This is a genomic window from Kitasatospora sp. NPDC059327, from assembly GCF_042752535.1.
Lineage (GTDB): Bacteria > Actinomycetota > Actinomycetes > Streptomycetales > Streptomycetaceae > Kitasatospora.
The window spans coordinates 48,005-89,600 of the sequence record NZ_JBHYYB010000035.1 but is presented as its reverse complement, the minus strand read 5'-3'; the positions used below and the strand labels follow the sequence as shown (position 1 = coordinate 89,600).

36 protein-coding genes and 1 pseudogene are annotated in these 41,596 nt (G+C 73.5%); 28 read left to right on the top strand and 9 right to left on the bottom strand.

Features of this window, described 5'->3' with window-relative positions:
- Nucleotides 1-118 precede the first annotated feature (118 nt).
- Nucleotides 119-790 carry a potassium channel family protein gene (locus ACFXHB_RS22215; protein ID WP_380576327.1) on the bottom strand — a complete coding sequence of 224 codons (672 nt, stop codon included), beginning with the start codon at nucleotides 788-790 and terminating at the stop codon, nucleotides 119-121.
- Entirely contained in the window at nucleotides 790-1,458 is a 669-nt protein-coding gene (locus tag ACFXHB_RS22210) for a potassium channel family protein (protein ID WP_380576326.1), read from the bottom strand. Before ACFXHB_RS22210 ends, ACFXHB_RS22215 begins: the two co-directional genes overlap by 1 nt.
- Nucleotides 1,459-1,687: 229 nt before the next feature.
- Here ACFXHB_RS22210 and ACFXHB_RS22205 point away from each other — a divergent pair, with 229 nt between their 5' ends.
- Entirely contained in the window at nucleotides 1,688-3,757 is a 2,070-nt protein-coding gene (locus ACFXHB_RS22205; protein ID WP_380576325.1) for an APC family permease, read from the top strand.
- A 338-nt stretch (nucleotides 3,758-4,095) separates the two neighbouring features.
- Nucleotides 4,096-5,451: a class I SAM-dependent RNA methyltransferase gene (locus ACFXHB_RS22200; RefSeq protein WP_380576328.1), complete on the top strand. Its 1,356-nt coding sequence runs from the start codon at nucleotides 4,096-4,098 to the stop codon at nucleotides 5,449-5,451.
- A gap of 241 nt (nucleotides 5,452-5,692) precedes the next feature.
- On the opposite strand, the gene ACFXHB_RS22195 is transcribed toward ACFXHB_RS22200, so the two are convergent.
- Nucleotides 5,693-6,694, bottom strand: a complete 1,002-nt coding sequence (locus ACFXHB_RS22195; RefSeq protein ID WP_380576324.1) for a LysR family transcriptional regulator — start codon at nucleotides 6,692-6,694, stop codon at nucleotides 5,693-5,695.
- Nucleotides 6,695-7,143: 449 nt separating this feature from the next.
- Between ACFXHB_RS22195 and ACFXHB_RS22190 the strand changes: the two genes are divergently transcribed.
- From ACFXHB_RS22190 to ssuE, 13 genes and pseudogenes are all read left to right on the top strand, one after another.
- Nucleotides 7,144-8,154, top strand: a complete 1,011-nt coding sequence (locus tag ACFXHB_RS22190; protein ID WP_380576323.1) for an L-tyrosine/L-tryptophan isonitrile synthase family protein — start codon at nucleotides 7,144-7,146, stop codon at nucleotides 8,152-8,154.
- A 34-nt stretch (nucleotides 8,155-8,188) separates the two neighbouring features.
- Nucleotides 8,189-8,998, top strand: a complete 810-nt coding sequence (locus ACFXHB_RS22185; RefSeq protein WP_380576322.1) for a TauD/TfdA family dioxygenase — start codon at nucleotides 8,189-8,191, stop codon at nucleotides 8,996-8,998.
- Between the two features lie 94 nt (nucleotides 8,999-9,092).
- Complete coding sequence (locus ACFXHB_RS22180) at nucleotides 9,093-10,331, top strand: styrene monooxygenase/indole monooxygenase family protein (RefSeq protein WP_380576321.1); 1,239 nt, start codon at nucleotides 9,093-9,095, stop codon at nucleotides 10,329-10,331.
- Nucleotides 10,328-11,491, top strand: coding sequence for an LLM class flavin-dependent oxidoreductase (locus ACFXHB_RS22175; protein ID WP_380576320.1), 1,164 nt, complete (start codon nucleotides 10,328-10,330; stop codon nucleotides 11,489-11,491). The genes ACFXHB_RS22180 and ACFXHB_RS22175 overlap by 4 nt, the downstream gene beginning before the upstream one ends.
- Nucleotides 11,488-12,726: a styrene monooxygenase/indole monooxygenase family protein gene (locus tag ACFXHB_RS22170; protein ID WP_380576319.1), complete on the top strand. Its 1,239-nt coding sequence runs from the start codon at nucleotides 11,488-11,490 to the stop codon at nucleotides 12,724-12,726. The genes ACFXHB_RS22175 and ACFXHB_RS22170 overlap by 4 nt, the downstream gene beginning before the upstream one ends.
- Before the next feature lie 28 nt (nucleotides 12,727-12,754).
- Nucleotides 12,755-13,276: a cupin domain-containing protein gene (locus ACFXHB_RS22165; protein ID WP_380576318.1), complete on the top strand. Its 522-nt coding sequence runs from the start codon at nucleotides 12,755-12,757 to the stop codon at nucleotides 13,274-13,276.
- A gap of 60 nt (nucleotides 13,277-13,336) precedes the next feature.
- On the top strand, nucleotides 13,337-14,533 hold the full coding sequence (locus ACFXHB_RS22160; RefSeq protein WP_380576317.1) for an MFS transporter: 1,197 nt from the start codon (nucleotides 13,337-13,339) through the stop codon (nucleotides 14,531-14,533).
- A 119-nt stretch (nucleotides 14,534-14,652) separates the two neighbouring features.
- A complete protein-coding gene (locus tag ACFXHB_RS22155; RefSeq protein WP_380576316.1) occupies nucleotides 14,653-15,513 on the top strand; it encodes a sulfurtransferase in 861 nt (286 codons plus the stop codon).
- A gap of 90 nt (nucleotides 15,514-15,603) precedes the next feature.
- Entirely contained in the window at nucleotides 15,604-16,410 is an 807-nt protein-coding gene (locus ACFXHB_RS22150; RefSeq protein WP_380576315.1) for an SDR family oxidoreductase, read from the top strand.
- Complete coding sequence (locus tag ACFXHB_RS22145; protein WP_380576314.1) at nucleotides 16,407-17,771, top strand: aminotransferase class V-fold PLP-dependent enzyme; 1,365 nt, start codon at nucleotides 16,407-16,409, stop codon at nucleotides 17,769-17,771. The genes ACFXHB_RS22150 and ACFXHB_RS22145 overlap by 4 nt, the downstream gene beginning before the upstream one ends.
- Before the next feature lie 91 nt (nucleotides 17,772-17,862).
- Nucleotides 17,863-18,777, top strand: coding sequence for an LLM class flavin-dependent oxidoreductase (locus ACFXHB_RS22140; RefSeq protein ID WP_380576313.1), 915 nt, complete (start codon nucleotides 17,863-17,865; stop codon nucleotides 18,775-18,777).
- Between the two features lie 141 nt (nucleotides 18,778-18,918).
- A pseudogene (locus tag ACFXHB_RS22135) lies at nucleotides 18,919-19,107 on the top strand (BBE domain-containing protein); the annotation flags it as partial.
- A gap of 186 nt (nucleotides 19,108-19,293) precedes the next feature.
- Entirely contained in the window at nucleotides 19,294-19,884 is a 591-nt protein-coding gene (ssuE, locus tag ACFXHB_RS22130) for an NADPH-dependent FMN reductase (protein WP_380576312.1), read from the top strand.
- A gap of 53 nt (nucleotides 19,885-19,937) precedes the next feature.
- Here the strand turns inward: ssuE and ACFXHB_RS22125 are convergent, their stop codons facing one another.
- On the bottom strand, nucleotides 19,938-20,135 hold the full coding sequence (locus tag ACFXHB_RS22125) for a hypothetical protein (RefSeq protein WP_380576311.1): 198 nt from the start codon (nucleotides 20,133-20,135) through the stop codon (nucleotides 19,938-19,940).
- A 180-nt stretch (nucleotides 20,136-20,315) separates the two neighbouring features.
- Here ACFXHB_RS22125 and ACFXHB_RS22120 point away from each other — a divergent pair, with 180 nt between their 5' ends.
- Both ACFXHB_RS22120 and ACFXHB_RS22115 read left to right on the top strand, forming a co-directional pair.
- Nucleotides 20,316-20,552 (top strand): toxin-antitoxin system HicB family antitoxin, encoded by a 237-nt coding sequence (locus ACFXHB_RS22120; protein WP_380576310.1) that lies wholly within the window; start codon nucleotides 20,316-20,318, stop codon nucleotides 20,550-20,552.
- Entirely contained in the window at nucleotides 20,549-20,968 is a 420-nt protein-coding gene (locus tag ACFXHB_RS22115; protein WP_380576309.1) for a fic family toxin-antitoxin system, toxin component, read from the top strand. The genes ACFXHB_RS22120 and ACFXHB_RS22115 overlap by 4 nt, the downstream gene beginning before the upstream one ends.
- 107 nt (nucleotides 20,969-21,075) lie before the next feature.
- Here the strand turns inward: ACFXHB_RS22115 and ACFXHB_RS22110 are convergent, their stop codons facing one another.
- The gene (locus tag ACFXHB_RS22110) at nucleotides 21,076-21,954 is read right to left on the bottom strand and encodes a GNAT family N-acetyltransferase (RefSeq protein WP_380576308.1); all 879 of its coding nucleotides are present in this window, start codon (nucleotides 21,952-21,954) and stop codon (nucleotides 21,076-21,078) included.
- Nucleotides 21,955-22,237: 283 nt separating this feature from the next.
- Here ACFXHB_RS22110 and ACFXHB_RS22105 point away from each other — a divergent pair, with 283 nt between their 5' ends.
- From ACFXHB_RS22105 to ACFXHB_RS22080, 6 genes are all read left to right on the top strand, one after another.
- Nucleotides 22,238-23,218, top strand: coding sequence for a RimK family alpha-L-glutamate ligase (locus ACFXHB_RS22105; protein ID WP_380576307.1), 981 nt, complete (start codon nucleotides 22,238-22,240; stop codon nucleotides 23,216-23,218).
- Entirely contained in the window at nucleotides 23,215-24,093 is an 879-nt protein-coding gene (locus ACFXHB_RS22100; protein WP_380576306.1) for a RimK family alpha-L-glutamate ligase, read from the top strand. The genes ACFXHB_RS22105 and ACFXHB_RS22100 overlap by 4 nt, the downstream gene beginning before the upstream one ends.
- Nucleotides 24,094-24,145: 52 nt before the next feature.
- Entirely contained in the window at nucleotides 24,146-24,991 is an 846-nt protein-coding gene (locus tag ACFXHB_RS22095) for a putative RNA methyltransferase (protein WP_380576305.1), read from the top strand.
- A 223-nt stretch (nucleotides 24,992-25,214) separates the two neighbouring features.
- On the top strand, nucleotides 25,215-26,678 hold the full coding sequence (locus tag ACFXHB_RS22090; RefSeq protein ID WP_380576304.1) for an AAA family ATPase: 1,464 nt from the start codon (nucleotides 25,215-25,217) through the stop codon (nucleotides 26,676-26,678).
- A complete protein-coding gene (locus ACFXHB_RS22085; protein ID WP_380576303.1) occupies nucleotides 26,675-27,055 on the top strand; it encodes a nucleotide pyrophosphohydrolase in 381 nt (126 codons plus the stop codon). Before ACFXHB_RS22090 ends, ACFXHB_RS22085 begins: the two co-directional genes overlap by 4 nt.
- Nucleotides 27,056-27,281: 226 nt before the next feature.
- On the top strand, nucleotides 27,282-28,013 hold the full coding sequence (locus tag ACFXHB_RS22080; RefSeq protein WP_380576302.1) for a DUF6099 family protein: 732 nt from the start codon (nucleotides 27,282-27,284) through the stop codon (nucleotides 28,011-28,013).
- Here ACFXHB_RS22080 and ACFXHB_RS22075 read toward each other — a convergent pair.
- Together ACFXHB_RS22075 and dapD are read right to left on the bottom strand one after the other, a co-directional pair.
- On the bottom strand, nucleotides 27,959-28,207 hold the full coding sequence (locus ACFXHB_RS22075; protein ID WP_380576301.1) for a hypothetical protein: 249 nt from the start codon (nucleotides 28,205-28,207) through the stop codon (nucleotides 27,959-27,961). The genes ACFXHB_RS22080 and ACFXHB_RS22075 overlap by 55 nt on opposite strands.
- 563 nt (nucleotides 28,208-28,770) lie before the next feature.
- On the bottom strand, nucleotides 28,771-29,760 hold the full coding sequence (dapD, locus tag ACFXHB_RS22070) for a 2,3,4,5-tetrahydropyridine-2,6-dicarboxylate N-succinyltransferase (protein ID WP_380576300.1): 990 nt from the start codon (nucleotides 29,758-29,760) through the stop codon (nucleotides 28,771-28,773).
- A 216-nt stretch (nucleotides 29,761-29,976) separates the two neighbouring features.
- Here dapD and ACFXHB_RS22065 point away from each other — a divergent pair, with 216 nt between their 5' ends.
- From ACFXHB_RS22065 to argF, 3 genes are all read left to right on the top strand, one after another.
- Nucleotides 29,977-31,656 carry a 3' terminal RNA ribose 2'-O-methyltransferase Hen1 gene (locus ACFXHB_RS22065; RefSeq protein ID WP_380576299.1) on the top strand — a complete coding sequence of 560 codons (1,680 nt, stop codon included), beginning with the start codon at nucleotides 29,977-29,979 and terminating at the stop codon, nucleotides 31,654-31,656.
- Nucleotides 31,653-34,346, top strand: coding sequence for a polynucleotide kinase-phosphatase (locus ACFXHB_RS22060; protein WP_380576298.1), 2,694 nt, complete (start codon nucleotides 31,653-31,655; stop codon nucleotides 34,344-34,346). The genes ACFXHB_RS22065 and ACFXHB_RS22060 overlap by 4 nt, the downstream gene beginning before the upstream one ends.
- Nucleotides 34,347-34,559: 213 nt before the next feature.
- Nucleotides 34,560-35,561, top strand: a complete 1,002-nt coding sequence (gene argF, locus ACFXHB_RS22055) for an ornithine carbamoyltransferase (protein WP_380576297.1) — start codon at nucleotides 34,560-34,562, stop codon at nucleotides 35,559-35,561.
- Nucleotides 35,562-35,615: 54 nt separating this feature from the next.
- Here argF and ACFXHB_RS22050 read toward each other — a convergent pair whose 3' ends face one another.
- Nucleotides 35,616-36,287, bottom strand: coding sequence for a superoxide dismutase (locus tag ACFXHB_RS22050; protein WP_380576296.1), 672 nt, complete (start codon nucleotides 36,285-36,287; stop codon nucleotides 35,616-35,618).
- A 111-nt stretch (nucleotides 36,288-36,398) separates the two neighbouring features.
- The gene (locus tag ACFXHB_RS22045) at nucleotides 36,399-36,842 is read right to left on the bottom strand and encodes a type II toxin-antitoxin system VapC family toxin (RefSeq protein ID WP_380576295.1); all 444 of its coding nucleotides are present in this window, start codon (nucleotides 36,840-36,842) and stop codon (nucleotides 36,399-36,401) included.
- Between the two features lie 454 nt (nucleotides 36,843-37,296).
- Between ACFXHB_RS22045 and acnA the strand changes: the two genes are divergently transcribed.
- Nucleotides 37,297-39,957: an aconitate hydratase AcnA gene (gene acnA / locus ACFXHB_RS22040; protein ID WP_380576294.1), complete on the top strand. Its 2,661-nt coding sequence runs from the start codon at nucleotides 37,297-37,299 to the stop codon at nucleotides 39,955-39,957.
- Nucleotides 39,958-40,136: 179 nt separating this feature from the next.
- Nucleotides 40,137-41,435: a glycoside hydrolase family 18 protein gene (locus ACFXHB_RS22035; protein WP_380576293.1), complete on the top strand. Its 1,299-nt coding sequence runs from the start codon at nucleotides 40,137-40,139 to the stop codon at nucleotides 41,433-41,435.
- The last annotated feature ends 161 nt before the right edge of the window (nucleotides 41,436-41,596 follow it).

The following is a 41,596-nucleotide window of genomic DNA, read 5'->3' as shown; positions in this document are numbered from 1 at the left end:
GCGGCGGCCCGCCGCCGGGGGGGGCTCGGGCCCCCCCGCCCCGCCCCGGGGGGGGGCGGCCCCCCCCCCCCCCCGCGCGGCCCCGCCCCCCGCTCACGTCCGCCGACGGCGCCGGTCGCTACTGGGCGCCGGAGGACGCGGAGAGCAGGTCCTCCAGCTCCTCCTCGCGCTCCTGGGCGGCCACGAAGAGCAGCTCGTCGCCGCCCTCCAGGGTGTCGTCCTTGCCCGGGGTGAGGACCCGGCCCTCGCGGATGATGGTCACCAGCGCGGTGTCCGGCGGCCAGGCCACGTCGCCGACCCGGGTGCCGACCAGTTCGGTGTCGCTCGCCAGGGTCAGCTCGACCAGGTTGGCGTTGCCCTGGCTGAAGCGCATCAGCCGGACCAGGTCGCCGACGCTGACCGCCTCCTCGACCAGGGCGGACATCAGGCGCGGGGTGGAGACGGCGACGTCCACGCCCCAGGACTCGTTGAAGAGCCACTCGTTCTTCGGGTTGTTCACCCGGGCGACCACCCGCGGCACGCCGTACTCGGTCTTCGCGAGCAGCGAGACGACCAGGTTGACCTTGTCGTCACCGGTGGCGGCGATCACCACGTGGCAGCGCTGCAGCGCCGCCTCGTCCAGCGAGGTGATCTCGCAGGCGTCGGCCAGCAGCCACTCCGCCATGGGGACCCGCTCCACCGAGATGGAGTTCGGGTTCTTGTCGATCAGCAGGACCTCGTGGCCGTTCTCCAGCAGCTCGCTCGCGATCGAGCGGCCGACGGCCCCGGCCCCGGCAATGGCGACCCGCATCAGTGACCCTCCTCCTTCGGCCCCTGCGCGAACGCGGCCTCGACGGCCGCCAGGTCGGCCCGGCGTGCCATGACGTGCACCAGGTCGCCCTCCTGCACCACCATCTGCGGCGTGGGCAGCACGCCCTCGCCGAGCCGGGTGACGAACGCCACCCGGGTGCCGGAGGCCTCCTCCAGCGCGCTGATCCGGTGGCCGACCCAGTGCGGGTCGTAGGCGACCTCGGCGAGCTGAACGGTGCCGCTGGGGTCCTGCCAGAGCGGCTCGGCGCCGCTCGGCAGCAGCCGGCGCAGCATCTGGTCCGCCGTCCAGCGGACGGTCGCCACGGTCGGGATGCCCAGGCGCTGGTAGACCTCGGCCCGCCGGGGGTCGTAGATCCGGGCCGCGACGTTCTCCACGCCGAAGTTCTCCCGGGCGACCCGGGCCGCGATGATGTTGGAGTTGTCACCGCTGGAGACGGCGGCGAACGCGCCGGCCTCCTCGATGCCCGCTTCCTTGAGGGTGTCCTGGTCGAAGCCGACACCCGTGACCCGGCGGCCGTTGAAGCCGGCGCCGAGGCGACGGAACGCCGTCGGATCCTGGTCGACGACGGCGACCGAGTGGCCCTGTTTCTCAAGAGCCCTGGCGAGGGCGGAGCCCACGCGGCCGCAGCCCATGATGACGATGTGCACCGGCGCTACCTCACCCGTCCCGTTGGGTTCTTGACCTGCGCAAACACCGTTCATCTTCCTTTCCCGCCCCGGGGTGCGGGGCGAGCGTGTTCGTGGGGCTCGGTGTGACAACCTGAGTGTTGCCCGCCTGCTCGTATCCGACACGCTAGCCGGTCCACCGAACACAGTCGCGACGAAGGGGGGGCCATAAGTCGGACCACAGGGCGAACAGCCCCTACGATTCCTTAACGTGCCTATGCCGACTGACCTTCCGAAACGCATCCTGATCGGGCGTGCGCTGCGCAGCGACAAGCTCGGGGAAACGCTGCTCCCCAAGCGCATCGCGCTGCCCGTCTTCGCCTCGGACGCGCTCTCCTCGGTCGCGTACGCGCCCGAGGAAATCCTGCTGACGCTCTCCCTGGCGGGTGCCTCGGCCATTCACTTCTCGTGGCAGATCGGCGTCGTCGTCGCCGTCGTGATGCTCGCCGTGGTGGCCTCGTACCGGCAGAACGTCCACGCGTATCCGAGCGGTGGTGGCGACTACGAGGTCGCCACCGTGAACCACGGTCCCAACTCCGGCCTGGTGGTCGCCAGCGCGCTGATGGTGGACTACATCCTCACCGTGGCGGTCTCCACCACCTCCGGGGTGGCCAACGTGGTGTCCGCGGTGCCCGCGCTGCGCGGCCACGAGCTGACCCTGTCGGTCGTCGTGGTGATCGTGCTGATGGGCATGAACCTGCGCGGTGTCCGCGAGTCCGGCAGTGCCTTCGCCGTCCCGACCTACGCCTTCATGGTGGGTGTGCTCGGCATGGTGGTGTACGGCGTGGTCCGGCACTTCGGCCTGGGCCAGGACATCCCCGCCGAGAGCGCCGGGTTCCACCTGGAGCCGACGCCCGGCAACGAGTCGCTGGCCGGCTTCGCGATGGTGTTCCTGCTGCTCAAGGCGTTCTCCTCGGGCTGTGCCGCGCTGACCGGCGTCGAGGCGATCTCCAACGGTGTGCCCGCCTTCCGCAAGCCGAAGAGCAAGAACGCGGCGACCACGCTGCTGATGATGGCCTCCATCGCCGTCGTGATGTTCATGGGCATCATCTGGCTGGCCCGGCTCACCGGTGTCCAGATGGCCGAGAACCCCGCCGAGCAGCTGGTCGGCGCGGGCGGCGACTACCACCAGAAGACCGCGCTGGCGCAGATCAGCGAAGCCGTCTTCTCGAACTTCACGCCCGGTTTCTACTTCGTGGCCGCCGTCACCGGTCTGATCCTGGTGCTGGCCGCCAACACCGCCTTCAACGGCTTCCCGGTGCTCGGCTCGATCCTGGCCCAGGACCGTTACCTGCCGCGCCAGCTGCACACCCGCGGCGACCGGCTGGCCTTCTCCAACGGCATCATCCTGCTGGCGCTGGCCGCGATCCTGTTCATCATCGCGTTCGACGCCGATCCGACCCGGCTGATCCAGCTGTACATCGTCGGTGTCTTCGTGTCCTTCAACATGAGCCAGTCCGGCATGATCCGGCACTGGACCAGGCACCTGCGCACCGAGACCGACCCGGCCAAGCGCCGTCACATGCAGCGCAGCCGGGCGATCAACGCCTTCGGCCTGGTGATGACCATGGCGGTGCTGATCGTCGTCCTGGCCACCAAGATCAGTCACGCCTGGATCGCGATCGCCACGATGGTCGTGCTGTTCGTGATGATGAAGGCGATCCGCCGGCACTACGACCGGGTCTCCGAGGAGCTGGTCGCCGCCGAGGAGCCGGACGACGTGGTGCTGCCCACCCGGGTGCACGCCATCGTGCTGGTCTCCAAGCTGCACAAGCCGGCCCTGCGCGCCCTGGCGTACGCGCGGCTGGCCCGGGCCCACACGCTGGAGGCCGTCACCGTCAACGTCGACCCGGCGGACACCGCGGCGCTGCGCGCCGAGTGGGACGAGCGCGGCATCGAGGTGCCGCTCAAGGTGCTGGACTCGCCGTTCCGCGAGGTGACCGGGCCGGTGCTGGACTACGTGAAGAACCTGCGCCGCAGCAGCCCGCGCGATGTGGTGTCGGTCTACATCCCCGAGTACGTGGTCGGCCACTGGTACGAGCACCTGCTGCACAACCAGAGCGCGCTGCGGCTCAAGGGACGCCTGCTGTTCAAGCCCGGGGTGATGGTCACCTCGGTACCGTGGCAGCTGGAGTCCTCCGAACGGCGCAAGCCGCAGAAGGCCTGGTCGGCGCCCGGTGCCGTCCGTCGTGGTGAGCCGCGGGCGCCGAAGGCCGTAAAGTCGAAGGTCTCCGCACAGCCCGACGGCACCGCTGACAGCAGCAAGGACTCCTCCCAGTGACCCGCAACACCCCGCCCCGTTCCAACGGCTCCTCGGGCTCCTCGTCGAAGGGCTCGTCCTCGAAGGGGGGCTCCGCGAAGGGCGCCCGCAAGGGCGGCGCCGGCAAGCCCGGGCAGGTCGCCCGGCCGCGCTGGGGCAAGCCCGTGCGCCCGGCCGCCACCGACCGCGAGGGCTTCACCGCGCAGACCGCCCCGCTCGCGCCGGGCGAGCGGGCTCCCGAGCCCGCCGAGCGCCCCGCGCCCGCGCAGGCGCGCAAGGAGAAGCCCAAGGAGAAGGCCAAGGAGCAGCCCCGGAGCGGCGACCGCCCGCGCAAGCAGGCCGTCCGTCCGCCGAAGGCGCTGCGGACGCCGCGCGCGCCGCGGGCCGAGGCCGCCCCCAAGGGGCCCGGCGGCGACCCGCTGGTCGGCGAGCGCTACGAGGTCGAGGTCGGCGCGGTCGCGCACGGCGGCGGGCACTGTGTGGCCCGCCACGAGGGCCGGGTGCTGTTCGTCCGGCACGCGCTGCCGGGCGAGACGGTGATCGCCCAGGTCACCGAGGGCACCACGAAGTCGCGCTTCCTGCGCGCCGACGCGGTGGAGATCCTGGAGCCCGCCAAGGACCGGATCGCCCCGCCCTGCCCGTTCTCCGGGCCGGGCAAGTGCGGTGGCTGCGACTGGCAGCACGTCACGCCGGGCGGGCAGCGCAAGCTCAAGGTGGCGGTGCTCACCGAGCAGCTGGCCAAGCTGGCGGGCCTCACCCCGGTCGAGGCCGGCTGGGACGGCAGTGTCGAGCCGATCGGTGGCAAGCTGCCGGCCGGGCAGGTGCCGGCCTGGCGCACCCGGGTGCAGTACGCGGTGGACCAGGAGAGCGGCAAGGTCGGGCTGCGCAAGCACCGCTCGCACGACATCCAGCCGGTCGACCGCTGCCTGATCGCCGCCGAGGGGGTCACGGAGCTGGGCATCGAGGCCCGCGACTGGCCGGGTGTCGCCACCGTCGAGGTGATCGCCGCCGCCGGGTCCTCGGACCGCCAGGTGGTGCTGACCCCGCTGCCCGGTGCCCAGCTGCCGCTGGTCGAGCTGGACAAGCCGGTGTCGATCGCCCGGATCGACGACCACGACAACATCCACAAGGTGCACGGCCGCTCCTTCGTCCGCGAGCGCGCGGCCGGCCGGACCTGGCGGGTCAGCAACGGCGGCTTCTGGCAGATCCACCCGGAGGCGCCGGACACCCTGGTCGACGCGGTGCTGGACGGTCTGGACCCGCAGTGGGGCGAGAACGCGCTGGACCTGTACTGCGGTGTCGGGCTGTTCGCGGGCGCGCTGGCCGACCGGGTCGGCGAGGACGGCGCGGTGCTCGGCATCGAGTCCTCCAAGCAGGCCGTGGTCGACGCCCGGCACAACCTGGCGGTGCTGGACAACGTCCGGATCGAGTGCGACCGGGTGGAGACGCTGCTGCCGCGGACCGGCATCACCGCCACCGACCTGATCGTCCTGGACCCGCCGCGGGCGGGTGCCGGGCGGGAGACCGTCGCGCACCTGGTCGGTCTCTCGGCCCGTCGGATCGCCTACGTCGCCTGTGACCCGGCGGCGCTCGCCCGGGACCTCGCGTTCTTCCGTGAGGGCGGGTACCGGCCGGTCTCGCTGCGGGCGTTCGACCTGTTCCCGATGACCCACCACTTCGAGTGCGTGGCGATCCTGGAGCCGGTCGGGGAGTAGTCGAGGCTCTCGCACTGACGCGCAGGCGGCATCCGGTCGGTCCGGGTGCCGCCTGTCGGCGTTCGCGGGCCGTCCGGGTGGGCGGGGCCCGCGCCGGTCCGGCCGGGCCGTGCCCGAGGGTCCGGCCGGGCCGGTACGCGGTGCCCGGCTGGGCCGACGGGGTGGGGCGCGCCGCCCGGTCGGGCCCGACGGTCGGCGCGAACGGGCCGGGACGCCTGGCCCGGCCGGGCACCGGCCTGGTTCAGCGGATGGGCACGCCCGCGTCGGCGGGCACCGCGGTGCCGCGGGGGGTCTCGGACCCGGCCGGTGCCTGCATCGTCCCGGCGGGCAGGCCCTGGTCGCGCAGGCGGCGGCAGATGTCCTGGAGGACGGCGATGCCGGGCTTCTCGTGGTCGTCGGTGGGCCAGACCACGCCGAAGTCGCAGGGCGCCAGGCCCTCCACCGGCCGGTAGCGGACGTCCGGGCGGGGGAAGAGCTCGGCCGCCACGGCGGGCAGGAAGGCCATCGCCCCGTCGAAGGAGACCGCGGAGAGCAGCGACTCCACCCGGGTCACCTGGTGACCGGTGTAGCGGACCCGGGTGCCGTCGGGCCGCGGGTCCATCGCCCAGAAGCTCCGCTCGGAGGGGGACACCTCCGGCGCGAGGCCGACCATCGGCCGGTCGGCGAGGTCCGCGAGCCGCAGCGCGGGCTGCCGGGCCAGCGGGTCGGAGGCGGCCAGGCAGACCACCCGCGGTTCGGTGGTGAGGGGTTCGGCGTGGAAGCCCTCGGGCGCCGGCAGGTAGACGAACGCGGCGTCGATCTTCCCGATCGCGAGGGCGGTGGTCTGCTCGACCAGGTCCAGGACGTGGAAGTCCACGTCCAGACCGGGGTGCAGGGTGGTCAGCGCGGCGATCACCCGGCGGGTGGCGGCCAGGGCGGCGGCGCAGTCGGTCAGCCCCAGCCGCAGGGTCAGCCCGTCGCCGTCGGCGGGTGAGTGGCGGGCGGCGTCGCGCAGTTCGTCCGCCGCGCCCACCACGTTCCGGACGAGGGGGAGCAGGGCGTGCCCCAGGGGCGTCAATGTCACTTTCCTGCTCGTCCGGGTGAACAACTGCACCCCCAGCCGGCGTTCGAGGGTGCGGATCTGCTGACTGAGGGCGGGCTGGGTCAGGTAGAGCCGTGCGGCGGCGCGGCCGAAATGCAGCTCCTCGGCCAGCGTCAGCAGTGATCGCAGTTGATGAACTGCCGGGTCGTCCACGCCGACCATCGCCGTTGCCTCCCATCGCCCCGGAGTTGGCTCCGCGATCCATCAACCATGCTAATCGATAGACGATTGCGCGGAGCCTTGCGGGCGAGGGAAGCTGACGGTGCCTCAGCGCGGTCGCGGGAGAATCCGGTACGGCGTACCGGGGTGGCCGAAAACCGGCCGGCCGCTTCTTTCCGCCTGCCCTGATCCACCCGCGTACGCGCGGGCGCGGCCGTCGTTCCGGCGAGAACGGCCGTCGGGGCGGGGCGTCCACCGGGCACGACCGATCATGGCGGTCCGTCGAGAACCACCGGGCACCATCCCAGAAGCGGTTCCGTGCCGCCCGGCGCGGGACACGAATTCAGGAGCGGTGAAATGAGTGTTCAACCAGGAATTCCGCCCGAGCCCGCCAGGTGCGGACCGCACGATTCCGGCTTCGCGCCCAAACGGGCATGTTGTCTGGAGGAGTGTTGAACCACGACACCACGGGGGAGTCGTCCGCCCGGACGGCATCGGCGCGCGTACTCGAACTGCTCTACCGGTACCAGCGGATCGACGAGGCGCTGGCGGCCGGACCGGACGGTCCGGCGGACGGCCCGGGGACCGCGGGAAACGCGCGCTGCGAGGCGTGCTCCGAGGTCCACCGGGCCAAGATGGAACGCTTCACCGCACGCGGTGAGCCGATCCATTTCGTGGTCCCGGCCTTTCCGGCGAAGTCCCCGAACCAGGGCAAGGTGCTCGGCGCGCTGCCGGATCTCGGGGAGCGGCTGGCGGTCGGCTTCCTGCAGTCGCTCTGCGACTACGTGCGGCACTTCTACGGGCCGGGTGCCCGGGTCACGATCTGCTCGGACGGCCACGTCTTCGGCGACGTGGTCGGGGTGACCGACGGGGCGGTGACCGCCTACCGGCAGGCCCTCGGGGACATGATCGGCGCCTCGCACTGGTCCGCGCTGGACCTCTTCGGCCTGGACGACGCGTTCGGCAGCCTGGACTACCCGAAGATGCGGCGGGTGCTGGAGGAGAACTACTGCGCGACGCTGGACGAGCTCAAGGAGAACGTCCGCACCGACCGGAACACGCGTGCGCTGTTCAACGGCATCCACCGCTTCATGTTCGAGGACGCGGTGGCGCGGCAGGGCGGCGGTGGGACGACCCGCAACCAGCTGCGGAAGAACTCCAAGGACGCCGCGTACCAGACCATTCTGCGGAGCAACGCGTGGAGCCGGCTGGTCGCCGAGAAATTCCCCGACGCGATACGCCTGTCGATACACCCGCAGCCCCCGCACTCGGAGAAGTTCGGGCTCCAGCTCATGCCGACCAAGGACGGCTGGCTGACGCCCTGGCACGGCGTGGTGCTCGACGACGGCGTCAGCCGGTACCTGGTCAAGCGGTGGGACGCGGAAAACCTCCGGGCCACCGTCGTCTGGCGGGACGGCCGGCCCAGCCATTTCGTCGCCCCGCACCTCGCCGCCCGCCCGTAGGGCCGCCATCCCCCAGAAAGGAGGACAACGCGCCATGACGATTTCGACGCCCCCGATCGCGGATCTGCGCCACATTCCGCTCCGTCCGTTCGGCCGCGTGATCGAGGCGCCCGGCGGGAATGCCCGGATCGCCGACATCCCGGTGGAGACGCTGGCCCGCTGGACCGAGGAATCGCGGGTCCTGGTGCTCCGCGGATTCTCCCTGCTGGCGAAGCAGGAATTCGCCGACTACTGCCGGCGGTGGGGCGAGGTCCTGAAATGGGAGCCGGGCGAGGTCATCGACCTGGTGGTCGAGGACAACCCCCGGAACTACCTGTTCGCCAGCGGCGACGTGCCGTTCCACTGGGACGGTGCCTTCGTCGAGGCCGATCCGCGGTACTTCTTCTTCCAGTGCCTGGACGCGACCGCGGGAGCCGGCGGGGAGACCGTCTTCTCCGACACCACCGCCGTCTACCGGGACGCCGACCCCGAACTGCGCGAGCTCTGGTCGCGGATCAGCGTCACCTACACCACCGAGAAGATGGTGCACTACGGCGGCGAGGTGACCGAGCGGCTGGTGGCCCAGCACCCCGGCACCGGCGTGCCCGTGCTGCGCTTCGCCGAGCCGCTGGACCCGGCGGTCTACAAGAACCCGGTGTCCGTCCAGGTCGACGGCGTCGACGGCGCGCAGGCCGAGGAGTTCATCGCCTCGATGGCGGAACGGCTGCACCGCCCCGCCTACTGCTACGCCCACGACTGGCGCCGGGGCGACATCGTGATCGCCGACAACATCGCGCTGGTGCACGGGCGCAACGCCTTCACCGGGCCGACCTCCCGCCATCTCCAGCGGGTCGAGGTCATCTGACCCTCCGGCCGGCTCCCGGCACTCCCGACGAGCCCGGTCATCACACCCGTCAACGCCCGGAGGTCACCATTCCCGGCACAGGTGGAGCGAGAACATGAGCATCGGCATTGTGGGCACCGGGATCTCCGGTCTTCATCTGGCACTGAGGCTGCGGCAGTTCGGCGTCGACGCCACCCTGTACACGGCCCAGGAGCCCGACGACATCCGCGGCGGGCCGCCGTTGAACTTCGTCACTCGGTTCGACTCCACCCGGGAACGGGAATCCGCGCTCGGCGTCACCGCATGGTCGTCGGAGGCGTACGACAACGCGTGGATGCACCTCCATGTGGAAGGCCCGGGCGGGATGGCCTTCCGCGGCCGGCTCCCGAAGCCGGCCAGCTCGGTCGACTTCCGGATGTATCTCGCCACGCTGCTGGAGGAGTACCGGCGGCGTGGCGGGAATCCGCAGCGGCTGCCGGTGGCCGACCGGGCCGGGCTGGAGCGGCTGGCCGCACGCCACGACCTGGTGGTCGTGGCGGCCGGGCGGGGCGCGCTCACCGAGGTCTTCCCACGGGACCCGGCCCGCTCGCCCTACCTCTCGGCGCCGCGCCGGCTCGCCGGCGGCCTGTTCCACGGAGTCCGGCCGCCGGAGCCGGCCGGCATGACGATGCACATGGTCCCGGGGGCGGGCGAGATCCACGCCCCCACCTACCACTCGTTCACCGGGCAGGTGACCGCCGTGCTCGTCGAGGCCGTCCCGGACGGCCCGTTCGCGGAGCTGACCGGCCGGGACCACCGCGGCGACCCGGACGGCTTCGCCAAGGAGGTCCTCGCCCTCGTCACCGCCCACGCGCCCGCCCTGCGGGAGCGCGTGGACGAGCGGGACTTCGCCCTCGCCCGACCGGTGGACGTGCTCCAGGGCGCGGTCGTCCCGGTGGTCCGCCGGGGCTGGGCCCGGCTCGACGACGACACCTGCGCGCTGGCCGTCGGTGACGCCTGGATCGCCAACGACCCGCTCACCGCGCAGGGCGCCAACCTCGGCTCGGAGCTGGCCTTCCACCTCGCCGACGCGTTGCGCGAGCACACCGGCCCGTACGACGCGGCGTTCTGCCACGCCGTCTCCGAGCGGATGTGGCGGATCGCCCGGCCCGTCGTCGACTGGACCAACCTGTTCATCGGCCCGCCCCCGCCCCACCTGGGCACCCTGCTCGCCGCGGCCGCCGCGGACCAGCGGGTGGCCGACGCCTTCGTCGCCCACCTCGACCGGCCGGACGCCATGTGGCGCGGCCTCGCCAGCCCCGAGAGCACCGACGAGTTCATCGCCCGGGCCCAGTCAGTGAGGAGTGCGGTATGAGTGTCGAGGTCGGCCTGGTCTGGGACGCGGTCGGACGGATCGAGGACGGGCGGGGACTGCTGGGGCTCGCCCGCCAGGCCGGGCTGGACACCTTCCTGGTCTTCGACCACCTGATGAACGTCTTTCCCCGGCAGGCCTGGGACACCGACTTCAGCCACGTCGCGGCCGGTCTGCCGACCCCGGACCGCTGCCTCGACTTCGCCACCGTGCTCGGCAACCTCGCCCCGCAGGCCGGCCCGGTCCGGCTCGCCGTCGGGGTCACCGACCCGCACCGGCGCCACCCCGCGGTGCTCGCGCAGACCGCGCTGACCCTCGCCCAACTCACCGACCGGGCACCCGTCCTCGGCATCGGCGCGGGAGCGCTGGAGAACCTCGTGCCCTACGGCGTGGCGCACGACCACCGGGTGGACCGGGTCGAGGAGGCACTGCGCGTCCTGCGACTGCTGTTCTCCGGGGAGGGACCGCACGACTTCCGCGGCAGCCACTTCACCCTCGACCGGGCGCTCATCACCCCCGCCCCCGAGGGCCGCACCCCCCGGATCTGGCTCGGTGCCAACCGCCCCCGGATGCTCACCCTGGCCGGCCGGTACGCCGACGGCTGGCTCCCCTCCGAACTGATGGCCCCCGACGAGTACGCCCGTCGGCTCGACGTGGTGCGCGCCGCCGCCGTCGACGCCGACCGCGACCCCGACACGATCGTCGCGGCCGGCGGTGTCCCGATCGTGGTGGCCGAGACCGACGCCGCCGCGCAGGACCTGCTGCGGGCCACCCCGATCCGCTACCTCGCGCTGCACGCCGGCGCCCGGGCCTGGCGCCGGCACGGCGCCGCCCACCCCTTCGGCGAGGACTACCGCGGCCTGGTCGAACTGCTGCCGCACCTGCTCACCCGGGCCGAGGTGGAGCGGGCGCTCGCGGTGGTGCCCGACGAGGTGGTGGCCGACCAGGTCATCGCCGGCAGCCGGGAGACAGTGCTCAAGCGGATCGGCGAACTCCTCGACGCGGGCATGCGCCACCCGATGCTGATCCCCGCCTCCGCGCTGGCCTCGCCGGAGGCCGCCGGCTACACGATCGAGTCCGTCGGCTGGCTCGCCGCCCGGCTGCGCTCCGGCTCCGGCCCCGACGCGGGTTCCTCCGACGGCGCCCCGGCGGTGTCCGCGTGAGCGGCGTGGGGATCGTCGGAGCCGGCATCTCCGGCCTGCAACTGGCGCTGCGCCTGCAGCAGTCCGGCGTCCCGGTGACGGTGTACTCGGAGCACGGCGTCGAGGGCCTCAAGGGCGGCCGGCCGCGCAACTTCCCCGCCCGGTTCGGGCAGACGCAGCGGCGGGAGAGGGAACTCGGCGTCCACGACTGGGAGTTCGCCGACGCGCAGGTGCGGCACTGGGCGGTCACCATGCACACCGGCGAGCCGCGGCCGCTGGAGTTCCTCGCCGCGCTGCGGCCGCCGTCCAGCGTGGTCGACTTCCGGATCTACCTGCCCCGGCTGCTCGGCGCCTTCGTCGACCGCGGCGGGGAGCTGGAGACCGGCGACCACCCGGTCGAGGAGATCGCCCGGCGCCACGACCTGGTGGTCGTCGCCAACGGCAACCGCTCCGTGCGCCGGCTGTTCCCGGCCGACGCCGCCCGCTCCCCGTACAGCACGCCGCAGCGCGTCCTGTGCGCCGGGATCTACCTCGGGATCGACGAGGAGGTGCCGCACTCGCTCGACATCCACTTCCTGCCCGGTGCCGGGGAGATCCTGCGGCTGCCCTTCTACTCCCCTGCCGGCCGGGCCGACGTCCTCGCCTTCGAGGCCGTTCCGGGCGGCCCCCTGGAGTCCGCCCGCCACCTCGACGCCGACGCCGACCCGGTGGCCTTCCACCGCCACGTGCTCGACCTGGTGGCCGCCCACGCCCCGGGCCTGCGCGAGCGGATCGACACCGCCGGCTTCGCGCTCACCGCGCCCGGCGAACTCACCCAGGGCGCCATCACCCCGGTGGTCCGCCGGGGCTGGGCCCGGCTCGACGACGACACCTGCGCGCTGGCCGTCGGTGACGCCTGGATCACCAACGACCCGCTCACCGCCCAGGGCGCCAACCTCGGCTCGCACAGCGCCTTCGCCCTGGCCGAACTGATCACGAGCCATCAGGGGCGCTACGACGAGGAGTTCTGCCGAGGCGCGTCCGAGCGGCTCTGGGAGCACGCCCGCCACGTCGTGGAGTGGAGCAACGCCTTCCTCGCCGAACCCCCGCCGCACGTCGCCGCGCTGTTCGGACGGGCCGCGGCCGACACCAGGGTCGCCGACGCCTTCGTCAGCGGCTTCGACGACCCGGTCGCGACGTGGCGGGCGCTGTCCACCCCGGAGGGCGTGAGCGCCTTCCTCGCCGACTGCGAGCGGACCGAACCCGTCGGCCGCTGAACGGACCCACGACCACCGAAGGAGCGCGATGACCTTTCCCGACATGGCCCGGGACGAGAAGGGCCGGCTGATCCCCGAGTCCGAACAGACCGCGGTGTGGCTGCTCGGCGGCCTGGCCCAGATACGCGTGCCCGGCGAGGCGACGGGCAACGCCTTCACCGTCGTGCAGCACACCGGCGACCGCGGCTACACCACGCCGCTGCACATCCACGACTACGAGGACGAGGTCTTCATGGTCCTGGACGGCACGCTGCGCATGGTCTGCGACGGGCAGGAGTTCGTCGCCGAGGCCGGCAGCACGATGATCGTTCCGCGGACCGTTCCGCACGGCTTCGTGACGACCTCGCCGAACTGCCGCTTCCTCACCATCCACTCCACGCCCCAGCCGGACCGCAGGCCGCAGTTCGACCTGTTCCTCAAGGCGGAGATCCCGCACGCCAGGGCCCTCACGCTGCCCACCGAGGAGGTGGGCGGCCCCGACCTCGACCACATCATCGCGCTGGGCACCACGTACGCGTACCGCTACGCCGGCCCGCCGTTGACCCCCTGACGGCCGCGCCGGCCTCCCCGGCCGGCCGTCCGACGCTCCCGTACCGACAGAAGAGACACCATGTCGTTGAAGCTCCTTTCCCTGATGCTGTGCGTGTTCGGCATCACCACCGGCGAGTTCGTCATCGCCGGCATCCTGCCGGACGTCGCCGCCGACCTCGACGTGTCGATCCCCGCGGCCGGGCTCCTGGTCACCGCGTACGCCATCGGAATGATCATCGGCGGTCCGGTGCTCACCGCACTGACCGCGCGGTACCCGCGCAAGCCGCTCATCGTCGGCCTGCTCGTCATCGTGATCGTCGGCAATGTGGCGTCCGCGCTGGCGCCCGCGTACGCCGTGCTGTTCGTGGCGCGCGTGGTCACCGCCCTGGTGACCGCCACGTTCTTCGCCAACGCGATCGTGATCGCCGCGTCCACGGCCCCGGAGGGCAAGCAGGCCTCGACCGTGTCCAAGCTGGTCTTCGGGATGAACCTCTCGATGATGCTCGGCGCGCCCATCGGCACCTTCATCGGCGACCACTTCGGCTGGCGCGCGACCTTCGCCGTCATCGCCGGGGTCTGCCTGGTCGGTCTGGTCCTGGTGCTGCCGCTGGTGCCGGACGTCGCGGCCTCCACCACCAGCGCGGTGGCGGAGCTGCGGGTGTTCCGCGACCGCAACGTCCAGCTGGCGATCGGCATCACCGCCGTCGCCAACATGGGTCTGCTCATGGTGTTCACCTACTTCTCGCCGCTGCTCACCGACCTCACCGGCTTCGCCGACGGAGCCGTCCCGCTGCTGCTGCTGGCGTACGGGGTGGGCGCGGCGGTCGGCAACTTCGTCGGCGGCTGGCTCTCCGACCGCTCCCTGATGGCCTCGCAGGTCGGCCTGCTGGGCCTGCTCACCGCGGGCCTGCTGGTGATGTGGGCGGTCAGCGACGGCACCGTGCTCACGGCGGTGATGGTCTTCGTGATCGGGGCGCTGGGCTTCTCCGTCATCCCCGGCATGCAGACCCGGGTGCTGACCACCGCCAGTTCGGCGCCGACCCTGGCGATCGCGGTGAACGCCTCCGGCTACCAGCTCGCCGCCGCCCTGGCCGGCTGGCTGGGCGGCCGGGTCATCGACGGCCCGGGCCTGCGCTCCGTCTACCTCGCCGCCGCCGCGGTCACCGTCCTCGGCATCCTGCTCAGTGCCTACGCCTGGCACCGCGACCGCACCGGCGGCAGCGGGACGGCCGGCGCCGGAACCAAGGAGCGGACGGCCGAGACCTCGGCCGCCTGACGCTCCGCCCGGCGGGGCCGCGCCCGGTGCGCCGGCCGGCCCCGCCGCTTCGCCCGGCCCCGTGCGGGGGCCGGGAGTCCCGCCGGGACCACCCGGCCGTCACCTCACGAGGGGCAACCATGGGTCGTGATTCCGTCCTGGTCACCGGCGACTGGGCCGAGCGCCGTCTCGGCACCGAGGGCGTGGTCTTCGTCGAGACCGGCAACGAGGACACCGAGTACCGCAAGGGCCATCTGCCGGGCGCCGTCTGGATCGACTGGAGCGAGCTCCAGGACGACCTGCGGCTCGGCGTCGTCGACCGGGCGGCGTTCGGGCGGCTGATGCGGGCCAAGGGCATCGGCGAGCAGGACACCGTCGTGGTCTACTCGGCCAACGCCAACCTGCTGGCCACCCAGGTCTACTGGTACCTCACCCTCTACGGCCACCGGTCCGTGCGGCTGCTCGACGGCGGCCGCCGCAAGTGGGAGCTGGACGGCCGCCCGCTCGCCACCGCGCTGCCCGACCGCCCGGCGACCGGCTACCTGGTCACCGAGCCGGACCCGTCGGTCCGGGCGACCAGGGACGACGTCCTCGCCGCCATCGGGCAGCGCAACATCCTCGACGTCCGCAGCCCCGAGGAGTACTCCGGGCTGGTCTTCGCCCCCGGTTTCGCCGGGGAGGCCTTCGCGGCCGGTCACAACCCCCATGAGGTGGCGCAGCGCTCCGGCCACGTCCCGGGCGCGGTCCACCTGCCCTGGGAGGCCGTCGTGGGGGCGGACGACACCTTCCGCTCCGACGAGGAGCTCGGCCGGCGGTTCGCCGGCCTGGAACCCTCCCTCGGCACCATCACCTACTGCTGGGTCGGTGCCCGCTCCGCGCACACCTGGTTCGTCCTGCGCGAACTGCTGGGCTGGCCGGACGTCCGCAACTACGACGGCTCCTGGGCCGAGTACGGGTCGCTGATCGGCGCCCCGGTCGAACGCGGCACGCCCGGCGACTGAGCCGCGCACCTCCCCACCCCACTCCAAGCCGATCCTCCGAGCCTGAAGGGAGCGGGGCCGGCCCGCCTCGGGCGGCCCCCACCACCTGCCATGAACGAACGCAACACGACGCAGTCCCCGCTCGGCGCGCCCGTCCGGGAGCGGCTGGCGGGCAAGGTCGCCCTGGTGACGGGCGCCAGCTCCGGCATCGGCGAGGCCGCCGCCAAGGCCCTGGCCGCGCAGGGCGCGAGCGTGGTGCTGGCGGCCCGGCGGCGGAGCGAACTGGACCGGGTCGCCGGGGAGATCACCGCCGCCGGTGGCGCCGCGATCGCCGTCACGGCCGATGTCACGGTCGACGAGGACGTCGCGGCCGCCGTCCGAGCGGCCGAGCGGCACTACGGCGGTCTGGACATCGCCTTCAACAACGCCGGGGCGCTGGGCACCCCGGGGCTGGTCGCCGACCAGAAGCCGGAGGCCTGGGCGGACGACCTCGGCCGGGTGCTCACCAGCGTCTTCCTGTCGATGCGGCACGAGATCCCGGCTCTTCAGCGGCGTGGCGGCGGGGTGATCGTCAACAACGCCTCCCAGTTGGGCGTGGTCGGGTTCGGTGCCGGGATCAGCGCCTACGTGGCCGGGAAGCACGGTGTGGTCGGTCTCACGAAGGCCGCCGCGCTGGAGTACGCCGGCGAGAACATCCGGGTCAACGCCCTGGCGCTGGCGACCGTGGACACGCCGATGTACCGCTCCTCCGTGGACGGCGACCAGGAGATGGCCGACATGTTCACCGCGCTGCACCCGCTCGGCCGGATCGCGAGCGCGCAGGAGGCGGCCTCGGCGGTCGTCTACCTGGCCGGTGACGAGGCGGGCTTCTTCACCGGCTCGGTGCTGGTCATGGACGGTGGATGGACGGCCCGGTGACACCCGCGACCGCCGCCGGGCCGCAGCGGGCCGCCCGGGGCGTGCCCGAGGTCGTCGGCGGCGACCTTGAGGTGCCCCTGGTGACCGGGGCCCGGGTGCCCTACGCCAACCTCGACTACGCGGCGAGCACCCCCAGCCTGGCGGCCGTGCGGCACGAGGTGGACCGCATGCTGCCCTGGTACAGCAGCGTGCACCGCGGTGCCGGGTTCGCCTCCGCGGTCTCCACCCGGACGTACGAGCGGGCCCGGGACACGGTGCGCCGCTTCGTGGGCGCGGCCCCCGACGCCCAGGTGGTGTTCACCCGCAACACCACCGACGCGCTCAACCTGCTCGGCCGCGCGCTGCCCGCCGGCACGGCGGTCTTCCGGTTCTCCACCGACCACCACGCCGCCCTGCTGGCCTGGCGCGGCTCCACGGTGCACCGGCTGGCCCGGCCGGCCACCGCCGCGGACGCGGTGACCGCGCTGGCGAAGGCGCTCGCCGACGCCCCCCGGGGGCCGAAGCTGGTGGTGATCACCGGCGCGTCCAATGTGACCGGAGAGCTGTGGCCGGTCGCCGACCTGGCGGAGGTGGCCGGCAGCCACGGCGCGCGCACCGTGCTGGACGCCGCCCAACTGGCCGGACACCGGCCGCTGGACCTCGCCGGCTGGGGCGTGGACTGGGCCGCGCTCTCCGGGCACAAGCTGTACGCGCCGTTCGGCGCGGGCGCCCTGGTGGGCTCCGCCGACTGGCTGGACACCGCCGACCCCTACCTGGCCGGCGGCGGGGCCACCGCGCGGGTCGCCGAGGAGGACGGCCGGGAGAGCGTGCGCTGGGTGGGGCTGCCGCACCGGCACGAGGGCGGTTCCCCGAACGTGGTGGGCACCCACGCGATGGCGGTCGCCTGCCGGACCCTGGCCGCCACCGGCTGGGACACCGTCACCCGGCACGAGCAGGCGCTGACGGCCCGGCTGCGCGGCGGGCTGGCGGCCGTCCCCGGGGTCCGCCTGCTGGACCTGTGGCCGGGCGGGCACCAGCGGCTCGGTGTGGTCTCCTTCAGCGTCGCGCGCTGCGGCGACGCGCCCGCCGATCAGCGGCTGGTCGCCACGGCGCTCTCCGCGGAGTACGGGATCGGCGTCCGGGACGGCGCGTTCTGCGCCCACCAGGCGGTCCACACCCTGCTGAGCGACGCGCCCGGACACCAGGGTGACCGCGCGCTGCGCGCCAGCATCGGCCTCGGCACCACCGACGAGCACGTCGACCGTCTGGTGGCGGCGCTGGGGGAGCTGGTGCGGCGCGGACCGCGCTGGGCGTACGACCACCCGGAGGACGGCTGGCGGCCCGTGCCGGACCCCCGGCCGGTGCCGGAATTCCTCCGGTGAGCGGGAATCGCGCGGGTGGCGCAATTCCGGGGACCACGCCCCGGTCGATCGTTCCTCAGTAGGCTCCGGGACCGGAAGGAGAGTGCCCGACATGACCGGACCACGTACGACCGAACACCTGGATGAATCCGCCCCACCGGCCCGCCGATTCGGCGTCATGCTCTATCCGGACCAGCCTTTCCCGGTCCTGGTGCAGCGGCTGGGATGGCTGGAGGAACTCGGTTTCGACCAGGTGTTCGTACCCGATCACAGCGCGGACCTGCGCGACCCGAGCGGCCTCTGGTTCGACAGCTGGTCCGTGCTGGCCGCGGCGGCGGTGACCACGCGCCGGATCCGGATCGGCACCCTGGTGGCCAACCAGATCCTGCGCCCGCCGGCCCAGCTGGCCAAGCAGGCGATCGCCCTCGACCACCTGTCCGGCGGCCGGTTCGACCTCGGCATCGGGGCCGGGCTCTTCCCCTGGGACCACCACAGCGTCGGCCAGGTCCCGTGGTCGCCCAAGGAGCGGGCCGAGCGGTTCGCGGACTACGTGGCGATCGTCGACGGCGTGCTGCGGGGCGGGGTGTTCAGCCACCAAGGCGCCCAGCTGTGGGTCAAGGACGTGGTGACGGTGCCCGGTTCGCTGCAGTCGCCGCGGCTGCCGCTGATCGTCGGCGGCCAGTCGCCGACGCTGATCCGGGTGGCGGCCGCGTGCGCCGACGCCTGGAACACCCACGGCCCGCCGGGCGCGAGCGCGCCGGAGGTGCTCGGCATCACCGCGGAGCAGAACCGCCGGCTGGACCGGCTCGCCGCCGAGGCCGGCCGCGACCCCGCGGACATCCGGCGCGGCTACACGATCTTCGGGCCCTGGGACCCGAGAAGAGGACGGCACGGCTACGAGGAGATCTTCGAACGCTTCACCGGAGCCGGTGTCGCGGATTTCGTCCTGGACTGGCCGGGGGAGGCCCATCGGGAGGAATTCGAACGAGTCGCCCGTGAGGTGATTCCGCCGCTGCGCGACAGCTGACGGCGACCGCACACCACGGGGGATTCCACGACGCGATCCCGCCCGGCGGATCGGCCGGGAGCGGCCCGGCCTGTGCCGGACGACGCGGTCGGGCCGGACGGCGGCGGGGTGACGGCGGACCCCCTGCGGGGGCGGGGCGGGATCACCGACGGCTGCTACGTCAACTACCCCGACATCGACCTCGGCGACCCGCGCCTCAACACCTCGGGGGTGCCCTGGCACGACCTCTACTACAAGGAGAACTACCCGCGTCTGCAACGGATCAAGGCGGCGTGGGACCCGCACGACGTCTTCCGGCACGGCCAGTCCGTCGGGCTGCCCGCGCTCTGAGCGGCGGCCGGCGGGGCACCCGCTCCGCCTCGGCGCCCGGTTCGCTTCGGCGGGTTCGCTTCGGCGCCCGGTGTCGGGCGGGCGGCGTGCCTTCGCGCCCTGCTCCAGGGGGGCCGCCGCCGTTCCGCTGCCGTGCCCTGCCGCCGAGGTGTCCCGCCGCCGTGTCCCCGTGAAGGAGCCCTTCCGATGACCTCCCTGCTCGCGATATCCGCCAGCCCCTCGGCCGGCTCGCGCACCGCCGCACTGACGGCCCATCTGGTCCGGCTCCTGGCCGAGGCCGGTTTCCGGACCGGGCACGTCCGCGTCCGGGACCTGCCGGCGGCGGAGCTGCTGGCCGGGCGGGCCGAGAGCGCCGTGCTGCGCGAGGCCCTCGACGCGGTGGCCGCCGCGGACGGTGTGGTGGTGGCGTCGCCCGTGTACAACGCGGCCTACAGCGGACTGCTGAAGGCATTCCTCGACGTGCTGCCCAGGTCCGGGCTGGCGGGCAAGACGGTGCTGCCGGTGATGACCGGTGGAAGCCTCGCGCACGCGCTCGCCCCCGACTACGCGCTGCGGCCGGTGCTGACCGCGCTCGGCGCCCGGTACGTCGTGCGCGGCGCGTTCGTCCTCGACGGGGCGATCGAGCCGCTCGACGGTGGCCCGCCGCGCGTGGCGCCGGACGCCGCGCCCCGGCTGGAGCAGGCGGTGGCGGACTTCCTCGCCGCGCTGCCGCCGGAGGTGTCCGGCGGGCTGCCCGCGGCCGGGCGGTCCGGGGCCGGCGCCCTCGCGCGGAGGTGACGCGGGCGGTCCCCGGGGTGCCGGGGACCGCCCGCGTCGATGGGTCGGGGGGCTCAGGGCTGGCGCCGCTCCTCTTCGTCGGCGCTGTGCGGAAGGGTGATCCCGTGCTGTGCGGCGAGCCGCAGCAGGCCGGCGATCCGGCCCTCGTAGGCCTGGACGCCGTCGGCGTCCTCCTCGGTCCGGGCTGCCGCGAGTTCCTCACGGGCCCGGGCGAGCTGCTCGCGCAGCTCCTGGTCGAACATCGCTGTCATTTGCCGGCCTCCACACCGGTCGGTGCCACTCCAGGGAATGCGCGGGGCGGTTCAGAGTCTACGAAGATGAAGAACTCTTCATGTCGTGCTCCCCGTGGCGCCCGGGTGGCATTGCCGGGGCGCGCGGCTCAGGTGCGCGCGCCCTTGTTGTGCTAGCACTTCAGCGCTAGCGTGAATTTCATGGGTAAGAAACAGCTGAACGTCCGGGTGGACGCCACCACCGCGGAGATGGCCCGGGAGCGGGCGGAACAGCAGGGGATCAGCATGAACCAGTACATCGAGCGCCTGGTCCAGCAGGACATGGGCGAGGCCGGGCGGGTGTTCGTCGACGCCGCCGCCCAGTTCATGAAGGAGTACGAGTCCTCCTTCCTGGCCGAGTTCGGCGAGCGCGGCGACCTCCAGGACGTGCGTCGTTGAACCTGGAGGTCGACCTGTCGTGGCTGCTCATGACAGCCGAGCAGTACACACCCGGTGACCCGCAGGTCACCGACTACGGATCGCTGCTCGCGGCGGTCGCCCGCCACCAGGCCGAGATCTTCGACATCGCCGTCTACCCCGAACCGCAGGACCGCGCCGCCGCCCTGATGCACCAGCTCATCCGGGTGCCGGCCCTGGAGAAGACCAACGAACTGTTCGCCACCGCCGTCGCCTACGCCTACCTGGTGGCCAGTGGCTGCTCGGTCGCCACCACCGCCCGCGAGGTGCGCAGCCTCGCCCGGGCGATCCGCGAGGGGCGGCTCGGGGTGTCCGGCGTCGCCGAGCGGCTGGCCGCGTGGGTGGTGGACGAGGCCGAGGGCGAGGACGTCAGCGGCGAGGACGACAACGAGGAGTAGGGCGGGGGTGTGCGGCGGCCGGTGCTCGGGCCGGGCGGGGTTCGGCTCGGACGGGGTTCGGCTCGGGCAGGGCGCGGCCGGGTTCCGGGGCGGGTGGCCGCGGCCGGTCAGGCCCCGGCCGGTTCGGTCGCGGCCGGCTCGGCGATCAGGGCGGTCGCGAACGGGCGGAAGCCCGCCCGGCGGTAGATCCGGGCGACGTCCTCGTCGGCGGCGGACAGGAAGACCGTCCGTACGCCGTTCGCCCGCGCGTGCGCGACCAGCGCCGCCGTCACCGCCAGGCCGAGGCCGCGCCGGCGCGCCGCCGGCAGGGTGCCGACGCCGGCCACCTCGGTGACCGTGCCCACCGGGTTGTGCTGGCCCGCGCAGAGCGCCGTACCGTCCTGGACGGCCGCGGCGAGCACGGTGCTCCCGGCGGCGATCCGCCCGGCGATCCGCGCGACCGCGCCGTCCGCGGCCAACTGTTCGGCGGTCACGGCCAGTTCGTCCGGTCCGGCGAGGCCGAGGCCGGTGCCGGGCTCACCGAACGCCAGGTGCGGGACGGCGGTCGCGCTCGCCAGGTCCGGGTCCGCCGGCGACAGGACGCGCACCGACACCCCCGCGGGCAGCCCCGGCGTCGGCAGGGCGGGCTCCTCGTCCGGGCCCAGCACCAGCAGCGGGTGCTCGTGCACCGCCAGCCCGGCCTCCTCCACCGCCGCGCGCAGCAGCGGATCGTGCTCGGCCACCCACTCGAAGGCCTGCGGCGCGCCCAGCTCGCGCTGGCGGGCCAGCACCCGCCGGACGTCCTCGGCGGTGACCGCCGGACCGCTGTGGCCGAGCGCCGGGCGGGCGTAGTACGGCCAGCCCTCGCCCTCGCGGACGAACAGGCTCAGCGGACCGAAGTCCTCGACGCGGGCGGCGCCGCGCGGCACCGCGTCGTAGTAGCGCTCGATCTCGTCGAGGAGGGGGCGGTGGGCGGGATCAAGATCGACAGAAGTCACGCGGTGCATCCAAGCAGGCCGGTCACGTTCCTGCCAGCCTTTTGCCACCGCCCCCGGGGTCGGTGCGCGGCCGGTGGGTCGCCGCCGTGCGGCCGGCGGGTCGCGGCCGCAGGGCCGGTGTGCGGCTGGTCCGGCGCACCGGGAGCCCGGGCATTTCGGACCGATTGTTGCCGAATGCTTACAGGCCGGGCGATCTTGTGTGCGGACCCCGTGGCATCCTGAGGCTTTTACAGCTCCGCCGGACGGATCGGCGGGCGTTCGTACGGGGAGAGGCGAGGGGGATGACAGGCTCATGAGGCTCTGCTTTCTGGTCGAGGAGCACTACCGGCACGACGGCATGCCGCTCGACGTGGTGCGCCAACTCACCGCGTGGGGGCACCGGGTGGACGTGCTGCGCCCGGGGAACTCGCTGATGGCGATCTCCGAGGCGGTGCGGGCCGGCAGCCATGACGCCTGGGTGCTCAAGACCGTCTCCGGCGGCCCCGGCCTGACCCTCCTGGAAGCCGCCGCCGCCGTCGGCCTCACCACCGTCAACGACGTCCGCTCCATTCGCGGCGTCCGGGACAAGGCGCTGGCCGCCGTGATCGCGCGGACCCGCGGCCTGCCCGTCCCGGTGACCTACGCCGCCGCCCGCTGGGAGTGGCTCGCCGAGATCCCGGCCTCCGAGTACCCCCTGGTGGTCAAGCCCGCCGACGGCAGCTCCGGACGGGCCGTGCGGCTCGTCCCCACCCCCGACCACCTGGTCGAACTCGGTCCCGAACTGGCCGGCGAGGGCCTGCTGATCGCCCAGCCCTACGTGCCCAACTCCGGCACCGACCTCAAGGTGTACTGCGTCGACGGCGAGCTCTACGCGACCGAGCGCTGCTCCCCGCTCCACCCCGGCCAGGCCGTGCGCGAACGGCAGGTGCCGCTCGGCGGCGACGTCGCGCGGATCGCCGCGCAGGTCGGCGAGGTCTTCGGCCTCGACCTCTACGGCGTCGACGTCCTGCTCGGCCCGGACGGTCCGGTGGTCGTCGACATCAACGACTTCCCCAGCTTCCGCCAGGTGCCCGACGCGGTGGCGCGGGTCTCCCGCGCCGTGCTGCGGCTGGCCCGCACCGGCACGGCGGTGTCCGCTCCGGCGCCCGCGCTGGACCAGGCGCCGGCCGTCCCGGTGGCGGAGCCGGTACGGCTGCCCGCGCAGGGCGCGGCCGTGGGCGTGGGCGGCGCGGGGCTGATCGACGGCCTGGGCCGCGGCGACCTCGTCAACGGGGGCGTGGGCGGAGCGATATGAGGATCTGCCTGCTGACCGCCGACCCCGGCCACCCGCTGCTCGCCGGCGCCGCCGCGCTGCTGTCCCCCCGTCACCGGGTCGAGAGCCTCGACCCCCACCGCGACGACGTCCCGGCCGCCGAACTCCTCGGCCCCGGCCCGCTCGCCGACGTCTACCTGCTGAAGGCCCGCACACCGCGGGCCCTCGCGCTCGCCCGCCACCTGGAGGAGCGCGGCGCCCCCGTCGTCAACTCGGCCGCCGCGACCGCGTTCTGCCAGGACCGTACGGACATGGCCGAGCTCGCCCACCGGTCCGGCCTGCCGTTCGCCGCCACCCGCACCGCCGCCACCGTCGCCGGACTGCCCGCCCTCGACCACCCGTCGGTGATCAAGAGCCGGCACAGTCGCCGCGGTGACCTGGTCACCCGTGTCGACGACGCCGCCGGACTGCGCGCCCTCGCCGAGGCGTGGCCCGACGAGCCCGTGGTGGCGCAGCCCTACCTCGCCGGCACCGGCTGGGACCAGAAGCTCTGGGTCGTCGCCGGGCAGGTCTTCTGCGCCCGTCGACGCTCCGAACTCTCCGAACCCGCCGGCGCACCGGACGACGGCGGGACGTTCGGCCCCCGGGAGCTGCCCGCCGACCGTGCCGAGCTGGCCCGCCGGGTCGGCGAGGTCTTCGGCCTCGATGTCTACGGCGTCGACCTGCTCGACGGGCCGGCCGAACCGGTCATCGTCGACATCAACGCCTTCCCCGGCATCCGCGGCCAGGCCGGCGCCCCCGAGGCCCTCGCCGCGCTCGCCCTGCGGGTGGCCCGCGAGGGCGTCGAGGCCCGGCAGGCCGGCGGTCTCCGCCTCCCGGCACCGCGCGATGCGCGACGGGACACCGCCGGTCGTTAGGCTGGGACCTTCCGGCCGGACCGCACGACCGGACGGCGAGAGAAGACGGACGTTGCTGCAGGACATCCAGCCCCACCTGGCCTGCCCGCACTGCGCGCAGGGCCTCACCCCCGACGGGCGCGCCCTGCGCTGCCCCACCGGGCACAGCTTCGACATCGCCAAGCAGGGCTACGTCAGCCTGCTCGCGGGCGACGCGCACACCGGCACCGGTGACACCGCCGAGATGGTCGCCGCCCGCAGCGACTTCCTCGCCGCCGGCCACTACCGCCCGATCGCCGCGGCCCTCGCCGCCGCCGCCGTCGCCGACTCCGCATCGGACACCGGCCCGGCCGGCCTGGTCGCCGACCTCGGCGCCGGCACCGGCCACTACCTCGCCCACGTCCTGGACGCCCTGCCGGGCCGGTCCGGCGCCGCCCTCGACATCTCCAAGTACGCGCTGCGCCGCGCCGCCAGGGCCCACCCCCGGATCGGCGCGGTGGTGTGCGACGCCTGGCGTCCGCTGCCGCTGCTGGACGGCACCGCCGATCTCGTCCTCAACGTCTTCGCGCCGCGCAACGGTCCCGAGATCCGCCGCGTGCTGCGGCCCGGCGGCACCCTGCTGCTCGTCTCGCCGACCCCGCGCCATCTGCGCGAACTGGTCGGCGCGCTCGGCCTGCTCTCGGTCGACGAGGAGAAGCAGCGCCGGATCGACGAGAAGCTCGGCCCGTATCTGACCCCGGTCGGGCGGCAGGAGGTCGAGTTCGGGCTGCGGCTGTCCGGCGCCGACGTCCGTACGGTCGTCGGGATGGGCCCGAGCGCCTGGCACACCGACCAGGAGCGGCTGGCCGCCCGGCTCGCCGCCCTGCCGGACCCGGTCGAGGTCACCGCCTCCGTGACGGTCGCCGCCTACCGGCGCTGAGCCGGCGGCCGGCCTCGGGCCGCGGACGTCCTCCGGGGCGGTCCCGGACCGGTCCTGGGGTCGCGCTCTCCCGGGCCGGTCCTTGAGCGGAGCGGCAGGGCCGGCCCCGGGAACGCCGGCCCGTCGTGCCGCCGCGCCGGAGGCGCCTCAGTGGCGCCTCATTGGGATGAATCTGGCGGGCAGGCACGTTTCTGCCGCCCGAGCGGCGGCTAACGTCCGACGGGTGAACCGCGACGCCACCCGGCCCGCCGTGCCGGCCCACCCCCATCAGCGGACGCCGGACCCAGGTCCGCCGTCCGTACCGCGCCCCACCGTCGAGGAGATCCGGCTCACCTCGTTCAAGTCGTATCGGCGCGCGGTCCTGCCGCTCGCGCCCCTCACCGTGTTGTACGGGCCCGCCGGTGTCGGCAAGTCCAACGCCCTCGACGCCCTCGCGGTCCTCTCCCGGCTCGCCCTCGGCGAGGAGATCACCGACTCCCTGAACGGTCAGCCCGGGCTCGGCGGCCCCCTCACGACACCCGTCCGCGGCGGCCTCGACGGCTGCGTTCCGCACGGCCGCCACGCCGTCATCCTGGGCTGCACCGTCCGCTCCGACCAGGGGCCGATCCGGCTGGAGCTGGTCGTCCGCACCGACGGACCGGTCCGGGTCGCCCGTGAACAGCTCACCCTCGACGGCCGGATCCTCGTCGAGACCGGCGAACAGGACCTCCGCCGGCAGCGCGTCAACGTCGGTTGGCACAACGACACCCGGCAGGGCGACATCCGCGCCCCCTTCCCGAACACCACCCTGATCACCGCCCAGATCCCCCTGCGCGTCGCCGGCTCCTCACCCGGCGAACGCACGGTGCTGGCCGCCGCCGAACAGGTGCTCACCGCCCTGCGCGAGGTCTTCCCCGTCCACCCCGTGCCCGGGCTGATGCGCGACTGGGCCCGCCCCGACCCGCAGGCCCGGCTGCTCAGTACCGCCGCCAACATCTCCGCCGTGATCGCCCGGCTCAGCAACGAATGCGGCCGCCGCTACGGCCGGCTGCTGCGCGTCGTCCAGTCCGCCGCTCCGCACCCCCTGCTCGGACTCGACCTGGCCCGCCGCGGCACCGGCGCCGACGAGCGGGTCCTCGCCGTCTTCGACGAAGGCGTCCTCGGCCGCACCGGCGCGGACCAGGCCTCCGACGGCATGCTGCGCCACCTCGCGTTCGCCGCCGTGCTGCTCACCGGCGCCGGCGTGCTCGACCTCGACGCGGCCGAGGTGCCCTGGGCGCAGCGGCAGCTCACCGTGCTCGCCGAGGACCTCGGCGCCGGACTCGGCACCGAGCAGGCGGCCTCGCTGCTGCGGCTCGCCGGGGAGATGGCCGGCCGCAACCAGCTGCGGGTACTGGCCGCCCTCCAGGAGCCGGCCGCGGCGCGGGAGGCGTTCGGCGGGCCCGGTGAGCTGCCGCCGGGGGTCGCCCTGGTCGAGTGTCGGCGCGATCCCGGCTCCGGACACAGCGCGTTGCGCGCGGAGAGCGCGCGGGTGCCGGCCCAGGCGGCGCGCGGGGAGGGAACGGTGGCAGGGGCGGGTCCGGGCGCGCCGACCGGTTCGGGGCCGGGCGCGGGGCCGCTGCCGGGTCCGCGGGCGAGTGCCCCGGGAGCCGGCGGCGGACCGCGCCGGGCGGGCGTGGCCCTGGATGCGGTAGACCTGGACGGGTGAGCGAACGAGAGACGGAACCGGCCGACCCGACCCTGGAGAGCCTGCGGCAGCGGCTGACGGAGTTCGCGGCGGCACGCGGCTGGGAGCCCTTCCACACGCCGAAGAACCTGGCCGCGGCGCTGACCGTGGAGGCCGGGGAGCTGCTGGAGGTCTTCCAGTGGCTCACCCCCGAGCAGGCCGGCTCGGTGATGTCCGAGCCGGACAGCGCGCACCGGGTGCGGGACGAGGTCGCCGACGTCCTCGCGTACCTGCTGCAGTTCTGCACGGCGGTGGGAGTGGACCCGCTGACCGCCCTGGCCGCCAAGATCGAGCGCAATGAGCTGCGGTTCCCGGCGTCCGGGGGCGGGTCCGGGCCGGGGCCGGGGTCCGGCGGCTGAGCCGGAGCCCGGTGGGGGCCCATGGGGACGCCGGGGGTCAACCGAGGAGTCGGTGAATCACCCCTGCGAGGGACAAGAGTTGTCCACACCCCCGGGGATGTCCACAGGCTCCGAAGAGGTGGCTGCGCCGATCCCTTCGTCGGCGCACGCTTTCGCCGTGACCAGGTGTCCACCCGTCGCAGGACGGGGCGGGCACAGTGCGAACGCGTGGAAGGGGTGGCCGCCGATGGAGGCGCTGCGACTGATCAAGACGGCCCGGCACGCCCTGGCCGAGGCCAGGAACGTGTCCGACGTGCTGCTGGAGGCGCGGCAGGCCGCGCTGCTCACCGAGGCGGTGGGTGCCCGGCTGGCCGAGCTGGACGACACCGAGCTGGACGACACCGGGCTGGATGGCACCGGGCCGGACGGTGCCGGGCCGGACGGTGCCGGGCTGGACGGTGCCGAGCTGGCCGGCCTGGGCCAGCAGCTGGCCGAGGCCGGTGCCCATGCCGCGGGTTGCCTCGACCAGTCCGCGGGCGATTCCTCCGCCCTGCTGGGGCTGGGCATCGGTGGACGCGCCGGGCGGCTGACCGAGCTCGGTGCCCTCGGCCCGGTGCTGGAGGAGCTCCTCGGGCTGCTCCAGGAGGTCGGCGAGACGCTGGTGGTGCTGGCCTGCGGGGCAGACACCGAGAGCCTCTACTGGACGTGCGTCGACGGGGTCGACGCCGGCGCCGACTGCAGGGACGTGGTGGCCCGGCTGCGGGAGTCCGTCCGACGGGCCGAGGGTGGTGAGGCGGCGGTGGGCGGCGCGGTCGGCCCACCGAGGCTCCCGGCACCGGCGGCCGAACCGGGGGCGCCGTTACTGGTGCTCAGGCTCGGCCCGCCGGGTGACGGCGGGCCGGGACACAAGACCCCGCGACCGGGCTACCGGACGCCGGGCCCGGCCGGTGCGCCGGAGGTGTCCGTGCCGATCGGGTAGGAGGCCGGGGCGGGGCTTCGCCGACCTGAGGCCTGCAGGTCGGCGAGGTCCGCGGTCACCGAGGCGAGCAGTTCCTGCATCTGCTCCAGCAGGCTCTTCGGGGTGGCGGCGCCGAGCGGTGGTTCGGCGGCCGACACGGCCGGGTAGCTCGGGGACTGCGGCGTGGCAGGTGCCTCGGACCAGGGTTCGGACATGAGGGGACCTCTTCGGATCGGTGGTGCGGCATCAGACGGTCGGCGGCGGGCCGCCCGGCGGAGCGGGGTTTCCCGGTGCCTCGCCGGCGGGCCCGACGCCTGCCGCAGCGACCAACGAACCCGCGGTGGACGGGTCACCGGGCACCACTCGATGCGGTCCAACTCCCGTCGGCGGTCAGCCTCCCGGGTGAGCCGGGGTTGCCGCGGGCGAGGCGCCTCGGCTAGATGCCTGGGCCGGGTGCCTGGGTTGGGCACATCCGCTGGGTGCGTCCGCTTGGTGCCTCGGCCGGGTGCCGCTCATGCGGTGCGCCGGCGGGGGGCGGCCCGCGGCGAGCGAGCCTCGGGAGGGGTGGAGGTGGGAGGGGTGGGGGTGGGCCCCAGGAACCGGGCAAGGAGAACCGGGGCAACCGCCCGAGGGAGAGCCTGACAGCCGGAAGCCCCGGACAGCCGGAACCCACCCGACGTAGCCGGAAGGCCACCCGGAACAGCGGAGAGCCCCGGAACAGCCGAGAGCCCCGGCGCCGCCGAAGCGGCGCCGGGGCCCGAGACCTCGAAGGAGGCGATCAGTTGTGCGCGTGCAGCTCGGCGTTCAGACCGCCCCAGGAGCCGGCCCGGGCGATGACCTCGACCGCGCCGGTCTGCGAGTTGCGGCGGAAGAGGAGGTTGTCCTGGCCGGACAGCTCCACCGCCTTCGCCACCTTGCCGTCCGGGGTGGTCACCCGGGTACCGGCGGTGACGTAGAGGCCGGCCTCGACCACGCAGTCGTTGCCCAGCGAGATGCCGATGCCGGCGTTGGCGCCGAGCAGGCAGCGCTCGCCGACCGAGACGACCTGCTTGCCACCGCCCGACAGCGTGCCCATGATCGAGGAGCCGCCGCCGATGTCGCTGTGGTCACCGACCACGACACCCGCGCTGATCCGGCCCTCGACCATGGAGGTGCCCAGGGTGCCGGCGTTGAAGTTGACGAAGCCCTCGTGCATCACGGTGGTGCCGACGGCCAGGTGCGCGCCGAGCCGGACGCGGTCCGCGTGCGCGATGCGCACACCGGAGGGGGCCACGTAGTCGGTCATCCGCGGGAACTTGTCGATCCCGTACACGGCGAGCTGGCCGCCCTGGGCGCGGACGGCCAGGCGGGCCTGCTCGACCTTGTCCACCTGCACCGGGCCGATGCTGGTCCACGCCACGTTGGCCAGCAGGCCGAACAGGCCGTCCAGGTTCTGCCCGTGCGGCTTCACCAGACGGTGGCTCAGCAGGTGCAGGCGCAGGTAGGCGTCGTGCGCGTCGATCGGCTTCTCGTCGAGCGAGGCGATCGTGGTGCGCACGGCGACCACCTCCACGCCGCGGCGCGCGTCGGCGCGCAGCGCCTCGGCGGTGCCGGCGCCCAGCTCGGTCTCGGCCTGCTCGGCGGTCAGGCGGACGGTGCCGGCCGGGCCGGGCTCGGCGGCCAGCGCGGGGGCGGGGTACCAGGTGTCGAGGACGGTGCCGTCGGCGGCGATGGTGGCCAGACCGACGGCAACGGCGCCGCTTGCGAGGGAGGTGGATTCTGCAGTCACATCGTGCACGTTAACGAATGCGGGGCTCCGGTGCCGAACACGCTCACCGTGCGGACAGCGCGGCGGGCCGTCCCGCGCCGCGCCGGGGCCGGGGCCGGAGCCGGTGGAGACCGGGGGCGCGGCAGGTCATCGCGGGGGGCCGGCGGGGGGCCGCGCCGCCCCCCGCCGCGCAAAACCCGGTGCTCGGCGGGCGGGTACTGGGCAATACTCGGGCTGGTGTTCATGTCGATCTCCACCACCGGTACTGCCGAGAGCCCGGCCACCGACCTCGGCTTCCTGCTGCACAAACACCCCGGCAAGGTCCAGCGGTTCGGGACGTCGCACGGGGAGGCCCACGTCTTCTATCCGGCGGCGGGCGACGAGCTCTGCACGGCCGCGCTGCTGCTCGACATCGACCCGATCGCGCTGGTCCGCAGGGGCCGGGGCAAGGGCCGGGGCGGCTCGCCGGACTTCGCGCTCGCGCAGTACGTCAACGACCGCCCCTACGCCGCCTCCTCGCTGCTCGCGGTCGCTCTGCGGACGGTCTTCCGGACGGCGATGAAGGGTGTCTGCGAGGCCCGCCCCGGGCTGGCGGACCGTCCCCGGCCGCTACGGATCGCGCTTCCCGCCGTGCCCGCCAACGGCTCGGGCGAGGGTGGCGGGCCCGCCATGGTGGCCCGGCTCTTCGAGCCGCTGGGCTGGCGGGTCGAGGCGGTGGCGATCCCGTTGGACGAGTCGTTCCCCGAGTGGGGCGAGTCGCGCTATGTGCGGGTCGAGCTGGCCTCGTCCACCGTCCGGCTCGCGGACGCGCTCCAGCAGCTCTACGTGCTGTTGCCGGTGCTCGACGGTGCCAAGCACTACTGGGTCGCCCCGGACGAGGTCGACAAGTTGCTCGCCGCCGGCGAGGGCTGGCTGGCCGACCACCCGGAGCAGGCCCTGATCGCCCGTCGGTACCTCGCGCGGCGCTGGTCGCTCACCCGGACGGCGATGGCGCGCCTGGAGCTGGCACGGCTCGCCGAGGCCGACGACCGCGAGGTCGAGGAGATCGACAACGCGGTCGACGACACCGACGGCCCCGAGCCGGGGGCGGCGCACCCGTCCGTCACCGAGCGGGCCGGGGCGGGACCGGCCGGCGCTGGTGAGGCCGAGGCGGAACCGGTCGAGGACGGCGCGCCGTCGAAGCGGCCCTCGCTCGCGGAGCAGCGCCGGGCGGCGATCCTGGCCGCCCTGCGTGAGGTCGGGGCGGCCCGGGTGGCCGATCTCGGCTGCGGGCAGGGCGAGCTGATCGGCGCGCTCCTCAAGGACGCGCGGATCACCGAGGTGCTCGGTGTGGACGTGTCCGCGCGGGCGCTGATCGCGGCCGCCCGCAAGCTGCGGTTGGAGCGGATGCCGGAGCGTCAGGCGGCCCGGGTCAAGCTGGTCCAGGGCGCGCTGACGTACACGGATTCGCGGCTGAAGGGCTACGACGCGGCGGTGCTCTGCGAGGTGATCGAGCACCTGGACCTGCCCCGGTTGCCGGCCCTGGAGTACGCGGTGTTCGGGGCGGCCCGTCCGTCGGCGGCCGTGGTCACCACGCCGAACGCCGAGTACAACGTCCGTTGGGAGAGTCTGCCGGCCGGGCACGTCCGGCATGCCGACCACCGTTTCGAGTGGGACCGCGCGCAGTTCCGCGCCTGGGCCGAGCGGGTGGCGCGGTCCTACGGCTACACCGTGGTGATCCGCCCGGTCGGGCCGGAGGACCCGGAGGTGGGGCCGCCGACCCAGCTGGCGCTGTTCCGCCTCGGCACCACGGCCGAGTCCGAGCACGAGTCCGAGCACGAGTCCACCGAGCACGAGTCCACCGAGCACGAGTCCATCGAAGCCGCCGACACCACCGCATCCGACCGTACGACGCCCGAAGGGGGCGAGCCCCGATGACGAACGACGACAACGCGCAGTTCCCGAGCCCCACCGAGGGGACGCCCGTCGAACAGGGCGCCACCGATCCCGGCAGCACCGGACAGGCCGGCACCCCCCAGGTCGCCGACCCCGCGAAGGCGCGCCGCCTCCCGGTGACCGACGTCTCCCTCGTGGTCCTGGTCGGCACCAGTGGCGCGGGCAAGTCCAGCTTCGCCCGCAAGCACTTCCTGCCCACCCAGGTGATCTCCTCGGACTTCTGCCGTGGCCTGGTGTCCGACGACGAGAACGACCAGTCCGCCTCCGCCGAGGCCTTCGACGTGCTGCACTACATCGTCGGCAAGCGCCTCGCCGCCGGCCGGCTGACGGTCGTGGACGCGACCAACGTTCAGCCGGAGGCCCGCAAGCAGCTGATCCGGATCGCCCGTGACCACGACGTGCTGCCGATCGCGATCGTGCTGGACGTCCCGCCGGGCGTCTGCGCCGAGCGCAACCGCTCCCGCCCCGACCGCCAGTTGCCCGCGCACGTGGTGCCGCGCCAGCACCGCGAGCTGCGCCGTTCGCTGCGGGGTCTGGAGCGCGAGGGCTTCCGCAAGGTGCACATCCTGCGCGGCGAGGCCGAGGTCGAGGCCGCCGAGATCGTGCCGGAGAAGCGCTTCAACGACCTGCGTCACCTCACCGGCCCGTTCGACATCGTCGGGGACATCCACGGCTGCCGCTCCGAACTGGAGACCCTGCTCACCCGCCTCGGCTACGCCCTCGCGCGGGACGACGCCGGCCGCCCGGTGGACGCGGTGCACCCCGGGGGCCGTACCGCCGTCTTCGTCGGTGACCTGGTCGACCGCGGCCCGGACACGCCGGGTGTGCTGCGCCTGGTGATGGGCATGGTGGCGGCCGGGCACGCGATCTGCGTGCCGGGCAACCACGAGAACAAGCTCGGCCGCGCGATGGACGGCAAGAAGGTCACCGTCTCGCACGGTCTCCAGGAGTCGCTGGACCAGCTGGCGGGGGAGTCGGAGGAGTTCCGCGCCGAGGTCCGGGCGTTCATGCGCGGCCTGGTCAGCCACTACCTGCTGGACGGCGGGGCTCTGGTGGTCTGCCACGCCGGTCTGCCGGAGAAGTACCACGGCCGGGCCTCCGGCCGGGTGCGCTCGCACGCGCTGTACGGGGACACCACCGGGGAGACCGACGAGTACGGTCTGCCGGTGCGCTACCCGTGGGCGGAGGAGTACCGGGGCAAGGCCCTGGTGGTCTACGGCCACACACCGGTGCCGGTGGCGAGCTTCCTCAACAACACCATCTGCCTGGACACCGGCTGCGTCTTCGGCGGCAGTCTGACCGCGCTGCGCTACCCGGAGCGCGAGCTGGTGGGCGTCGAGGCGGAGCGGGAGTGGTACGCGCCGGTCCGGCCGATGATCACGGACGCGCCGGGCTCCCGCGAGGGCCGTCCCCTGGATCTCGCGGACGTGGCTGGCCGCCGGGTGGTCGAGACCGCCCTGCACGGCCGGATCGCCGTCCGGGAGGAGAACGCGGCGGCCGCGCTGGAGGTGATGAGCCGGTTCGCGATCGACCCCCGGCTTCTCGCCTATCTGCCGCCGACCATGGCGCCGAGCGCGACCTCGCGCCGCCCCGGTTACCTGGAGCACCCGGAGGAGGCCTTCCTCGCCTACCGCGAGGACGGCGTCCGGCAGGTGATCTGCGAGGAGAAGCACATGGGCTCCCGCGCGGTGGTGCTGGTGGCCCGGGACGACACCGCGTTGGAGAAGCGGTTCGGGACGGCCGGACCGGGGGCGATCTGGACCCGTACCGGTCGGGCCTTCCTCGGCGACGACGGCCTGACCGCCGCCGTCCTGGGCCGGCTGCGGGCCGCGGCGGAGCGCTCCGGGCTCTTCGACGAGCTGCGGACCGACTGGCTGCTGCTGGACGCCGAGCTGATGCCGTGGTCCCTCAAGGCCACCGAACTGCTGCGCCGCCAGTACGCGGCGGTCGGCGCGGCGGCGCGCGCGGCGCTGCCGCAGGTGCTCACCGCGCTGGAGCGGGCGGCCGACCGCGGGCTGGACCTCTCCGCGCTGACGTCCCGGCAGCGGCAGCGGGCCGCCGACGCCCAGGCGTTCACCGAGGCGTACCGGCGGTACTGCTGGCCGACCGAGGGCCTGGCGGGCATCCGGCTGGCACCGTTCCAGGTGCTGGCGGCCGAGGGGGCGAACCTCGCGGTGCGTCCGCACGACGAGCACCTCGCCTGGATCGACGGCCTGGTCGACGCGGACCACGCGGCCGAGCCGCAGGCCCCGGTCCTGCACCGGACCGCCCGGCTGCTGGTGGACACCGGTGACGAGGCGTCCGTCGCGGCGGCGGTCACCTGGTGGGAGGAGCTCACCGGGGCGGGCGGCGAGGGCATGGTGGTCAAGCCCCTGGCCTCGCCGGCCCGGGGCAAGGCGGGGGAGGGCCGCCCGGGCGGGCTGATCCAGCCCGGGGTCAAGGTTCGCGGCCGCGAGTACCTGCGGATCATCTACGGGCCGGACTACACCGAGTACCTGGACCAGCTGCGGCAGCGCTTCCTGGGGCACAAGCGCTCGTTGGCGCTGCGCGAGTACGCGCTCGGCCTGGAGGCGCTGGACCGGCTGGCGGCGGGTGAGCCGCTCTGGCGGGTGCACGAGCCGGTCTTCGCCGTCCTCGCGCTGGAGTCCGAGCCGGTCGACCCGCGGCTCTAGGGTCCGTTCCGGGGCGCTCCCGCCGGGGAGTCGCACCGCCGCGGACCGGGCGGGTCCCGCAGGTCGTCCTGCGGGACCCGCCCGGGCCGCGGGCCCGGCCACCGCGCCTCGGCCGGCGCAGGGCGAAGTATCGCGAAGTCTTTGCATAGAAATTCCGAGCATCGTATATAATTGCCGCTTCGCTGTTCGTCCACGTCACCCCAGGAGCCCGGCATGGCCTTCAACCTCCGGAACAGGCATTTCCTCAAGGAGCTCGACTTCACTCCCCAGGAGTTCCGTTTCCTGGTGGACCTCGCCGCCCAGCTCAAGGCGGCGAAGTACGCGGGCACCGAACAGCCCCGGCTGCGTGGCAAGAACATCGCGCTGATCTTCGAGAAGACCTCCACCCGGACGCGCTGCGCCTTCGAGGTCGCCGCCCACGACCAGGGCGCCACCACCACCTACCTGGACCCGTCCGGCTCGCAGATCGGCCACAAGGAGTCGATCAAGGACACCGCGCGGGTGCTGGGCCGGATGTTCGACGGCATCGAGTACCGGGGGCACGGCCAGGCGGTCGTCGAGGAGCTGGCCGCCCACGCCGGGGTCCCGGTCTGGAACGGCCTGACCGACGAGTGGCACCCCACCCAGCTGCTCGCCGACGTCCTGACCATCCAGGAACACACCGCCAAGCCACTGACCGAGGTGGCCCTCGCCTACCTCGGCGACGCCCGCTCCAACATGGGCAACTCGCTGCTGGTCACCGGCGCCCTGCTCGGTATGGACGTCCGGATCGTCGCGCCCCGGGCGCTCTGGCCCGCCGAGGACGTCCGGAAGGCCGCCGAGGTGCTCGCCGGGTCGACCGGCGCCCGGATCACCCTCACCGAGGACGTCGACGCGGGCGTGGCCGGTGCCGACTTCCTCTACACCGACGTCTGGGTCTCGATGGGCGAGCCCAAGGAGGTGTGGGTCGAGCGGATCGAGCTGCTCAAGCCGTACCAGGTGTCGATGGAGACCGTCCGGGCCACCGGCAACCCGGCCGTGAAGTTCCTGCACTGCCTGCCGGCCTTCCACGACCTGGGCACGGTGGTCGGCCGGCAGCTGCACGAGACGACCGGGATGGCCGAGCTGGAGTGCACCGACGAGCTGTTCGAGTCGGACCACTCCATCGTCTTCGACCAGGCGGAGAACCGCCTGCACACCATCAAGGCCGTGCTGGTCGCCACCCTGGCGTCCTGAGGCCCTGGGGTCCGGATCCGGACCCCAGGGCCCCAGGGGCGTCCGGCCGGTGGGTCACGGCTTCAGCTTCACGCAGGCGGCCCGGTCGCCCGCGGCGTGCGGGCCGGCCGGGGTGCCCGCGTGCAGGACCACCGAGCGGGCCTCGCCCGGCCGGGGTTGCCAGGCCACCGAGGTGGAGGTCGAGCCGGCGCCCCGGGCGTCGGTGCGCAGCGTCAGTCGCAGCTCGTTGCGGTCGTTGGCGTAGGCGGGGTCGGTGGAGGGCTGCACCGGGTCGGGGATGTGCTGGTAGTGCGGGCCGGAGGCGGCCGTGTCGGCCCCGCAGGAGCCGGTGTGCAGGTGGGCCGGGAACTCGTGGTCCGGGGCGAGTCCGGTCACCGTCAGGGTCAGCAGCGTCCGCCCGGGCAGCGAGCGGTCGATCACCACGCGGACGTGCGAGCCGTACGGCACCAGGTCGGTGGCGTGGCTGATCGCGGTCGGCGGGACGAAGGCGGACGCCGGGTCGAAGGCGGCCTCGACCACCGAGACCGTCCGACCCCCGGAACCCCCGGAGCCGGCAGGGCCCCCGGAGCCCCCGGCGGCATCGTCGGCATCGTCGGTGGCCGGGCGCACGACGGCCGGCGACGCCGGCGCGGTGTGGGCGGCCTGCGCGGGAGGGGTGGCCGCCGCGGCTGCGGTGGGCGCCAGCAGGGCGAGCGGGAGCAGGGCGGCGGCGATCGGACCGGGCATCGGCGGGCCTTCCGGGGTGGGGAGCGGTACGGCGGACGCCCTGCTCAACGGCGACCCGTGCCGAACGGACACCCCCTGGGCGGTCCCGGCCTCCCCGGAGTCCCGGCCGCCCTACCCGGCCGCGCCGCAGATCCCGCGGATCTCGCAGCGCGGCCCGCTGGCCCGCATCAGCCGCAGGTCCGCCGTGACCAGCGGGGCCCCGTACTGTTCGGCGACCGCGACGTACGCGGCGTCGTCCGGCGTGAGGTTGTCCTTCAGCTCCCAGATCCGGCCGAGCAGCGGGGTGATCCCGACCTTGCGGATCGCCAGCTCGGGCAGTCGGGCGGCGATCTCGCCGACCCGCTCGGCGGTGAGCTCCTTGGCCAGGTAGAGGCCGCGCAACGACTGCATGACCTCGATGACGATGTGCTCGGGGGCCACCCACTCGCCGTCGGCCGCGAGTTCGGCGCGGGCCGCCGTCCCGCGCTCGCCCTCGTCGGCGAGCGCCAGTACCAGTGCGGACGCGTCCACCACGATCATCAGTCGCCCCCGGCCCGTTCTCGTCCGTCCTGTCACGTCGTCGGTCACGCTACCGGTCGCCCGCCGCCCCTGCCGGGCCCGCTCTCGGCGGCCGGTCCCGCCGCCCCCGCCGCCCCTGCCGGGCCAGCTCTCGGCGGCCGGTCCCGCCACCCCCGCCGCCTGCCGCCCACGGGCCCCGACCCGCCGCCCCCACGGGCCCCGACCCCGCCGCCGACCGCTGGACGCCCGGTCTTGGGGGCCCGGTCACGAGGGGTTCGGGCGGGATGCGCCGGGCGGGGGCAGCGTGGAGGTGGTGCCGACGTGGCGGACGCGCCGCCATGCACTATGGTTTATCTCGACATCGAGATAACTGCCCATTACTATATATCTCGACATCAAGATACTTGCCGAGAGGCGCTCACCGGCGGTGCGCGCGAGGTCAACCTAAGTAAGGGTGACCTTACCACCGTGGCGGCCGGATACCGCACGAAGCACCTAGAAGGAGTCAGTCGTGTCCGCGAACAGCTTCGACGCCCGCAGCTCGCTGCAGGTGGGCGACGAGTCGTACGAGATCTTCAAGCTCTCCGCCGTCGAGGGTTCCAAGCGGCTGCCCTACAGCCTCAAGGTGCTGCTGGAGAACCTGCTCCGCACGGAGGACGGCGCGAACATCACCGCCGACCACATCCGCGCGCTCGGCAACTGGGACGCCGACGCCCAGCCGAGCCAGGAGATCCAGTTCACTCCGGCCCGTGTGATCATGCAGGACTTCACCGGTGTGCCGTGCGTGGTCGACCTCGCCACCATGCGTGAGGCCGTCAAGGAGCTGGGCGGCGACCCGGCCAAGATCAACCCGCTGGCCCCGGCCGAGCTGGTCATCGACCACTCCGTCATCGCCGACAAGTTCGGCACCCCGGACGCCTTCGTCCAGAACGTCGAGATCGAGTACGGCCGCAACAAGGAGCGCTACCAGTTCCTGCGCTGGGGCCAGACCGCGTTCGACGAGTTCAAGGTCGTCCCGCCGGGCACCGGCATCGTCCACCAGGTGAACATCGAGCACCTGGCCCGCACGATCATGGTCCGGGGCGGCCAGGCCTACCCCGACACCTGCGTCGGCACCGACTCGCACACCACCATGGTCAACGGCCTGGGCGTGCTGGGCTGGGGCGTCGGTGGCATCGAGGCCGAGGCCGCGATGCTCGGCCAGCCGGTCTCCATGCTGATCCCGCGCGTGGTCGGCTTCAAGCTCAACGGCCAGCTGCCGGCCGGCACCACCGCCACCGACCTGGTGCTCACCATCACCGAGATGCTGCGCAAGCACGGTGTGGTCGGCAAGTTCGTCGAGTTCTACGGCGAGGGCGTCACCGCGATCCCGCTGGCCAACCGCGCCACCATCGGCAACATGTCGCCGGAGTTCGGCTCGACCTGTGCGATCTTCCCGATCGACGCCGAGACCATCAACTACCTGAAGCTCACCGGCCGCAGCGAGCAGCAGCTCGCCCTGGTCGAGGCGTACGCCAAGGAGCAGGGCCTCTGGCACGACCCGTCGGTCGAGCCGGTCTACTCCGAGTACCTGGAGCTGGACGTCTCCACCGTCGTCCCGTCGATCTCCGGCCCGAAGCGCCCGCAGGACCGCGTGATCCTGGCCGAGGCCGCCACCAGGTTCGCCGAGGCGCTGCCGACCTACTCGGCCGAGGCCTCGAAGCCGACCGCGGTGACCGCCCCCGACGGTTCGACCTACGAGATCGACAACGGCGCGGTCGTGATCGCCTCGATCACCTCCTGCACCAACACCTCCAACCCCTCCGTCATGCTGGGTGCCGCCCTGCTGGCGAAGAAGGCCGTGGAGAAGGGCCTGACCGTCAAGCCCTGGGTCAAGACCACCCTGGCCCCCGGGTCCAAGGTCGTCATGGACTACTACGAGAAGGCCGGCCTGCTCCCGTACATGGAGAAGCTGGGCTTCAACCTGGTCGGCTACGGCTGCGTCACCTGCATCGGCAACTCGGGCCCGCTGCCCGAGGAGGTCTCGGCCGCCGTCAACGAGTCCGACCTGGCGGTCGTCTCGGTGCTCTCCGGCAACCGCAACTTCGAGGGCCGGATCAACCCCGACGTCAAGATGAACTACCTGGCCTCCCCGCCGCTGGTGGTCGCCTACGCCCTCGCGGGCAACATGAACATCGACATCACCCGCGACGCGCTGGGCCAGGACGCCGACGGCAACGACGTCTTCCTCGCCGACATCTGGCCCTCCGAGCAGGAGGTCGCCGACACCGTCGCCGGCTCCATCGACGAGGCCATGTTCGACAAGGGCTACCAGGACGTCTTCGCCGGTGACCACCGCTGGCAGTCGCTCCCCGTCCCGACCGGCGACACCTTCGAGTGGGACGCCGAGTCCACCTACGTCCGCAAGCCCCCGTACTTCGAGGGCATGGCCAAGACCCCGAGCCCGGTGACCGACATCGCCGGTGCCCGCGTCCTGGCCAAGCTGGGCGACTCGGTCACCACCGACCACATCTCCCCGGCCGGCAACATCAAGCCCGGCACCCCGGCGGCGCAGTACCTGACCGCCAACGGTGTGGAGAAGCGCGACTTCAACTCGTACGGCTCGCGCCGCGGCAACCACGAGGTGATGATCCGCGGCACCTTCGCCAACATCCGCCTGCGCAACCAGATCGCGCCGGGCACCGAGGGCGGCTACACCCGCGACTTCACCCAGGCCGACGCGCCGGTGTCGTTCATCTACGACGCCTCGCAGAACTACCAGGCCGCCGGCATCCCGCTGGTCGTCCTGGCCGGCAAGGAGTACGGCTCGGGCTCGTCCCGCGACTGGGCCGCCAAGGGCACCGCGCTGCTGGGCGTGAAGGCCGTCATCGCCGAGTCCTACGAGCGCATCCACCGCTCGAACCTGATCGGCATGGGCGTCCTGCCGCTGCAGTTCCCGGAGGGCCAGAACGCCGAGTCCCTCGGCCTGACCGGCGAGGAGACCTTCTCCTTCACCGGCGTGACCGAGCTCAACGACGGCCGCACCCCGGCGACGGTCAAGGTCAAGGCCGTCGGCGCGGACGGGGCCAGCGTCGAGTTCGACGCGGTCGTGCGCATCGACACCCCCGGCGAGGCGGACTACTACCGCAACGGCGGCATCCTGCAGTACGTGCTGCGCAGCCTGATCGGCTGACCACCGCGCGCACCCCGGGGCTGAGGCCCCGACGGTAAAGAGACAGTCAAGAGGCCGGATCGCGTCAACGCGGTCCGGCCTCTTGTATGTCCGGGTCGAATGGACTAAACCTCTGTTTCAGCTTGGTCCAGACCACTTGATGCTGATTCAGAGAAAGCCGCAGGTCTTCTCGTATGCGCATGCTCAGTCGTACCGCTGCCTTCCTCGCCGCCGTCACGGTGGCCTCCGCTGTCGCCGCCCCCGCCGCCTCGGCCCACGACCGCGGCCCGCGGCTGAAGGGGGAGCGGGTCGGCTACTTCACCCAGTGGGGGGCCAACAGCTCCGCCAAGCGGGTGCAGGAGTCCGGCCAGGCCGGCAAGCTCACCGTCATCAACTACGCCTTCGGCAACGTCTCCGCCGACGGCACCTGCTTCGAGTCCAACGAGGCCGGCCAGGGCGACGCCCTGAACGACTACCAGCGCCCGTTCTCCGCCGCCGACTCGGTGGACGGCCGGGCCGACGCGCCGGGCCAGCGGCTGAAGGGCCACTTCAACCAGCTGCGCAAGCTGAAGGCCGAGAACCCGCAGCTGCGCACCGTCATCTCGCTGGGCGGTTGGAGCTGGTCCAAGTACTTCTCGGACGCGGCCGCCACCGACGAGGCCCGCAAGAAGTTCGTCTCCTCCTGCCTCGACCTCTACATCAAGGGCAACCTGCCCCGGTTGGCCGGCTCCCCCGAGGGCGGCACCGGGGCGGCCGCGGGCGTCTTCGACGGCATCGACGTCGACTGGGAGTACCCGGGCGGCGGCGGTGACGCCGGCAACGTCGTCCGGCCCGAGGACGGCCGCAACTTCACGCTGCTGATGCGGGAGTTCCGCAAGCAGCTGGACGCGCTCAGCGGCAAGAAGGGCAAGCACTACCTGCTGACCGCCGCCGTGGCGGCCAACGAGACCGTCGCGGACCGGCTGGAGCTGCCGGAGGTCGCCAAGTCCGTCGACTGGCTCAACCTGATGACGTACGACCTGCACGGTCCGTGGGAGGGCAAGGGCCCGACCAACCACCAGGCCAACCTCTACTCCGACCCGACCGACCCCGAGCCGCGTCAGCGCAGCGCGGACAAGGCCGTCGACCACTACGCCGCGCGCGGCCTGCCGTCCCGCCAGACCGTGCTCGGCGCGCCGTTCTACGGCCACGGCTGGACCGGTGTCCCGGCGGGCAGCCGCAACGGCCTGTACCAGTCGGCCACCGCGGCCGCGGGCGACCTCACCTACCAGGAGATCAACGCGCTGCCCGGCAAGCTCTCCGTGGACCGTGAGCACGGCGCGTCCTGGAAGTACGACGGCACCACCTTCTACAGCTACGACAGCGCCGAGGTGCTCACCGCCAAGGCCCGCTACGCCCGTTGGAATGACCTGGGCGGCGTGATGGTCTGGTCGCTGGACGGCGACGACGCCCGGGGCAGCGGGATCGCCGCCCTGGACCGCGGGCTGCGGGGCAACTGACCCCGGCCGGACCGGGCCCGGCGGCCACCGCCGGCCCCCGTACGACCCGGTCGGCCCCGCGCCACACCGCCGGACGCCGCACCACACGGGGACGGGCCCGCCGCGAGCGATCGCGGGGGGCCCGTCCCCGGGCCGGGGGGGGGGGCGTGCGCGGGAGCGGC

Coding starts and splice junctions, on each gene's coding strand:
- ACFXHB_RS22215 (WP_380576327.1), bottom strand. CDS start 790: ATGCGGGTCGCCATTGCCGGGGCCGGGGCCGTCGGCCGCTCGATCGCG.
- ACFXHB_RS22195 (WP_380576324.1), bottom strand. CDS start 6,694: ATGGTCGGCGTGGACGACCCGGCAGTTCATCAACTGCGATCACTGCTG.
- ACFXHB_RS22185 (WP_380576322.1), top strand. CDS start 8,189: ATGACGATTTCGACGCCCCCGATCGCGGATCTGCGCCACATTCCGCTC.
- ACFXHB_RS22180 (WP_380576321.1), top strand. CDS start 9,093: ATGAGCATCGGCATTGTGGGCACCGGGATCTCCGGTCTTCATCTGGCA.
- ACFXHB_RS22175 (WP_380576320.1), top strand. CDS start 10,328: ATGAGTGTCGAGGTCGGCCTGGTCTGGGACGCGGTCGGACGGATCGAG.
- ACFXHB_RS22165 (WP_380576318.1), top strand. CDS start 12,755: ATGACCTTTCCCGACATGGCCCGGGACGAGAAGGGCCGGCTGATCCCC.
- ACFXHB_RS22160 (WP_380576317.1), top strand. CDS start 13,337: ATGTCGTTGAAGCTCCTTTCCCTGATGCTGTGCGTGTTCGGCATCACC.
- ACFXHB_RS22155 (WP_380576316.1), top strand. CDS start 14,653: ATGGGTCGTGATTCCGTCCTGGTCACCGGCGACTGGGCCGAGCGCCGT.
- ACFXHB_RS22150 (WP_380576315.1), top strand. CDS start 15,604: ATGAACGAACGCAACACGACGCAGTCCCCGCTCGGCGCGCCCGTCCGG.
- ACFXHB_RS22140 (WP_380576313.1), top strand. CDS start 17,863: ATGACCGGACCACGTACGACCGAACACCTGGATGAATCCGCCCCACCG.
- ssuE (WP_380576312.1), top strand. CDS start 19,294: ATGACCTCCCTGCTCGCGATATCCGCCAGCCCCTCGGCCGGCTCGCGC.
- ACFXHB_RS22125 (WP_380576311.1), bottom strand. CDS start 20,135: ATGACAGCGATGTTCGACCAGGAGCTGCGCGAGCAGCTCGCCCGGGCC.
- ACFXHB_RS22120 (WP_380576310.1), top strand. CDS start 20,316: ATGGGTAAGAAACAGCTGAACGTCCGGGTGGACGCCACCACCGCGGAG.
- ACFXHB_RS22110 (WP_380576308.1), bottom strand. CDS start 21,954: ATGCACCGCGTGACTTCTGTCGATCTTGATCCCGCCCACCGCCCCCTC.
- ACFXHB_RS22105 (WP_380576307.1), top strand. CDS start 22,238: ATGAGGCTCTGCTTTCTGGTCGAGGAGCACTACCGGCACGACGGCATG.
- ACFXHB_RS22100 (WP_380576306.1), top strand. CDS start 23,215: ATGAGGATCTGCCTGCTGACCGCCGACCCCGGCCACCCGCTGCTCGCC.
- ACFXHB_RS22080 (WP_380576302.1), top strand. CDS start 27,282: ATGGAGGCGCTGCGACTGATCAAGACGGCCCGGCACGCCCTGGCCGAG.
- ACFXHB_RS22075 (WP_380576301.1), bottom strand. CDS start 28,207: ATGTCCGAACCCTGGTCCGAGGCACCTGCCACGCCGCAGTCCCCGAGC.
- ACFXHB_RS22060 (WP_380576298.1), top strand. CDS start 31,653: ATGACGAACGACGACAACGCGCAGTTCCCGAGCCCCACCGAGGGGACG.
- argF (WP_380576297.1), top strand. CDS start 34,560: ATGGCCTTCAACCTCCGGAACAGGCATTTCCTCAAGGAGCTCGACTTC.
- ACFXHB_RS22050 (WP_380576296.1), bottom strand. CDS start 36,287: ATGCCCGGTCCGATCGCCGCCGCCCTGCTCCCGCTCGCCCTGCTGGCG.
- ACFXHB_RS22035 (WP_380576293.1), top strand. CDS start 40,137: ATGCTCAGTCGTACCGCTGCCTTCCTCGCCGCCGTCACGGTGGCCTCC.